Below are 56,115 nucleotides of genomic sequence, written 5' to 3'. Positions count from 1 at the left end.
ACGTCATCGTTCGGGTGGACCTTGCGCTCCATGCCGCGCACGCCGCCAAGCAGCTCGCTTGCGCGGTTCGCCAGCACCTCGTTCATGTTCATGTTGCTCTGGGTGCCTGAGCCGGTCTGCCAGATGGCAAGGGGGAATTCGTCGGGATGTTTGCCCGCCAGCACTTCGTCGGCGGCATTGATGATGGCGGTGGCTTTATCGGCATCCAGCAGGCCCAGATCCTGATTGACTTTGGCGGCAGCGCGTTTGGTCAACGCCAGCGCCTGGATTAGCGAGACGGGCATTTTCTCTGTCGAAATGCGGAAATGCTCCAGCGAACGCTGGGTTTGTGCGCCCCATAGCTTGTCGGCCGGGACGTCGATGGCGCCCATGGAGTCTTTCTCGCGGCGATGCATTGTCATTACTTACTCCTTGATAACAAAGATGGGATTGCTCACATGCTTAAGAGATAAGTATTGATGACTTCTGAGAAACGTTATGGCGCTTTGTGCGCTCTTTTTGATGTCGGGTGGCGGCTGCGCCTTACCCGACCTACGAGAATGCAGGCCGGGTAAGCGTCAGCGCCACCCGGCAATTTACAGAATTACTTCACACACGCCGAACACTGGGAAGACTGGATCTGTTTGAAGAAGTCGTTACCTTTGTCATCCACGAGGATGAACGCCGGGAAGTCTTCCACTTCAATTTTCCAGATCGCTTCCATACCCAGTTCCGGGTACTCCACGCACTCAAGGCTCTTGATACTGCCCTGCGCCAGCACCGCTGCCGGGCCACCGATGCTGCCGAGGTAGAAGCCGCCGTGCTTGTGGCACGCGTCCGTCACTTGCTGGCTGCGGTTGCCTTTCGCCAGCATGATCATGCTGCCGCCGTTTGCCTGCAACTGGTCGACGTAGGAGTCCATACGGCCCGCCGTGGTTGGGCCTAACGAGCCGGAAGCATATCCATCAGGCGTTTTTGCCGGGCCTGCGTAGTAGATCGGGTGATCTTTAATATACTGCGGCAGCCCTTCGCCGTTGTCCAGGCGCTCTTTCAGCTTCGCATGGGCGATGTCGCGGCCCACGATAATCGTCCCGTTCAGGGAAAGGCGCGTTGAAACCGGATACTGCGAAAGCTGCGCGAGGATCTCTTTCATCGGACGATTCAGGTCCACGCGAACCGCTTCCCCCTCGCCCGCTTTACGCAGTTCTTCAGGGATGTATTTGCCCGGGTTGTTCTCCAGCTTCTCGATCCAGATGCCGTCGCGGTTGATCTTCGCCTTGATGTTGCGATCCGCCGAGCATGAGACGCCCATGCCCACCGGACAGGAAGCACCGTGGCGCGGCAGGCGGATCACGCGAATGTCATGCGCGAAGTATTTGCCGCCAAACTGCGCGCCCAGGCCCAGATTCTGCGCTTCAGCCAGCAGTTCCTGCTCAAGCTGCACGTCCCGGAACGCCTGACCATGTTCGTTACCTTCCGTTGGCAGGCCATCGTAGTATTTAGTTGAGGCCAGCTTAACGGTTTTCAGGGTGCTTTCGGCAGACGTACCGCCAATCACAAACGCGATATGGTACGGCGGGCAGGCCGCGGTGCCGAGGGTGCGCATCTTCTCGACCAGATAATTCTTCAGCTTGCCCGGGGTAAGCAGCGCTTTGGTTTCCTGGTAAAGATAGGTTTTGTTGGCTGAACCGCCGCCTTTGGCGATGCAGAGGAATTTGTACTCGTCACCGTCGACGCTGTAGAGGTCAATCTGCGCAGGCAGGTTGGTGCCGGTGTTCACCTCTTTGTACATATCCAGCGCCGCGTTTTGCGAATAGCGCAGGTTGTCTTCGGTGTAGGTATTGTAAACGCCGCGCGCCAGCGCCGCTTCGTCACCGCCGCCGGTCCAGACGCGCTGGCCTTTTTTACCGGTGATAATCGCCGTGCCGGTGTCCTGGCAGGTCGGCAGAATGCCTTTCGCCGCGATATCAGAGTTACGCAGGAATTGCAGAGCAACGTACTTATCGTTCTCACTCGCTTCCGGGTCGCTCAGGATATCAGCAACCTGCTGCTGATGCGCCGGACGGAGCATAAAGGAAGCATCATGGAAGGCTTGCTGCGCCAGCAACGTCAGCGCCTGCGGGTCAACTTTGAGGATCTCCTGCCCTTCAAACTCAGAGACAGAAACGTAATCGCGGGTTAACAGGTAATACTCGGTCTGATCCTGACTGAGGGGGAAAGGATCCTGATAATGGAAGGGTTTATTCGACATTGTTCTCTCACTTACTGCTTCGGTCTGTTTATTCAGGGCAGATGTTCCGCTGCCCGGCTTAAAAGCGAGTCAGCTTATCCTACACAATTTTTTAACAAAAACTGAGACTAGTACGACTTTTTACATCCGCAGGTTACTTCCATTCGGTTTATTGCTTTAATACGCGGAGTTAATTCCACATATGAATCAGGGCTTGATAATGCAAAAACTCATCAACTCAGTGCAAAACTACGCCTGGGGAAGTAAAACTGCGTTAACGGATCTCTACGGTATCGCCAACCCGGACAACCTGCCGATGGCAGAGCTGTGGATGGGCGCGCATCCGAAGAGCAGCTCAAAAATTGAAGATGCCAGCGGCCAGGTTCGCAGCCTGCGTGACGTCATCGACGCCGACAAAGCCGCACTGCTCGGCGATAAAGTGGCGAATCGTTTTGGTGAGCTGCCGTTTCTGTTCAAGGTATTGTGCGCCGACCAGCCGCTCTCCATTCAGGTTCACCCGAACAAAAAAGCCTCTGAGCTGGGCTTTGCCAAAGAAAATGCCGCCGGTATTCCGTTAGACGCCGCAGAGCGTAACTACAAAGATCCTAACCACAAGCCGGAACTAGTTTTCGCCCTGACCCCTTTCCTGGCGATGAATGCCTTCCGCGAGTTTTCCGAGATCATCTCCCTGCTGCAACCGGTCGCCGGGGCTCACAACGCGATCGCCCATTTCCTGGAAAACCCGAACGCAGAAGCCTTGAGCGAGTTGTTTGCCAGCCTGCTGAATATGCAGGGCGAGGAAAAATCCCACGCGCTGGCGGTGCTGAAAGCCGCGCTGAACAGCCAGCAGGGTGAGCCATGGGACACCATTCGCGTAATTTCCACGTTTTATCCGGACGACAGCGGTCTCTTCTCTCCGCTGCTGCTGAACGTGGTGAAGCTCAACCCGGGCGAAGCGATGTTCCTGTTCGCTGAAACCCCGCACGCCTACCTGAACGGCGTGGCGCTGGAGGTGATGGCTAACTCCGATAACGTACTGCGCGCGGGCCTGACGCCAAAATACATCGACATCCCTGAGCTGGTTGCCAACGTGAAGTTCGTGGCGAAACCTGCTGCGGAGCTGCTTACGCAGCCGGTGAAAAACGGCGCTGAGCTGGACTTCCCGATTCCGGTTGACGATTTTGCCTTCTCGCTGCACGACCTCAGCGCAGACGAAACCGCCATTGCACAGGAGAGCGCAGCGATCCTGTTCTGTGTAGAAGGCGAAGCGACGTTGCATAAAGATAGCGAGCGTCTGGTGCTTAAGCCGGGTGAATCCGCCTTTGTCGCGGCCAACGAGTCGCCTGTCCGGGTGAGCGGCACCGGTCGCCTGGCGCGTGTTTTTAATAAGCTTTAGGGACTTACTGAATTTTTTAACAACTCTTGCTAAGCTAGTAACAGGCGTTGTAACACCAGGCGGTTTTAACCGCCTGGTTTCATTTTAGGGATAATCGCAATGAAAAAATCGGTCGTAGCGGTAGGAGTGATTGTTGCTTTAGGCGTGATCTGGACGGGTGCTTCCTGGTATACCGGGAAACAGCTGGAAAGCCGTCTGGCAGAGATGATGACGCAGGCAAACAGCGAGATTAAGCGCAGCGCGCCTGAAGCAGGTCTGGAGCTGAGCTACCAGAACTACCAGCGTGGCGTGTTTACCAGCCATATGCAGGTGGTGGTGAAGCCGGTTGCGGGTAATCAGAACGCCTGGCTGAAACCGGGCCAGAGCGTGGTGCTGGATGAAGTGGTCAGCCACGGTCCGTTCCCGCTGGCGCAGTTGAAAAAGTTTAACCTGATCCCCTCCATGGCATCCGCCAGAACCGTACTGGTGAATAACGAGGTGACGAAGCCGATTTTCGATATGGCGAAAAATGAGTCGCCGTTTGAGATCAATACCCGCATCAGCTATGCCGGTGATACGCATTCCGACATCGACCTGAAAGCCCTGAATTACGAACAAGGCACCGACAAAGTCGCCTTCAGCGGCGGTAATTTCCAGCTTGATGCCGATCGCGACGGCAAGAATGTCTCCCTGACCGGCGATGCCGCCAGCGGCCTGGTGAATTCAGTCAATGAATATAACCAGAAGGTTCAGCTTACCTTCAACAACCTTAAAGCCAGCGGCAATAGCCGTATGACCGATTTTGATGAGCGTATCGGCGACCAGAAACTGAGCCTCGATAAGATCGCCATTGCGATCGAAGGCAAAGAGATGGCGGTGCTGGAAGGCATGGATCTGGACGGTAAGTCTGACGTCTCCAAAGACGGTAAAAGCATCAACACCCAGCTGGATTACAGCCTGAAAAGCCTGAAAGTACAGAATCAGGATCTGGGTACCGGTAAGCTGTCTCTGAAAATCGGCAACATTGACGGCCAGGCGTGGCATGAATTCAGTCAGAAATACAGTAAAGAGAGCCAGGCTCTGCTGACCGATGCCGACCCGCAGGCGTACCAGCAGCAGGCGATGACGGTGCTGTTTAATAACCTGCCGATCCTGCTGAAGGGCGAGCCGGTGATTACCGTTGCGCCACTGAGCTGGAAAAACGGCAAAGGCGAAACCAACTTCAACCTGTCGCTGTTCCTGAAGGATCCGTCAGCCGCGACCGGTGAGCCTCAGACCCTTGCCCAGGAAGTTGATCGCAGCGTGAAGTCGCTCGACAGCAAGCTGACTATCCCGATGGATATGGCGACCGAGTTCATGACGCAGATTGCGAAGCTGGAAGGTTATGGTGAAGATGATGCAGGCAAACTGGCAAACCAGCAGGTGAAAGGCCTGGCGGCGATGGGCCAGATGTTCCGCATCACGAAGGTGGAAGACAACACCATTTCCACCAGCCTGCAATATGCTAATGGCCAGGTGACGCTCAACGGCGACAAAATGCCGCTGGAAGAGTTTGTCGGTATGTTTGGTATGCCGACGCTGGGCATTCCGGCACCGGCTGAACCGGCAGCGCCGCCGGCAGTACCGCAGCAGTAAACGAAAAACCCCTCGCATGAGGGGTTTTTTATTGCCGGGTGGCGCTGACGCTTACCCGGCCTCCGATCCTGAGTCGTTGTAGGCCCGTGCAAGCAAAGCGTTTACTTCACCGTCACTAACCGCGCAGCCACAATCTGATGCCCGGCCTGCACGTCCGTATTTTCAATGCGCTGCATGATCCTGTCTGCCAGGGTGTACCCCATCTCACGAGCCGGCGTCGTCGCCCAGACGATGGGGAGATCGTCTAACGCATTTTCACCGACGTCCGCGAACGCCCCCAGCGCTACCTGATGGCCGAAAAACGTTTCTACCCCGCCCTCACCGCTCTGGCGTCCGGCGCGGATTAAACCGAACCACGCCCCCATCGCAATGACGTCGTTATAGCAAATCACCGCGCTGATCGTCGGGCTGTTGCGAAGCAGCGTGCCGATGGCTTCCGCGGCTTTTTTCTGGCTGGATTCACACTCCACCACCCATTCGCTGTGAAACGGCAGGCCGTATTTGATGAGCGTGGAGCAGTAACCGCCCACCCGCTCGGCACGCGTCAGGGACGAGCTTTTACCGCCGAGCCAGGCGATGCGCTGATGGCCGCGATGAATAAGATGCTCGGTCAGCATTTGCGCGGCCTGCATGTTATCCGGCCGAAGGGTATCGGCTTCGTCGAGATAGCTTGCGCGCGAGGCAAACACCAGCGGTACGCCTTTCTGCGCCGCGCGCTCACACAATTCACTGCCCACGCCGGACGCGCCGGCCACGATCACCCCATCCACCCCTTGCGTCAGCAGCATATCCAGCCTGGAGAGCAGCTGCTCCGGTTCGCGCCCACCGTGGAGCAGGAAAACCATTCGCCCCTGCGCTTCAAGCGCCTCGGTAAGCCCGGCGGTCAGTTCTGCATAAAACGGCGACGTGAGGTCGCGAACGATCAGCCCTATCACCCCGCTTTGCCCACCGCGCAGCGCCGACGCCTGGCGATTACGCACAAAGCCTAACTGCTCAACGGCCTCGTTAACGCGCTGACCCGTTGCAGGAGAGATGCGCCCCTTCCCGCTCAATACCAGCGAAACGGTGCTGACGGAAACCCCCGCCGCCAGCGCGACATCGTTGATGGTGATCTTTTTCGCTACAGCCATGTGGTGGCGTGACTCCTTGATAATGAGATCGCTAAAACGTTTTATCAATACGTTATCTTTATACTACCAGTAAAAGCCCGAGAATGTGATTTAGCGCGCACTAAAGTTTGATAAAACGTTTTATCTTCTCGCCCCATCGAGGTCGTTAAATCTCTTTCTACCATTTAAGGAGTCGTTTTATGACGACGAAAGCAGCACAAAAAATATCGCTGTGGGAGTTTTTCCAGCAACTGGGTAAAACCTTTATGCTGCCCGTGGCGCTTCTCTCTTTTTGCGGGATCATGCTGGGGATCGGCAGTTCGTTAAGCAGCCACGACGTCATTACCCTGATCCCTTTCCTCGGAAATCCGGTACTTCAGGCGATCTTCATCTGGATGAGCAAGGTCGGCTCTTTTGCCTTTAGCTTCCTGCCGGTAATGTTCTGTATCGCCATTCCTCTGGGTCTGGCGCGCGAAAATAAAGGCGTGGCGGCGTTTGCGGGCTTCGTTGGCTATGCGGTCATGAACCTTGCGGTTAACTTCTGGCTGACTGCCAAAGGGATCCTGCCCACGACCGACGCGGCGGTACTGAAAGCCAATAACATTCAGAGCGTGATTGGTATTCAGTCCATCGATACCGGGATCCTTGGAGCCGTGATCGCGGGGGTGATTATCTGGATGCTGCACGAGCGCTTCCACAACATCCGCCTGCCCGATGCGCTGGCCTTCTTCGGCGGGACCCGCTTTGTGCCAATCATTACGCTGGTTGTGATGGGTCTGTTTGGTCTGATCATCCCTCTGATTTGGCCGATTTTTGCCATGGGGATCACCGGTATCGGCCGCATTATCAATGGCGCGGGTGATTTCGGCCCGATGATTTTCGGTACGGGTGAACGTCTGCTGCTGCCATTTGGTTTACAGCACATCCTGGTTGCCCTGATCCGCTTTACCGAAGCCGGCGGTACCATGGATGTTTGCGGTCATTCCGTTAGCGGTGCGCTGACCATCTTCCAGGCCCAGCTGAGCTGCCCGACCACTCACGGCTTCTCTGAAAGTGCGACGCGTTTCCTCTCTCAGGGTAAAATGCCTGCCTTCCTCGGCGGCCTGCCGGGCGCAGCGCTGGCGATGTACCACTGTGCCCGTCCGGAAAATCGTCATAAAATTAAAGGTCTGCTGATCTCCGGCGTTATCGCCTGCGTGGTGGGCGGTACGACAGAACCTATCGAGTTCCTGTTCCTGTTCGTAGCGCCGGTACTGTACCTCATCCACGCCGTACTGACGGGCCTGGGCTTTACCGTGATGGCTGTGCTCGGTGTGACCATCGGTAACACCGACGGTAACGTGATTGACTTCGTGGTCTTCGGTATCCTGCACGGTCTGTCCACCAAGTGGTATCTGGTGCCGGTTGTGGCCGCCATCTGGTTCGCGGTTTACTACGGGATCTTCCGCTTCGCCATCACCCGCTTTAACCTGAAAACGCCTGGCCGCGATACCGATACGGCCACCAGCGTTGAACAGGCGGTAGCCGGCACCATTGGGAAATCCGGATATAACACGCCGGCTATTCTGGCGGCGCTGGGCGGTGCGGATAACATTACCTCTCTGGATAACTGCATCACCCGCCTGCGTTTGTCGGTGGCGGACATGTCCAAAGTGGATACCAACGCACTTAAAGCTAACCGGGCTATCGGCGTGGTACAGTTAAATCAACACAATTTGCAGGTCGTCATTGGCCCGCAGGTACAGTCAGTGAAGGATGAGCTGGCAACCCTGATGCGAACCGTCGAAGCCTGATGCCTCGCCCCCCTCGTCATGAGGGGGTTTTACTTTACGGAGCACCGTCATGTTTGATTTTTCTACCGTCGTGGATCGACACGGCACCTGGTGTACCCAGTGGGATTATGTCGCTGACCGTTTTGGCGCTGCCGACCTGCTGCCCTTCACCATCTCTGATATGGATTTCGCCACCGCCCCCTGCATTACCGATGCGCTGCACCAGCGAATAAACCACGGGGTGTTTGGCTACAGTCGCTGGAAAAATGACGAATTTCTGGCCGCCGTGGCGCACTGGTTCCGGCAACGCTTTAACAGTCAGATTGATACCGAAACCGTGGTGTATGGGCCGTCGGTCATTTATATGGTCTCGGAGCTGATCCGCCTCTGGTCCTCGCCTGGCGACGGCGTGGTGGTCCATACCCCGGCTTACGATGCCTTTTATAAAGCCATCGACGGCAACCAGCGTACCGTTGTTTCCGTGCCGATGCAGAAAACAGCGCATGGCTGGGAGGGCAATATGGCCGCGCTGGAAGCAGCGCTGTCAAAACCGGAAAACAAGGTGCTGCTGCTGTGTAGCCCGCAAAACCCGACCGGCAAAGTCTGGACGCGGGAAGAGCTGACCACAATGGCGGCCCTGTGTGAACGTTATGACGTAGCGGTGATCAGCGACGAAATTCATATGGACATGGTATGGGGCACGCATCGTCATACCCCGTGGAATGAGGTTGCGCGCGGTAAATGGGCGCTGTTGACCTCGGGTTCCAAAAGCTTCAACATTCCGGCGCTGACGGGTGCCTGGGGGCTTATCGCCGATGACGCCAGCCGTAGCGCCTATCTGAATGCATTAAAAGGTCGGGACGGACTCTCTTCCCCTTCCGTGCTGGCGCTGACCGCGCACATTGCTGCCTACCGACAGGGAGAACCCTGGCTGGACGCGCTGCGGACCTATCTCGAAGAAAACCTGCGCTACATTGCTGACGAACTGAATACTGCATTTCCGACACTCAACTGGCAACCGCCCGAGGCCACCTATCTGGCATGGATCGATCTCAGCCCGCTTGGCATTGATGACAATACGCTGCAAAACGTGCTGATTGATCAGCAAAAAGTGGCCATCATGCCGGGATATACCTATGGGGATGAAGGTAAAGGCTTTGTGCGTCTGAACGCTGGCTGTCCGCGTAGTAAGCTTGAACAGGGCGTTCAACGCCTTATCGCTGGCATCAACACTCTGCTGTAAATCATTTGCGCAACGGAATATTCCCTTGCGCAAATAGCTTTTTACCCCGTTTTGTTTTTATAATATGGCGCACTTTAACCAGCAAAGAGTGCGACCATGATTGATACACGCCTGCCTTTAACTGATATTCACCGCCACCTCGACGGAAACATTCGTGCCCAAACCATTCTCGATCTTAGTCGCCAGTTCAATTTAACCCTCCCTGCCGAAACGCTTGAAACCCTGATCCCGCATGTTCAGGTCACGTCGAACGAACCGGATCTGGTGAGTTTTCTGAGCAAGCTCGACTGGGGCGTGAAGATGCTGGCCTCGGTCGATGCCTGTCGCCGTGTCGCCTTTGAAAACATCGAAGATGCCGCGCGTAACGGCCTGCACTATGTTGAACTGCGTTTCTCCCCGGGCTATATGGCGATGACCCACAACCTCCCCGTAGCGGGCGTGGTTGAAGCGGTCATTGAAGGCGTGCGTGAAGGCTGCAAAACCTTTGACGTTCAGGCGCGTTTGATTGGCATTATGAGCCGTACCTTCGGTGAAGCGGCCTGTCTTCAGGAACTGGAAGCATTACTGGCGCATAGCGACCAGATCACCGCCATCGACCTGGCCGGTGACGAGCTGGGCTTCCCGGGCAGTCTGTTCCTGTCTCATTTCAACCGCGCACGTGATGCAGGATGGCATATTACCGTTCATGCGGGGGAAGCCGCGGGGCCGGAAAGCATCTGGCAGGCCATTCGTGAGCTGGGTGCGGAACGTATAGGTCATGGCGTGAAAGCCATTGAAGATCGCGCGCTGATGGATTTCCTCGCCGAACAACGTATTGGAATCGAATCCTGCCTGACCTCCAATATTCAGACCAGTACAGTGGCGTCGCTGGCGCAACACCCGCTGAAAACATTCCTCGAACACGGGGTGCTGGCTTCGCTGAACACGGACGATCCGGCGGTTCAGGGCGTGGATATTATTCACGAATACAACATCGCCGCACCACAGGCCGGGCTGAGCCGCGAGCAGATCCGTCAGGCGCAAATCAACGGGCTGGAGATCGCCTTCCTGACGCCTGAAGAGAAACAGGCGCTGCGCGATAAAGTTGCTCAGTAGTCCTCTTTACTGCCGGGTGGCGCTGCGCTTACCCGGCCTACGAAAGCGTTTGGCACTTATGCCAGACAAAGCGTTGCGCGATGTTTGGCAGATTCGATCCCGAGCTCGATGAGCTCCATAATCTGGATTGCCTGGCTTGCGGGAACCGGATTTTCACCTGAACCGTTCAGCGCGTCACGAATGGCGGCGTAATACGCCGGATAGTTCCCCGGCAGGGTCAATACCGTCTCTTCAACCAGTACCTCACCCTCCGCACGCGTCACCACCCCGTCGCGCATGTCGTAGCCCCAGTCCTCCTGCGGTAAGCGTTCGCCATTTTTGAGGCGCTCTTCCTGCGGATCCAGGCCGAACTTCACATAGCTGCCGCGCGCCCCGTGAATGATATAGCGGGCCGATTCCGCCGCCGCAAGCATTGTCCCGTGCAGCACAATGCGCCGCTGCGGATAACTCAAAATGGCATGGAAATAGTCGGTGGTCTGCGCCCCCGGCCTGAGCTGCGCTAAATCGACCGTCATGCTCACGGGCAAACCAAACAGATGAACGGCCTGATCGAGAAGATGCGGCGCTAAGTCATACCAGATGCCGCTACCCGGTCCCGCCTGCTCGCGCCAGCGATCTCGCACCTGCGGACGATAACGATCGAAGTGCGACTCAAAAAAGGCAATTTCGCCGAGCGTGCCTGCGTTTATCAGCGCCTTAACCGTCAGGAAATCGCTGTCCCAGCGCCGATTGTGAAAGACCGATAATAACCGACCCAGACTTCGCGCCAGCGCATCCAGCTCGCGCGCCTGTGACAACGTCACGGTGAAGGGCTTATCGACAACAACATGTTTCCCTGCCTCCAGCGCCGCTTTCGCCAGGGGGAAATGAGTGTCGTTAGGAGTAGGAATGACAATAAGGTCAATATTAGGATCGTTAAACAGATGCTTAGGCTCCGTTACCACCGGCACGGCTGGCCAGTCGGCGCGGACCTTAGTCTCATCGCTGCTCGTGATAGCCGCCAGTTCCATTCCCGGCGTGCCGGCAACCAGCGGTGCATGAAAGGTTTTGCTTGCGTACCCGTAGCCAATAAGACCGACGCGGATGTTTTCACTCATCGTTTGCCCCCTCGCTGTGCGCTTATTTATCACTGGCCTTGTGCTTAACGCACAGATTAATAATGTGCCCTGTGAGTTAAAATAGCATCTTGCGACAGCGTTTTTTGTTACCTCGCATTAAAGTGTGTATATGGGTTCGGGGAATCGTTCCCAAAGCGCTTGCTCTGGCGAAAAGGGCGCTGTAACATTTGTAATCTGTATTTATGGATAAATTACAAACACAAATTATGTCGTCAATAATTAATCGAATCATTGAATTAGCGGGATGGATTGTCCTTGGGGTTTCAGTCGTGTTGCTCGGCATTGCCAGCCATATCGATAACTACCAGCCGCCGGAGCCTGTTACTGTCGCACAACAAAAGTAAGCCGTGTCGTCATAAAGCGTGACACGTTACGTCATGGAACGTATTGCCAGCCGTAATGAACGGGGTTACCCTTCTCTTCCAGGCATCTGCTGATGCCTGAATCTTCGCAAAGAAAACTCCTAATTTCGTCGCGTTACCCGAGTGGACAGTTTACGTCTTTATTAATCCGTTTATTATTCGAACGCATTACCTTTATGGGTATTACCCTTTTATATGGAAACTTATTAACATGACAGTTCAGGACTATTTATTAAAATTTCGCAAGATCAATTCCCTTGAAAGCCTGGAAAAACTGTTTGACCATCTGAACTACACGCTGTCGGATAATCAGGACATCATCAATATGTACCGCGCTGCTGACCATCGTCGCGCCGAACTGGTCTCTGGCGGTCGTCTGTTCAATGTGGGGGAAGTGCCTAAATCCGTATGGCGTTACGTTGTATAAGAAAGTAGCCTTCGGCGTGAAATGTTATATACTCTCCGCCCTGCAAATTTCTGTATAACATTTCGCGCAGACTATGGGAGAGCGTATGACCGCATTGCCTGGAGAGAGAATTGGGGGCTGGTTAATCGCCCCGCTGGCATGGCTGCTGGTGGCATTATTAAGCGCTTCGCTGGCGCTGTTGCTATACACCACCGCACTGGTTACGCCTCATGCTATCCAGACACTGATGTCCCAGAGTGCGCTCAATATTGCAACGTGGTTTGTGTCGTTCGTTTTCGCGATCGCGATGTGGTACTACACGCTGTGGCTGACTATCGCCTTCTTCAAACGCCGCAAAAACGTGCCAAAACATTACATTATCTGGCTGCTGGTCTCCGTGCTGCTGGCTGTCAAAGCATTCGCTTTCTCGCCAGTGTCTGACGCGCTGGCGGTTCGCCAGTTACTGTTTCCGCTACTGGCGACGGCGCTTCTGGTCCCTTATTTCAAGCGTTCGACGCGCGTTAAGAAGACCTTTGTCAACCCGTAATAACCTTACAGTTAACCTGTTGTGGCCTGTTGTCGTTTATCCGATAATAGGCGGCTATTTTATTTCAGGCTAAATAATGACCGATTACTTACTGCTCTTTGTCGGAACTGTGCTGGTTAATAACTTCGTACTGGTGAAGTTCCTTGGCCTGTGCCCGTTTATGGGCGTCTCCAAAAAGCTGGAGACGGCAATGGGCATGGGGCTGGCGACCACCTTCGTGATGACGATGGCCTCCATTTGCGCATGGCTGATTGATACCTGGATCCTGATCCCGCTCGACATGCTCTACCTGCGCACCTTGTCCTTTATTCTGGTCATTGCGGTTGTGGTGCAATTTACCGAGATGGTGGTGCGGAAAACCAGCCCTGCCCTGTATCGCCTGCTGGGCATTTTCCTGCCTCTCATCACCACCAACTGCGCGGTGCTGGGCGTGGCGCTGCTCAATATCAACCTTGGGCATAATTTCCTGCAATCGGCGCTGTACGGTTTTTCCGCGGCGGTCGGTTTCTCTTTTGTTATGGTCCTGTTCGCCTCGATTCGCGAGCGTCTGGCCGCGGCGGATATTCCCGCGCCGTTTCGCGGTAACGCCATCGCTCTGGTGACCGCAGGTTTAATGTCTCTGGCCTTTATGGGCTTTAGTGGTCTGGTGAAGTTGTAATGAGTGCTATCTGGATTGCCATCGCGTCCATCAGCGTACTGGGACTCGTCTTTGGCATCATTCTGGGTTATGCCTCCCGCCGGTTTGCGGTGGAGGACGATCCGGTGGTTGAAAAAATTGATGAACTTTTACCGCAGAGCCAGTGCGGGCAGTGCGGCTACCCTGGCTGCCGCCCTTACGCTGAGGCGGTGGGCGTGCAGGGCGAAAAGATCAACCGCTGCGCACCGGGTGGCGAAGCGGTCATGCTTAAAATAGCTGCCCTGCTGAACGTCGATCCCCAGCCTGTCGACGGCGATGAACAGGCCCAGGAGCCCGTTCGTGCCCTTGCTGTCATCGACGAAGCCAACTGCATTGGCTGCACCAAATGTATTCAGGCGTGTCCTGTTGACGCCATTGTGGGCGCAACGCGCGCGATGCACACCGTTGTGGCGGATCTGTGCACCGGCTGTAATCTCTGCGTGGCGCCCTGCCCGACGCAGTGTATAGAACTACGCCCGGTTGAAACGACTACTGAAAGCTGGAAGTGGGACCTTCAGACCATTCCGGTTCGCAATATTCCTGTGGAACAACATGCTTAAGTTATTTTCTGCCTTCAGAAAAGAGAAGATCTGGGATTTCGACGGCGGCATTCATCCGCCTGAGATGAAATCGCAGTCTAACGGCACGCCGCTGCGCCAGATCCCGCTGGCGACCCGTTACGTTATGCCCCTTAAACAGCATATCGGCGCGGAAGGTGAACTGTGCGTGAAAGAAGGCGATAGCGTTCTTCGCGGCCAGCCGCTGACCTTTGGTCGCGGACGGATGTTGCCGATACATGCCCCGACTTCCGGTAAGGTGGTGGCTGTTGCCCCCCATACCGTTGCCCATCCGTCGGCGTTGTCTGAGCTGAGCGTGATCATTGAAGCCGATGGTGAAGACCGCTGGATCGATCGTGACGGCTGGAGCGACTACCGTTCCCACAGCCGTGAAGCGCTGATTGAACGCATTCATCAGTTCGGCGTGGCGGGTCTGGGGGGCGCAGGCTTCCCGACCGGCGCTAAGCTTCACGGCGGCGGCGATAAAATCGAAACGCTGATCATCAACGCCGCCGAGTGCGAACCGTACATCACCGCCGATGACCGTCTGATGCAGGACTGTGCCGCGCAGGTGGTGGAAGGGATTCGCATTCTTGCGCATATTCTGCAACCCCGCGAAGTGCTGATCGGTATTGAGGACAATAAACCGCAGGCCATTTCGATGCTGCGTGCGGTACTGGCAGACAGCCACGATATCGCCCTGCGAGTAGTCCCGACCAAATACCCGTCCGGCGGGGCAAAACAGCTGACGCAGATCCTGACCGGCAAACAGGTCCCCCACGGGGGCCGTTCGTCCGACATCGGCGTGCTGATGCAAAACGTGGGAACCGCCTACGCGGTGAAACGTGCGGTGATTGACGGCGAGCCATTGACCGAGCGCGTCGTCACGCTGACCGGCGAGTCCGTCTCCCGTCCCGGCAACGTCTGGGCGCGTCTGGGTACGCCGGTGCGTCATCTGCTGGAACAGGCTGGCTTCTGCCCGGGTAGCGATCAACTGGTCATTATGGGTGGCCCGCTGATGGGCTTTACCCTGCCGTGGCTGGATGTGCCGGTGGTGAAGATTACCAACTGCCTGCTCGCCCCTTCCCCAACGGAGATGGGCGAAACGCAGGAAGAGAAAGGCTGCATACGCTGTAGCGCCTGTGCGGACGCATGCCCGGCAGATTTACTGCCGCAGCAGTTGTACTGGTACAGCAAAGGCCAGCTGCACGATAAAGCCCAGGCGCATAACCTGGCTGACTGTATTGAATGCGGTGCCTGCGCCTGGGTCTGCCCAAGCAATATTCCGCTGGTGCAATACTTCCGTCAGGAGAAAGCCGAAATCTACGCCATCTCCATGGAAGAAAAACGTGCCGCTGAAGCGAAGGCCCGCTTTGAAGCGCGTCAGGCGCGACTGGAGCGCGAGAAACAAGCCCGTCAGGAACGCCATAAGCAGGCTGCCGTCCAGCCTGCGGCGAAAGATCAGGATGCCATTAACGCAGCCCTGGCCCGCGTGCGCGAGAAGAAAGCCACCGCCGCCCAGACGGTTGTGATCGCTCCGGGAGAAAAACCGGACAACAGCGAAGCGATTGCGGCCCGCGAAGCGCGTAAAGCCGAAGCTCGCGCGCGTCAGGCGGAGAAAGCGCAACACGCCAAACCGGAAGCCGATATCGACCCGCGTAAAGCGGCAGTGGAAGCGGCTATCGCCAGGGCAAAAGCCCGTAAGGCCGGTCAGCAGACAGTGGTGGTTGAACAGGAAGCGACGGATCCGCGCAAGGCGGCCGTTGAAGCCGCTATCGCCCGTGCCAAAGCACGAAAAGCGGCACAGGTTCAGCCAGCCGAAGAGAGTGAAGCGCCTGTCGACCCGCGTAAAGCCGCCGTTGAAGCGGCCATCGCCCGTGCCAAAGCACGAAAAGCGGCACAGCAGGACGAACGGCCTGCGGCCGCCAACGACGATCCACGCAAAGCCGCAGTCGCCGCCGCGATTGCGCGCGTTCAGGCAAAGAAAGCCGCGCAGCAAGCCGTTAACGAGGATTAAATGGTTTTCAGAATTGCAAGTTCCCCTTATACCCATAACCAGCGCCAGACATCGCGTATTATGATGCTGGTGTGCCTGGCCGCGCTGCCAGGTATTGCCGTACAGTGTTGGTTTTTCGGCTGGGGTACGCTTTTCCAGTTAGTTCTGGGTTGCGCCAGTGCCGTCGCAGCGGAAGCAGCGATCCTGAAGCTGCGCAAAATGGAAGTGACTCGCATCCTGAGCGATAACTCCGCCCTGTTGACCGGCCTGTTGCTGGCCATCAGCATTCCCCCGTTCGCCCCGTGGTGGATGGTGGTATTGGGAACGGTGTTTGCGGTGATCATCGCCAAGCAGCTGTACGGCGGGCTGGGCCATAACCCGTTTAACCCGGCGATGATTGGCTACGTGGTACTGCTGATCTCCTTCCCGGTACAGATGACCAGCTGGCTGCCGCCGCATGAGATCGCCGCCACCGTCCCCGGCTTTATGGATGCCCTGCACGTTATCTTTACCGGCCACACCGCGCTGGGCGCAGATATGAACGCGCTTCGCATGGGCGTGGACGGCATCAGCCAGGCCACCCCGCTCGATACCTTCAAAACCTCCCTGCGTGCCGGACACAGCGTGGAGCAGGTGATGAAATCGTCTATTTACAGCGGCGTACTGGCGGGTGCTGGCTGGCAGTGGGTCAATCTGGCCTATCTGTTGGGCGGCGCGTTCCTGCTGCAACAGAAGGCAATCCGCTGGCATATTCCGGTGAGCTTCCTGGTGACGCTGGCCGTCTGCTCGACGCTCGGCTGGGTCATCTCACCTGAGTCACTGGCCAGCCCGCAGCTCCATCTGCTCTCCGGCGCGACCATGCTCGGGGCATTTTTTATTCTGACCGATCCGGTCACCGCGTCTACCACCAACCGAGGACGTCTGATTTTCGGCGCGCTGGCGGGCTTGCTGGTCTGGCTTATTCGCAGCTTTGGCGGTTATCCGGACGGTGTGGCATTTGCCGTGCTGCTGGCTAACATCACCGTTCCGCTCATCGACTACTACACGCGGCCACGCGTGTACGGTCATCGCTAAGGATCACGCCATGCTAAAAACAATGCAAAAACACGGCGTTACGCTGGCGATCTTCGCTGCCGCCCTCACCGGGCTGACCGCGCTGGTAAATGAACTGACGAAAACAACCATTGCAGAGCAGGCAATGAAGCAGCAAAAGGCGCTGTTCGATCAGGTGATCCCATCCGACTTCTACGATAATGACCTGCAAAAAAGCTGCTTTGTCGTGCAGGCTCCGCAGCTCGGTAAAGGACCCCATCGCATTTATATTGCCCGCAAGGGCGATAATCCCGTGGGTGCCGTCATGGAAGCCACCGCGCCGGACGGTTACTCCGGTGCGATTCAACTGCTGGTTGGCAGCGATTTTTCCGGCACCGTGCTGGGCACGCGCGTGACGGAACATCACGAAACGCCGGGCCTTGGCGACAAAATTGAAACACGCTTAAGTGACTGGATCTTACACTTCTCCGGAAAGATGATTCATGGCGAAGACGATCCTGCTTTCGCGGTGAAAAAAGATGGCGGCGAGTTTGACCAGTTCACGGGTGCCACGATTACCCCGCGCGCGGTGGTCAACGCCGTCAAGCGCGCCGGGCTGTATGCCGAAACGCTGCCCGCGCAGATCAATCATCTTTCCACCTGTGAGGAGTGACCATGAGCCAGGTTAAAGAGGTTATCGTCCAGGGTCTCTGGAAGAACAACTCCGCGCTGGTACAGCTGCTGGGGCTGTGTCCGCTGCTGGCGGTGACGTCTACCGCCACCAACGCGCTCGGGCTGGGGCTGGCGACCACGCTGGTGCTGACCCTGACTAACTTTTCCATTTCAGTTTTGCGCCGCTGGACGCCGTCGGAAATCCGTATTCCGATCTATGTCATGATCATTGCGTCGGTGGTCAGCGTGGTGCAAATGCTGATTAACGCCTACGCATTTGGCCTGTACCAGTCGCTCGGGATTTTCATTCCGCTTATCGTGACTAACTGTATTGTCGTAGGCCGCGCTGAAGCCTTTGCGGTGAAAAACAATCCGGCCATATCCGCGCTGGATGGTTTTTCCATCGGCATGGGCGCGACTGCCGCCATGTTCGTCCTCGGCTCTCTGCGTGAAATTTTGGGCAACGGTACGCTCTTCGACGGTGCGGACGCGCTGCTTGGCGGCTGGGCGAAGTCGCTGCGTATTGAGGTGTTCCATACGGACACTCCGTTCCTGCTGGCCATGCTGCCGCCTGGCGCCTTCATTGGCCTTGGGATGATGCTGGCGTTAAAATACCTGATTGATGAAAAACGTAAACGCCGCGCCGCTGAGCGCAGCGTACAGGAAGGGATCCCCGAGAAAGCAGTATGAATAAAGAGAAACGCATTGCGATCCTGACGCGCCTGCGCGATGAGAATCCTCATCCAACGACAGAGCTGAATTTTAACTCGCCGTTTGAACTGTTGATCGCGGTGCTGCTCTCTGCACAGGCGACGGACGTGAGCGTCAACAAAGCCACGGCCCTGCTCTACCCTGTCGCCAATACGCCGCAGGCCATGCTGGAGCTGGGCGTTGAAGGTGTGAAATCCTATATCAAGACCATTGGCCTGTTTAACAGCAAGGCCGAAAACGTCATTAAGACCTGCCGGATCCTGCTGGAGCAGCACGGCGGCGAAGTCCCGGAAGACCGCGCTGCGCTGGAAGCGTTGCCGGGCGTCGGGCGTAAAACGGCAAATGTGGTGCTGAACACGGCGTTTGGCTGGCCGACCATCGCCGTGGATACCCATATCTTTCGCGTCTCTAACCGCACCCGGTTCGCGCCGGGTAAAAACGTGGAAGAGGTGGAAGAGAAGCTGTTAAAAGTGGTCCCTGCGGAATTTAAGGTGGACTGCCACCACTGGCTGATCCTGCACGGACGGTATACCTGTATTGCCCGTAAGCCACGCTGCGGTTCCTGCATTATCGAAGATCTCTGCGAATACAAAGAAAAAGTCTATCCCTGAGCGTAAACCACCTTACTTCTTACCTGTTCAAGCCCTTAAAATTAACAAGGGCTCTGATATCTTCCCGATTGACCATAAATTGCCCTCTCTTTCTCCTTTACGCATTGTCGATTCTTCGGTCATTTAACACTCAAACAGGTTAATAGTTTTTTCATCACCAAAAATTTCTATACATCTGTGATCGCGATCACTCTGATAACCTGATGTTGGATTTTTGTTGTTAAAACCCGCCCACCCCCTTTGTCAGACAAGATTTCATCGATTCCACACCGCACATAAGACCAGTCATTTTTCAGAATATGGGCTATATCACTGCCAATCACCCAAAATAGCAGAACATATCGCCATACAGCCGTTGAACAGGGTCGTTTACAGTGAAAAAAACCATCAATTTTGAACGGATGAGATTTAACGCTGTATAACATTTGCATGAACCGATGATTATACCGCCAGAGTTATATGTAACAGATTATTACAAACGTATTGCCAGATGGGGCTGGATAGTGAACATTACCCGCCGTTTCCCCTCCCAATATAACTATAAAGCGGATGGACTACGGTCATCACGCTATGAACACCCCCGTTAATATGGGATGTAAAAAAAGAGGTATATGTGTCTACTGCAAACAATAAACCAACAGATGAGAGCGTAAGTCTTAACGCTTTCAAACAGCCTAAAGCGTTCTATCTCATTTTCTCGATCGAATTATGGGAACGTTTTGGCTACTACGGCCTGCAAGGGATCATGGCGGTTTACCTGGTTAAACAGCTGGGTATGTCTGAAGCTGATTCCATCACGCTGTTCTCTTCCTTCAGCGCCCTGGTGTATGGCCTGGTCGCTATCGGCGGCTGGTTAGGCGATAAAGTTCTCGGTACTAAACGAGTCATTATGCTGGGCGCCGTTGTTCTGGCGATTGGCTATGGGCTGGTTGCCTGGTCCGGGCACGATGCAGGTGTGGTTTACATGGGCATGGCTACCATCGCGGTAGGTAACGGCCTCTTCAAGGCGAACCCGTCTTCCCTGCTCTCTACCTGCTACAGCAAAGATGACCCACGTCTGGACGGTGCATTTACCATGTACTACATGTCCATCAACATCGGTTCCTTCTTCTCTATGCTGGCAACCCCATGGCTGGCCGCAAAATTCGGCTGGAGCGTAGCGTTTGCGCTGAGCTTCGTGGGTATGCTGATCACCGTTGTGAACTTCCTGTTCTGCCGTAGCTGGGTTAAAGACTATGGTTCAAAACCAGACTTCGAACCCGTGCACATGGGCAAACTGCTGGCAACCATCGTCGGCATCGTGATCCTTGCCGCTGTCGCCACCTGGCTGCTGCACAACCAGGGCGTTGCACGTGCCGTACTGGGCGTGGTTGCGCTGGGTATCGTGTTTATCTTCGCGAAAGAAGCCTTTGCGATGCAGGGTGCGGCACGTCGTAAGATGATTGTGGCGTTCATCCTGATGCTGGAAGCGATCATCTTCTTCGTTCTGTACAGCCAGATGCCAACGTCTCTGAACTTCTTCGCTATCCGCAACGTTGAGCACTCCATCCTTGGTATCGCGTTCGAGCCGGAGCAATATCAGGCCCTGAACCCGTTCTGGATCATGATTGGTAGCCCGATTCTGGCCGCTATCTATAACAAGATGGGCGACCGTCTGCCTATGCCGCACAAGTTCGCTATCGGTATGGTGCTGTGCTCTGGCGCGTTCCTGGTGCTGCCGCTGGGGACGAAATTCGCCACCGACGCGGGTATCGTGTCTGTTAACTGGCTGATCCTGAGCTATGCGCTGCAATCCATCGGTGAACTGATGATCTCCGGTCTGGGCCTGGCGATGGTTGCGCAGCTGGTCCCTCAGCGTCTGATGGGCTTCATCATGGGTAGCTGGTTCCTGACCACCGCTGGCGCGGCTATCATCGCAGGTAAGATTGCGAACCTGATGGCGGTACCAGACAACGTTACCGACCCGCTGGTTTCCCTGAATGTCTACGGCACCGTGTTCATGCAAATTGGTATCGCGACCGCCGTGATTGCCGTGCTGATGCTGCTGACCGCACCTAAACTGAATCGTATGACGCAGGACGACGACAAATCCGCTAAAGCGATCAAAACCGCGAACGCGTAATGTCATCGGGAAACGACTGAACAGAAGCCGCTAATTGATTAGCGGCTTTTTTTTTATCCGAACGCGCACTAACATAGCTGGAACCTCAGCAAAAAGGAGTTACCGATGAAACTGTTCTATAAACCGGGCGCCTGCTCTCTTGCTTCCCATATTACGCTTCGCGAGAGCGGTAAAGATTTCACGCTGGACGGCGTTGACCTGATGAAAAAGCGTCTGGAAAACGGGGATGACTTTTTTGCGATTAACCCAAAAGGCCAGGTTCCGGCCCTGCTGCTGGATGATGGCACCCTGCTGACCGAAGGGGTGGCGATTATGCAATTCCTGGCGGACAACGTACCGGATCGTCAGCTCCTTGCCCCCACCGGCAGCATTGCGCGTTATAAAACGCTGGAGTGGCTGAACTATATTGCCACCGAACTGCACAAAGGCTTTACGCCCCTGTTCCGCCCGGACACGCCGGAAGAGTACAAACCTACCGTGCGCGCGCTGCTGGAGAAAAAGTTGCAGTACGTTAACGACGCGCTGAAAGACGACCAGTGGATCTGTGGCTCGCGTTTCACCATCGCCGATGCCTATCTGTTTACCGTTCTGCGCTGGGCGCGCGCGGTTAAGCTGAACATGGAAGGATTAGACCATGTCGCATCGTATATGACGCGCGTGGCGGAGCGTCCTGCGGTGGCAGCGGCGCTGAAAGCGGAAGGGTTGAATTAACCGAGCGGCCTGGATTGCCGGGTGGCGCTGACGCTTACCCGGCCTATAAATTCCGTAGGCCCGTGCAAGCGCAGCGGCGCCGGGCGTTTTCTAAAGCTGCGTTGCGCTAAAATAGTGCTCCGGCTTCGCGATGCGATCCTGCGCCGCGACGACCTGGAGCTCATATTCCTGCATCGTCTTCGTCGCAATCATGATTTCATAAACGGCTGCGGTGACGTGCTCCAGCGCATCGCGCAGGCTCGCGCCCTGCAATAGCTTCACCAGCAGCAAACCGCTGGTCACATCCCCGACCCCGACAGGCTGACGTGCACCGAAATCCACCAGCGGTCGACTGATATGCCAGGCTTCATCCTTCGTCACCAGCAGCATTTCAAAACGGTCCTGGCTCAACCCTGCGCGTGCCAGGTGCTTAACCAGCACAATCTCTGGCCCCTGGGCGATCAGCTCACGAGAGGCGCTTACAGCCTCTTCTACGCTGTTGACCGGATGCTCGCACAGGATCTCAAGTTCAATCAGGTTGGGGGCAATAATATCGCTGGCGGGCAATGCATGACGGACATGAAACTCCGCAACGCCCGGCGCTACGATGCAGCCTTTTTCCGGATGTCCCATCACCGGATCGCAGAAATATTTCGCCGCGGGGTTTGCCGCTTTCACCTGGCGCACAATGCCGAGGATATGTTCCCCCTGCTCCGCCGAACCCAGATAGCCGCTCAGTACGGCATCGCAGCGTTTAAGCTGGTCGATATCCGCAATCCCCTGAACGATTTCCGTCAGATGCGACGGCGGCATTACGCAGCCGGTCCATTTACCGTACTGGGTGTGATTCGAGAACTGGACGGTATTGAGGGGCCAGACGTTAACGCCGAGGCGGCGCATCGGGAATTCCGCAGCGCTGTTGCCAGCATGTCCAAACACAACGTGGGACTGAATGGCGAGGATGTTCTTCATGTTGTACTTACCAAACCCTGTCAAAACAAAAGGGGCGTGGTTTCCCACGCCCCTGCATACTTTTAATTACTTCCAGCAGACCAGGCAGTAATTTTTCTTACCGCGACGCAGCAGCGTGTAGCGACCATAGAGACGGTCGTTCTCGGTAAAGGTGTATTCCGGATCGGCCTGTTTTTCGCCATTAATGGTGATCGCGTTAGAGGCGATGGTTTTACGCGCCTGACCGCGAGACGGCTGGAGCTCGGAGTCCACCAGCGCCTGCATCAGATCGGCGCCTTTTTCCATCTCAACCATCGGCACGCCATCCTGCGCCAGCTGTTCGAAATCCGCTTCGCTTAAATCGCTCAGGGTTCCGTTGAACAGGCTAGCCGTAATGCGCTTCGCCGCCGCCAGACCTTCTTCGCCGTGAACCAGTTTAGTCACTTCGTCCGCCAGCACGTACTGGGCGCGTGGTGCTTTACCGCTGTTCTTGTCTTCTTCTTCCAGCGCATTGATTTCTTCGATATCCATAAAGGTGAAGAACTTCAGGAAGCGATAAACGTCGGCATCCGCCGTGTTGATCCAGAACTGGTAGAACTTGTACGGGCTGGTTTTCTTCGGATCCAGCCATACCGCGCCGCCTTCGGTCTTACCGAACTTGGTACCGTCGGCTTTGGTGATCAACGGCACGGTCAGACCAAACACCTGATTCTGGTGGAGGCGACGGGTCAGATCGATACCGGAGGTGATGTTACCCCACTGGTCGGAACCGCCAATTTGCAGAGAGACGCCGTGCAGTTTGTTCAGGCAGGCGAAGTCATACCCCTGCAACAGGTTATAGGAGAACTCCGTGAAAGAGATACCCTGATCGTCACGGTTAAGACGCTGCTTTACTGCTTCTTTGTTAATCATCTGGTTAACAGAGAAGTGTTTGCCGATGTCACGCAGGAACGTCAGCACGTTCATGCCACCAAACCAGTCGTAGTTGTTCGCCGCAATCGCAGAGTTGTCACCGCAGTCGAAATCCAGGAACGGTGCAACCTGTTTACGGATCTTATCCACCCACTCCTGCACGGTGTCTTCGGTGTTCAGCTTACGCTCAGCGGCTTTGAAACTTGGGTCGCCAATCAGACCGGTCGCGCCGCCAACCAGTGCGACAGGCTTATGGCCGGCCATCTGGAAGCGTTTCAGGCATAACAATGGAACAAGATGCCCCAAATGCAAGCTGTCAGCGGTGGGATCGAAGCCGCAATAGAGCGCGATCGGGCCTTGCGCCAGTCGCTCTGCTAACGCTTCCTCGTCCGTCACCTGGGCCACGAGGCCCCGCTCTTGCAATTGTTTAATCAAGTTACTGCTTGCCATCAAATTCTCCATGTATAAACGACTGCACCTTTGCCGGTACACGACTTTTCGCCTGATGCGAAAGGACCATAGAATAAAGCGCCAGCGCGGTGTGCGCTAGCGCTTAAATCAACAAATTTTGGGGATTACGGGGCCAGTCTGTCGATTTTCCAGCCACCGTTGTCGCGCTGGTATAAAAAGCGGTCGTGCAGGCGGTGTTCACCGCCCTGCCAGAATTCCATCTGCTCAATGGGGATGCGGAACCCGCCCCAGAAACTCGGCAGCGGTACTTCACCCTGCTGAAACTTCTGTTTGAGTTCGAGGAATTTACTTTCCAGCACACCGCGGGCTGAGATTCGGCTGGACTGTTTAGAGACCCAGGCGCCGATCTGACTGTCGCGCGGGCGACTGTGGAAATATTTTACCACTTCGAGCGTAGAGAGGCGCTCCGCCTTGCCGGTGACCATCACCTGGCGCTCCAGCATATGCCACGGGAAGAGCAGGCTAATACGCGGATTATTTTCAAGGTGATGCGCTTTACGACTGCCAAGATTGGTGTAGAACACCAGCCCTTTCTCGTCATAATGCTTGAGAAGAACGATGCGTTGATACGGCTGACCATTTTCATCAACCGTGGCAACGACCATTGCCGTCGGGTCAGCCAGTTTCGCTTCGCAGGCCTGCTTCAGCCAGCGTTCAAAAAGCACCAGCGGTTCGGCGGGAAGATCCTGGCGGCGCAGACCGCCTTTGGTGTATTCACGGCGCAGATGCGCAATTTGCTGTAGTTCGTCGTTATCTGACATGGCGTTAGCTGAAAGTGAGATTGGGTGGCGCTATTGTGCGCGCCCCCTTCAAAAATCTCAACGCTTCGGATTTTCAAGCTGACAATTGTTCAGCACAATGCGGTCACGCTTGTAGACGGTGGCGCTGTCGCCTTTCGACCAGAAGACGTAGATCCCGTCTGAGTAGCGCGCACCGGAGGCCGACATTCCCTGCTTCAGCGTTAACAACTTATTGTCATAAACAAAGCTGGCTTCCTGATGCGGGTTGTTCAGCTTCACCGTCAGCGGTTTTTCATCACAACGATATTCCAGCGTATCGGTTTGCATACGCTCAACGAACTGGTTATAGACGCTGCATCCGGTCATAAGAAAAGGTACAGCAATGAGAAGAAGTTTTTTCATGGGCAGATTCCGAAGACTATCCTGGTCCTGGAGGGCCTAACCGCCCTCCTGTTTTTCCCTATTTTACGGGTTACGCCTCCCGCTGAATTTCAGTTAACTCTGATTATGGCGCGGGTTTGCGGGGAAAATGGCCCCAAGGACGCTCGCCTCCCGCGCACCGGTTACGGAGGGTAAATTCCCCGGCAGACCGGCAACCGTACGCCAGGCAAGCCAGGCGAAGGCCAGCGCTTCCATATCGTCTCCGCTGATCCCGGCTTCATCAGTGGTCGTGACTTCGGTGCCTGGCAGCAAGGCGGCGAGGCGTGCCATCACCAGCGGGTTGCGGCTTCCGCCTCCGCATACCAGCAAGCGCTCACATCCGCCGCTCAGCAACACCTGTTCAGAAATCGACACCGCGGTGAGCTCCGTCAGCGTAGCCTGCACATCCTGAGGCGCAAGGCCGGGGAAGCGCGCCAGCTGACGTTCAAGCCAGCCGTAGTTGAAATATTCCCGCCCCGTGCTTTTCGGCGCGGGCAGAGCAAAGAAAGGATCGCTTAACAGGGTTTGCAGCAAGGGAAGGATCACTTTCCCCTGGCTGGCCCACTGCGCGTCTTTGTCGTAGGCTTTGCCGCTCTGACGCCAGATCCAGGCATCCATCAGCATATTACCGGGTCCGGTATCGTACCCCCGCACGGGCTGCCCGGGAATAAGCATCGACAGGTTGGCGATCCCGCCGATGTTCAGGACCATCCTGCGCTCTACCGGGTGCGCCAGCAGCGCCTGATGAAATGCCGGAACCAGCGGCGCCCCCTGCCCGCCGAGGGCCATATCGCGACGACGGAAATCACCCACCACCGTCACGCCGGTTTTTGCCACAATCTGGTTGTTATCGCCAATTTGCATCGTGTGCGGCGCCTCGCCGACAGGTTCATGCCAGACGGTCTGCCCATGGCAACCTATTGCCACGATATCCTGCGGGTGGAGTCTTTCCTGCTGCATCAGGGCCAGTACCGCCTCAGCAAACAGCGCCCCCAGACGCACATCCAGTTGGCCCAGTTGGGAAAGCGTCAGCTGTTGTCCCTGGCAGATGTTCAGGATCTCTTCTTTTAACGAGACAGGAATAGGCCAGGTCAGGCTTGCCTGCTGCGCCACCATGTTTTCATCAATGGCGGCCAGAACGACATCCACACCGTCAAGACTGGTACCAGACATCACACCGATATAGCGACCCGATTTCATGCGCTTTCCTTACGTTACATGGGCTAAGTGCAAACACTCCATCATAAATAACGCGGCTTTGCTATGCGGTGATAATATTTTTTAACAATCTCAGACCTGTAGCACAGACGGTTTTTGTTTATGTCCCGTTAAGCCCTGCTGAAGTAAAATTTATCTATTCGGCATGCAAAGATATGAACTGTGGTCAGGAATGCCATATAATTTAGCCATAACGGATGCCCCAACCGGGCGTTTTTTGGTGAACAGGAGAGTCAAATGATTTTACGTGTACTGGGCGTTTCGCTGATTGGTTTAACACTGGCGGGTTGTGTGAATGACAGTTCACTCTCCGGCGACGTATATAGTGCTTCTGAAGCTAAACAGGTACAGAACGTGACATACGGTACTATCGTTAATGCCCGTCCTGTTCAGATTCAGGGTGGCGATGACACGAACGTGGTGGGCGCAATCGGTGGTGCTGTGCTGGGTGGTTTCCTGGGTAATACCATTGGCGGCGGCACCGGACGTTCTCTGGCTACCGCAGCGGGCGCAGTTGCAGGCGGCGTAGCGGGTCAGGGCGTTCAGGGTGCGATGAACAAAACTCAGGGCGTTGAGCTGGAAATCCGTAAAGACGATGGCAGCACCATTATGGTTGTGCAGAAACAGGGTAACACCCGCTTCTCTGCTGGCCAGCGTGTTGTACTGGCAAGCAACGGCAGCCAGGTTACCGTCTCCCCGCGCTAATATCCTGATGGATGTGGTCTGTTCAGACCGCATCCATTTAACAAAATCATCGTCTCCAACAATATATTTGCACAATACATTCACACGGTGAATTATTCATTTCATCTATTTTTGTCCGTGCGCAAAGTATTTTTTATTTCCCTCACTTAAACTCTTCGCAATCTCTTTTCTTTTTTAATTTTTAAATTCTCTATGCTTGCGATCTGTCGATTTGTAAAGAACCGCTTTGTGGCCTTCGCGCTTGGATGCATTGTTATCATTGCCGTATTACAAGCTTTTTTTATAAAACTTGTTGAATGGGTTCCTTCGTTTTCACCTTTGTTTTTCCCTACGCTGACGATATTTCTTCTGGTGTTTCATCTGTTTATTGCCTGTTTTATGGCAATGAAATACTGGTGCGACAGAAGGCGATTATATCTTGTTCCCATTGCCCTGGCCTTTGCCGGCTCAGCGTTATTGATGGTGGGGACTCTGTCCAGCTTCCCGGCCTGGCTTGATCTCTATCAGTTCAACGTGGCGAACTATAATGACGCCATGATTTTCTATATGTTCCGCCACTTTTTAATGGCGGTGCTGATAATCATCTCGGCATTGCTGTATACCCTGCGTACGTCCGCTCTCTCACGAAGCACCCACATCGGTATCGTTGTCGGCGCCTCGCTCTTTACGGGCAGTATGCTTGGGCTGGCATTGTTCTATTCCAGCCATTCAACCCTGCTCACACTGGACCTGGTAGACAATGAAACCCGACAGTTTATGGTTCTCTGGAGCCAGGCGATTAATATTATTTTGATCGTCCTGTGGGTAGTAACGTTAATCACCCTGATGGCCATTACCCGCGTGAGAAATTTGTTTTGGGTCGGCGGCAATTTTTTATGCGTCTGTTATATCGTCACCCTGCTCATGCTATTGTTAGGCGGACACGCTGAAGATATTTCATGGTACCGGGCACGGTTATTCGAAACTGTCGCTACATTAATCATTATCTTCATCTTACTTTCCGATGTATTTAATTTGTATCGTGACTCGCATGTAAAATATCAGCAGTCTTATCAAAACTCGATCCGCGATCCCCTCACCCGTCTGTATAATCGTAGCTATTTCTATGATTCATTAAACCACGCGCTGAGTACAGCAACCCTGGCGCACCCGGTATCGGTGATCGTGAGCGATCTTGACCGTTTCAAACGCATTAACGACTGCTACGGCCATTTGCAGGGGGATAAGGTTTTACAGTTTGTCTCAAACCTGTTGACCGATTCAGTGCGACCGCAGGATATCGCAGCGCGGATCGGCGGCGAAGAATTTGTGCTCATGCTGACAAATACCCCTTCCGATCTTGCGCAACAGGTTGCCGAACGCATACGTCTCAAATTGAGCGGTTTCGACAACGTTAGCAGCGGCGGTTATCTCCCGGAACCGATAACTATCAGTATGGGGGTATTCACCGCCACCTCGCCGGAGACCAGCGCTGAAACCTGTGTGGAAAGCGCGGATAAAGCCATGTACGAGGCAAAAGAGACGGGCCGCAACCGGGTGGTGGTGTTCAGAACATGACAGAGGCCTTGCACCAGCAAGGCCTGTGAATAATGTCAGTCGCGCGACTGTAAATCGTGGATGTTTTGCTCAAGACGGGCGATGAGTCCGATCAGCATTTCCAGCTCAGCGGGGGAAATACCGGCCAGGATCTCCCCTCGCGTTTTACTGATGACGGTTTCCATCTCAGTGATAATCGGGGCCGCTTTTTCCGTCAATTTGATCCGCTTGGCGCGACGGTCGCTGGCGCAGGTTTGTCGGGAGATGAGTCCCTTCTCTTCCAGCTGGTCAAGGGTACGCACCAGAGACGGCTGCTCAATTCCAATCGCTTTTGCCAGTTGGATCTGTGACTGATCGGGCGGGAGCTGATGAATGTTATGCAGCGTAACCCAGTGCGTCTGCGTAAGTTCCAGAGGTTTCAGGCGATGGTCAATCAGAGCACGCCAGATGCGTACCAACCTTGCCAGATCAGAACCTAATGGCGATTCCAATTTCATCTCCTTATAATTAGCTTGCTAAGTGATTATAGTGATTTTAGAATAGTTTGCAGTATTTGTATTGCCAAAACAAATGCAATCACGGTATTCATCATTCCTTAAAGGATGATTTACACTGAATGGTAATGCGCCATCGCATTGAAATCTGCCAATGTGGCCCTCATTCCACCGCAAAGGATCGCTGCTTGTGACGTTGTTTTCCTTCTCCGCAGGGTTGCCCCTCCAGGATTTGATTGTTGGCGCATCGGTCTACTTTCCGCCACTGTTTAAAGCCGTGATGGTCGGTTTTGTAATCTGGCTCATTACGCATCGTCTGCTGCGCGACTGGATGTATTCTGGTGAAATCTGGCACCCGATGTTAATGGATCTCTCCCTATTTACCCTCTCCGTCTGTCTTGGCCTTGCCGTGTTAACCGTGTGGTGAGAATAGCATTGAAAACGTTAAAATATTTTTCCACTCTTTTCGTTTTAGCGCTGGCGGTGATGGCCGGCTGGTGGCTCTGGAATTATTACATGCAGTCGCCCTGGACGCGTGACGGCAAGATCCGCGCGGAACAGGTCAGCATCACGCCACAGGTGTCCGGCAGTATCAGCGCGCTTCTGGTGAAGGACAACCAGTACGTTCATGCGGGCGATGTGCTATTCCGTATCGATGAGACCCCTTTCCACATTGCGGTGCTTAATGCCCAGGCGCAGCTCGCAAAAGCTCAATCAGATCTGGCAAAAGCCAATAACGAAGCCGAACGCCGCCGCCATCTGTCGAGAAATTACATCTCTGCGGAAGATCTCGATACCGCCAATATCAATGTAAAAGCCATGCAGGCCAGCCTGAAGGTTGCAGAGGCAACGCTGAAACAGGCCGAGTGGCAACTGACCCAGACCGTGGTCAAAGCCCCGGTGGATGGATGGATCACGAGCCTGTCTACCCGTGTGGGTGATTACGCCACCACAGGCCAGCCGGTCTTCGCCCTGGTCGATAGCCACTCTTTCTATGTTGTAGGTTATTTTGAAGAGACCAAGCTGCGCCATATCCGCGAGGGTGCGCCTGCCCGGATCACGCTTTACAGCGGCGCAGAAACGTTACAGGGTCACGTTAGCAGCATAGGTCGGGCAATATACGATCAGAGCGTGGAAACCGATTCTGGCCTGGTGCCTGACATCAAACCCAACGTCCCGTGGGTGCGCCTGGCTCAGCGGGTGCCTGTTCGCGTCGAGTTTGATCAGCTGCCGAAAGACATTACCCTGGTCTCTGGCACAACCTGCACCGTCGCCATCGGATCGCGATGATGAACCTGGGGGCTTTCTCCTGGCGCAATACGCCGTGGATAAAAGCGACACGGCCGCAGTGGCGTTACGCGCTGCGCAACGGCATCGCCATGTGCCTTGCGCTTACGGTTGCCTATTATCTGAATCTGGATGAGCCTTACTGGGCGATGACCTCTGCGGCGGTCGTCAGCTTCCCTACCGTCGGGGGCGTTATCAGTAAAAGCCTCGGGCGCGTGGCGGGTAGCCTGCTGGGGGCAACCGCCGCACTGCTTCTTGCCGGCCATACCCTGAACGATCCCTGGCTCTTTCTGTTAAGCATGTCGGCATGGCTGGGGCTGTGTACCTGGGCCTGCGCCCATTTTACCAATAACGTTGCCTATGCGTTTCAGCTGGCGGGTTACACCGCGGCCATTATCGCCTTTCCGGTCGTCAACGTGCTGGACACCACCGAGCTGTGGGATATCGCCCAGGCACGCGTGTGTGAAGTGATGGTCGGCATTCTGTGCGGGGGCGTCATGATGATGATCCTGCCCAGTACCTCAGATGGCACTACGCTTATCACCGCCCTTAAAACGATGCACGCACGTTTGCTGGAACATGCCAGCCTGCTCTGGCAGCCTGACAGCAGCGATGACATCCGCCTCGCGCACGAAAAGGTCATCGGCCAGATCCTGACCATGAACCTGTTGCGCATCCAGGCTTTCTGGAGCCACTACCGTTTTCGTCGCCAGAACACGCTTCTGAACTATTTACTGCACCAGCAATTGCGGATGACGAGCGCGATCTCAAGCCTTCGCCGGATGTTGCTGAACTGGCCTGCACCGCCAGCCCATACCCGGGAGATTATCGAGGCGCTGCTCGCCGCTCTTGCGCGTCCGGATGCCGATATCTATACCGTGGCCCGCATTATCGCGCCGCTCGCCCCAACGGATGAATATGACTACAGGCACCGTGCCTTCTGGCAGCGTCTGAACTATTTCTGCCGCCTGTATCTGCGCAGCAGCCGCTGGTTAAAAGCCGTCGAGAATGCCACGCCCGTCACCGAATTTTCCGTTCCCGGTAGTCCTGCTCTGGCGCGCCATACCGACGCAATGGAGGCGCTGTGGAGCGGTTTTCGTACGTTTTGTGCGTTGACGGCCGTGGGCGCATGGGCCATCACCACGCAATGGGATGCGGGCAGTGCGGCCCTGACGCTTGCGGCAATCAGCTGCGTGCTCTATTCCGTCGCCGCTTCCCCCTTTAATTCCCTGACGCTTCTGCTGCGTACGCTGGTACTGCTGTCGCTATTCAGCTTCGTGGTGAAATTTGGTTTGATGGTGCAGATAACCGACCTCTGGCAATTTCTGCTGTTTCTCTTCCCGCTATTAACCACCATGCAGTTGCTCAAACTGCAAATGCCTAAACTGGCCGGTCTGTGGGGTCAGTTGATTGTTTTTATGGGCTCATTTATCTCTGTAACGAATCCACCGGTTTACGATTACGCTGATTTTCTCAACGACAACCTGGCGAAGATCCTCGGCGTGGGGCTGGCGTGGCTGGCTTTCGCTGTGCTACGCCCGGGCTCGGACGCGCGTAAAAGCCGCAGGCATATTCGGGAGTTGCGCAGGGGTTTTGTCGATCAGCTGAGCCGCAGGCCGCATCTGCGCGAAAGCGAGTATGAATCCCTGGTTTACCATCATGTCAGCCAGCTGAACAACAGCCAGGATTCACTCTCCCGTCGCTGGCTGCTGCGCTGGGGCGTGGTGCTGTTAAACTGTTCGCACGTGGTGTGGCAACTGCGCGCCTGGGAGACGCGTTCCGATCCGCTGTCGCAGGTCCGTGATAACTGTATTTCCATGCTCCGAGATGTGATGAGCGAGCGCGGGGTGCAGCAGCGCCCCCTGAGCGTCACGCTCGCCGAGCTTCAGCGTATTTGCGACGCGCTGGCGCACCATCATCAGCCTGCGGCCCGCGATCTGGCGTCCATTATCTGGCGGCTGCACTGCTCCCTGTCACAGCTTGAACAGGCGCCGCCACCCGGAACGATTGGCGATCAGATCACCCCGCAGGCATAGCGCGCCCCGCCGCCGCCAAGCGGTTTAGGCTGATCGGACATGTTATCGCCGCCCACGTGGACCATCAGCGCCTTGCCTTTGACCTCGTCAAGCTTTTTAAGTCGTGGCGCCACAACCGGATCGGTGGCTTTACCATCGTTATTTACCACCAGCACCGGCAGATCGCCGAGGTGCCCCATCCCTTCCGGGCCTTCATGCTTACCGGAGTTGTGCGGGTCGAGATGCCCCCCTGCGGCTTCCGCAGCTGTTGGTTTCCCCTCTTTCATCGCGGGTTGACAGCTGCCTTTGGCATGAACGTGAAAACCATGTTCGCCGGGTGGAAGAGCCTTGAGATCGGGAGCAAATTCCAGCCCTTTATCGGTTTCGGTGATTTTCACCGTCCCGATGGACTGGCCTACCCCCTGAGAAGTGACGAGATTCATTTCAACGTCCTCGCTGGCTGCATGCGCACCTGCGCAAACAACCAGCGTGACCATTGCCAGAGCAAAACGCTTCATAAGACCTCCACGGGTTATTTTTTGCACCTTAAGTCTATACCAGCGGCGCAGATTTCACCGGAAAGTCAGGTTCAGGCGTGCTCAGGGTACGTCGTAGCCCAGCGCCGCCTTGCGGATGCGGAACCACTGCTGACGCGTCATATCCAGCTCCTCAGCCACAAGCGCAGCGCGGACGCGCTCAATTTTGCCGGAGCCAATAATTGGCAGCGGTTTAGACGGCAGGCGCAGGATCCAGGCGTAAACCACCTGCTCGATACTCTCCGCATTCAGTTCGCGCGCCACCGTTTCAAGCTCGTTACGCAGCGGCTGGAATGCCTCATCGTTAAACAGGCGACCGCCTCCCAGACAGGACCATGCCATTGGACGGATGCGCAGCTGTTGCAGTTGGTCGAGCGTGCCATCCAGCAGCAGCGGCTGATGAACAGGCGAGATCTCCACCTGATTCGTCGCCAGCGTAAACGGCAGGCGAGACTGCAATAGCGCAAACTGTGCCGGGGTGAAGTTAGACACGCCAAAATGGCGCACTTTGCCGCTCTGGTGAAGCGTCAGGAAGGCTTCCGCGACCTCATCCGCATCCATCAACGGATCGGGTCGGTGGATCAGCAGCAGGTCGATACGATCGGTGGCCAGGTTAATCAGTGACTGCTCGGCGCTTTTAACGATATGCGCGCTGTCAGTGATGTAATGCCCAAGCGCATGCTCCGGTTTTGCTGTGGTGGCAATACCGCATTTGGTCACAATCTCCATACGTTCACGCAGCGCCGGCGCACGCTTCAGCGCTTCGCCAAAGGCAGCCTCGCATTGATAGCCGCCATAAATATCAGCGTGATCGACGGTGGTGATCCCGAGATCGAGATGCTCTTCTATAAAGTCCGCCAGCTGGACCGGAGACATATTCCAGTCCATAAGGCGCCAGTAGCCCATAACAAATCGGGAGAATTCCGGGCCCTGCGGGGCAAGGGTAATACGCTGAACCATAACATTTTCCTCAAGGAAGTCATGTCACCAGTATACGCAATTACCCTGCTAAAACAGTGAAGGTTGCTGAGGTTCTTCGCTTTCAACCGCTTTGTTTGCACGAATTTTACGCAGCAGACGCTGTCGACAGAGCCGTAAGACCTCCTGCTTTTGCGCGTCGCTGAAATTTTGCCAGTTAAAACGTTCATCGCGCGTGCGCATGCAGCCACGACAGTATCCTCGTTCATCTACCTGGCAAATACCCCGGCACGGGCTCTGGACAGGGAAAAACTCCAGTTGCTCTGCCACACCTACCTCCAGAACGTCATTATTCCCTACAGTGAAGACCCTAAATGGCTTGCATGCAAGGATGTGCGCCACAAACAGAGCATTAAGGTTTCGCTAATCTTCCCTTCTTATACTCGCCGCATTGATATAACGAATGGTCTGGTCATCATGTGGTTCACTAAAAAGTTACACTGTAACGATATAAAATTTACTCTGGGCTGTGCACTTTTCTTCACCGTACTGAATGCATTGTTTATCCAGCGCAGCTGGTCAATCATTGCGCCTGCACATCTGCACGATCTCCTGTTTGCTGCCAGCGTGCCGCTGGTGCTGTTCTGCGGCTGGGTGATTGTCTTCAGCCTGCTGAATATTCCCTTTATTCGCAAGCCGCTCATGATTGTCCTGACCCTGGGATGCGCCGCCGCAACCTGGTTTATGTATACCTATGGCACGGTTATCGATCAGAACATGATTGTGAACGTGTTCGAAACTAATTCCCAGGAAGCGACTGCCCTGGTGACGCCGCAGATGATCCTGTGGCTGGTCGTTGCGGGTCTGGTTCCATCGATTATTTTAGCCCTGACGCGCATTCGCACCGGAAAATGGTGGTATGCCCTCCTGACGCGTGTCGCCGCTATGCTGGGTGCGCTGCTGGTGATCATCCTGGTCGCGGCGGTGTTTTATAAAGACTATGCTTCTCTGTTCCGCAATAACAAAAGCATCGTCAAAATGGTTACCCCGGCGAATTACGTGAGCGCCGTGGTGAAATACAGCAAAATGCGCTGGTTTGCCGGCGACCAGACGCTGGTCCGCATTGGCGAGGATGCTCATAAAGGCGCGCTGATTTCCAGCCAACGCAAGAAAACCGTGCTGATTGTGGTGGTGGGCGAAGCCTCCCGCGCCGCAAACTACTCGTTAAATGGTTACCCGCGTGAAACCAACCCCGAGCTGAAAAAGCAGGATGTCATCAACTTCCCCCAGGCCTCCTCCTGTGGCACGGAAACCGCCGTTTCCGTCCCCTGCATGTTCTCCGGCATGACGCGGAAAAAATATGACGCGGACCTCGCCCATCACCAGGAAGGTCTGCTCGATGTACTTAACCATGCCGGTTTCAACCTGCTGTGGCGCGACAACGACGGCGGGTGTAAAGGCGCCTGCGACCGCGTGCCGCACACGGACATGACCCAGTGGAAACTGGATCAGTTCTGTAAGGACAAATCCTGTATCGACGACGTCAACCTCTACCGTCTGGACAACGTACTGGATGGAATAAAGCAGGATACGGTTCTGGTTATTCATCTGATGGGCAGCCACGGTCCGGCCTACTACAACCGTTATCCGGACAGCTTTCGCAAGTTCACCCCAACCTGCGATACCAATGAAATTCAGGATTGCGATCATCAGTCGCTGATCAATACCTATGACAACTCGATTTTGTATACCGACAGCGTGGTCAGCCGAACCATCGACGCGCTAAAAGCCCGGCAGGCCAACATGAACACGGCGCTCATTTACCTCTCCGATCACGGTGAATCGCTGGGTGAAAGCGGAATTTACCTGCACGGTACGCCGTATATGCTGGCCCCGGAGCAGCAAACGCATATTCCGTTTATGTTCTGGCTCTCCCCGGATTATGCGAAAAACTTCGGCGTAAACACGGTTTGCCTGCGTGACCATGCCGCAAAAGAGGCGGTTTCACAGGACAATTTATTCGCCACCGTTCTGGGCATGATGGACGTGAAATCAGCGGTTTATCAACCGCAGCTGGATATTCTGTCGCAATGTCGTCGCTAAGCGTGCTTGCATTAGACCGAACGGTCTATTAGAGTAAGGGCATGAGCAGACACACTGAACACGATACACGAGAACATTTGCTGGCTACCGGCGAGCGCCTTTGCATGCATCGCGGGTTTACCGGTATGGGGCTGAGCGAGTTGTTAAAAACCGCTGAAGTACCTAAGGGATCGTTTTATCACTATTTTCGATCCAAAGAGGCGTTCGGCGTTGCCATGCTGGAGCGGCACTACGCCAGCTACCATCAGCGCCTGGCAACCCACTTCGCCAGCGGTGAAGGTGACTACCGGGATCGTGTTCTGAACTACTATCAGGAAACGCTGACGCAGTTCTGTCAGCAGGGCATCATCAGCGGCTGCCTGACGGTAAAACTGTCTGCCGAAGTGTGCGATCTCTCCGAAGATATGCGCACCGCAATGGATAAAGGGGCCAGCGGCGTTATTGCCCTGTTGGCTCAGGCGCTGGAGAGCGGGCGCAATGAAAAAACGCTCTCCTTCTCCGGCGATCCGCTCACGCAGGCACAGGTGCTCTATTCCCTCTGGTTAGGCGCCAACCTGCAAGCAAAAATGTCTCGCAGCGCCGTGCCGCTCGAAAGCGCGCTGGCGCATGTGAAAAACTGTATTACCGCGCCTGGCGTGTAGCCGGCGTTTTTATTTACCCTTTTACTAGTCGACTGGTCTACTCAGGAGCCGTTATGTCCGCTGAAAAGCTGTTTACCCCACTGAAAGTGGGTGCCGTTACTGCCCCAAACCGCGTGTTTATGGCCCCACTTACCCGTCTGCGCAGCATCGAGCCGGGCGATATCCCAACGCCATTGATGGGTGAGTATTACCGCCAGCGCGCCAGCGCGGGCCTGATTATCTCCGAAGCCACGCAGATTTCTGCTCAGGCAAAAGGCTACGCCGGTGCACCGGGTCTGCACAGCCCGGAACAGATCGCCGCGTGGAAAAAAATCACCGCAGGCGTGCATGCTGAAGATGGCCGTATTGCGGTTCAGCTGTGGCACACCGGTCGTATCTCACACAGCAGCATCCAGCCTGGCGGTCAGGCGCCGGTTTCTGCCTCTGCCCTGAACGCCAATACCCGCACTTCCCTGCGCGATGAAAACGGTAATGCGATCCGCGTCGACACCACCACGCCACGCGCGCTGGAGCTGGACGAGATCCCGGGTATCGTGAATGATTTCCGTCAGGCCGTCGCCAACGCCCGGGAAGCGGGCTTCGACCTGGTTGAGCTTCACTCTGCGCACGGTTACCTGCTGCATCAGTTCCTGTCCCCGTCTTCCAACCAGCGTACCGACCAGTACGGCGGCAGCGTTGAAAACCGCGCGCGTCTGGTGCTTGAAGTGGTGGATGCTGTCTGTAATGAGTGGAGCGCAGACCGCATTGGTATTCGTGTCTCCCCGATCGGTACTTTCCAGAACGTCGACAACGGTCCGAACGAAGAAGCAGACGCGCTGTATCTGATTGAAGAGCTGGCGAAACGCGGTATCGCCTATCTGCACATGTCCGAGCCGGACTGGGCAGGTGGCAAGCCTTACAGTGAAGCCTTCCGTCAGAAAGTGCGCGAGCGCTTCCACGGCGTGATTATCGGGGCGGGTGCGTATACGGCAGAGAAAGCCGAGGATTTGATCGGTAAAGGCCTGATCGACGCAGTGGCCTTTGGCCGTGACTACATTGCTAACCCGGATCTGGTTGCCCGTTTGCAGAAGAAAGCCGAACTGAACCCGCAGCGCCCTGAAAGTTTCTATGGCGGCGGCGCGGAAGGTTATACCGACTACCCTTCACTGTAATCCCGCTTTGTACATTGATAGCGGCGACCTTTCGCCGCTATACTAAAACATCGTTTCTGTTCAAAAAGATAATCCATTCCACTGGTTAATGAGGAAATTATGCGCCTACTTCACACCATGCTGCGCGTTGGCGACCTGCAACGTTCCATCGATTTCTACACTAACGTTCTGGGCATGAAGCTGCTGCGCACCAGCGAAAATCCGGAATATAAATACTCCCTGGCGTTTGTCGGTTACGGCCCGGAATCTGATGAAGCGGTCATCGAGCTGACCTACAACTGGGGCGTGGACAGCTACGAGCTGGGTACAGCTTACGGCCACATCGCGCTGGAAGTGGATAACGCCGCCGAAGCCTGCGAACGTATCCGCAGCAATGGCGGTAACGTCACCCGTGAAGCCGGTCCGGTTAAAGGCGGTACCACCGTAATTGCGTTTGTGGAAGATCCGGACGGTTATAAAATCGAACTGATCGAAGCCAAAGACGCTGGTCGCGGCCTGGGCAATTGATCCCGCAGGGCGCACTTTGCGCCCGTTGTTTTGCTGCATCCCCTCTCAAAATTTGCCATAATGCGCACTGCTTTTTCCCCCTTGTAAGAGACCCTGATGTCCGATAACGCTCAATTTACCGGTCTGTGCGACCGTTTTCGTGGTTTTTATCCCGTTGTCATTGATGTTGAAACAGCCGGATTTAACGCTAAAACCGATGCGCTGCTTGAGATTGCCGCCATCACGCTGAAGATGGATGAACAGGGCTGGCTTGTACCGGACACCACGCTGCATTTCCACGTTGAACCCTTTGAAGGGGCAAACTTACAGCCAGAGGCGCTGGCCTTTAACGGTATCGATCCGACAAACCCGCTGCGCGGGGCGGTAAGCGAATACGAGGCGCTGCACGCCATTTTCAAAATGGTGCGCAAAGGCATGAAAGAGAATGACTGTAGCCGCGCCATTATGGTGGCCCACAATGCCACCTTTGATCACAGCTTCACTATGGCTGCCGCCGAGCGTGCCTCGCTCAAGCGTAATCCATTCCATCCGTTTGTGACCTTCGACACCGCCGCGCTGAGCGGCCTGGCGCTGGGGCAAACCGTGCTCTCTAAAGCCTGCATCACGGCGGGTATTGCGTTTGACGGCACCCAGGCGCATTCCGCGTTATACGACACCGAGCGTACGGCGGAGCTGTTCTGTGAGATCGTCAACCGCTGGAAACGTCTCGGCGGCTGGCCGCTGCCGATGGGCGACGAGGCCGATCTTCAATCGTAGGTTGGGTAATCAATAGCCCCACAGGACAAAAAAAAGCGACCAACATAATGTGGTCGCTTTTTTATATCCGCAGAAAACTTACTCTGCGTCCGGCTCTTCGGTTTTATACTTCGCCGCAGTCTCTTTGATCAGCTGTTGCAGTTCGCCGCGCTGATACATTTCAATCAGGATGTCGCATCCGCCGACCAGTTCACCATCAACCCACAGCTGTGGGAAGGTCGGCCAGTTGGCGTATTTTGGCAGTTCAGCGCGAATGTCCGGGTTTTGCAGGATATCAACGTAAGCAAAACGCTCACCACAGGCGGACAGCGCCTGAACCGCTTGCGCGGAGAAGCCGCAGCTTGGCAGCTTCGGAGAACCTTTCATGTACAGGAGAATCGGGTTTTCAGCGATCTGGCGCTGAATTTTTTCAATAGTGGAGCTCATGTCTTGCTTCCTTTAACTTCTGTTACGGCATCAGTCTGACATTGTAGCGGGTCAGGCCGACATCGGAAAATAACATTTTTGTCACGTCTAATTATTTTATCGCTTATCGCATAAAGTTGCATTGCTAATGTCGTTTATCCCCAGACGGGGTGCGGTTTTGCTTAAGGAGCGAACAGGAGTGCGTCAGAATGGTGAATTTTTTTGCACTTGCTAACGAAACATAATTTTTGAATGAAAAATGCTATTAACTTCTTCTGATTTTATGGATTAGAATCGACAGGTTTTGTAAATCTCACGCGGGTATGCATTGTGGCCTGCATTTATCAGGGGACTGCCCAGTGGCGCGGATAACTAAAATCTCGATGACGCTCTGTGCTTTACTGTTTACCACACTCTCATTTACGCCAGCGGCGAACGCCTCTGAACAGGCGCGGCATTCTGCTGTACAAAAATCGCATCTGGCAAAAACCACAGAACGTAAGAAAAAAACCACCAGTAAAACAGTAAAGAAGAAAACCACCGCTCAGACCAAAAAGACCGCCTCCAGTAAACCCAAAACTCTCCGTTCCGGCACGCACAAAACCACCCGCACGACCGCCAGCCTGGTGAATGAAAAATGCACCGTGCGCAAAGGCCATAAAACGAAATGCGCAAAAGTGACGAAGCTGGCTGACGTGCATAAAGCGCGTATGCAGAAAGCGCAAAAAACGGCGATGAACAAACTGATGGGGCAAATAGGTAAACCGTATCGCTGGGGTGGCACCTCTCCGCGCACCGGTTTTGACTGTAGTGGGCTGGTTTATTATGCCTATAAAGATCTGGTGAAGTTTCGCATTCCACGCACCGCCAATGAGATGTACCATCTGCGCGACGCCGCGCCTGTAAACCGTGGCGAACTGCAAAATGGCGACCTGGTGTTCTTCCGCACCCAGGGACGCGGTACGGCCGATCACGTTGGGGTGTATGTGGGTAACGGTAAATTTATCCAGTCACCGCGCAGCGGTCAGGACATTCAGATCACCTCTCTCAGCGAAGATTATTGGGTGCGCCACTATGTGGGTGCGCGCCGCGTGATGACGCCAAAAACCATTCGCTAAACCCTGCCGTGCCGCCTCCATGGCAGGGTAAGTTCCTCTTTTGCATACCCTTTCAATTTGCTATTCTGTCCTTGTTGTCTGTAGGGTTATTGGCAACGTATAAAACTATAAGGAGAGAAGCAATGTCGTTCGAATTACCTGCACTACCGTATGCAAAAGACGCCCTGGCCCCGCACATTTCCGCGGAAACCCTGGAGTACCATTACGGCAAGCATCACCAGACCTATGTCACAAACCTGAACAATCTGATCAAGGGCACCGATTTTGAAGGCAAAACGCTGGAAGAGATCGTGCGCAGTTCAGACGGCGGCGTATTCAACAACGCCGCACAGGTGTGGAACCACACCTTCTACTGGCACTGCCTGGCCCCCAATGCAGGCGGAGAACCTACCGGTGAGCTGGCGGCAGCGATTAACGCCGCGTTCGGCAGTTTCGCGGATTTTAAAACGAAGTTTACTGACGCAGCCGTTAAAAACTTTGGCTCCGGCTGGACCTGGCTGGTAAAAGAGGCTGATGGCAAACTGGCTATCGTTTCCACTTCTAATGCGGGTACCCCTCTGACCACCAGCGCCACGCCGCTGATGACCGTGGACGTATGGGAACACGCCTATTACATTGATTACCGTAATGCGCGCCCGAACTACCTGGAACACTTCTGGGCACTGGTTAACTGGGAATTTGTTGCGAAGAACTTCGCCGCGTAAGAGACACGCAGAAGGGGCAGCCCTTCTGCGTTTTTGTTTATTCCGCCGTACACACCGCTTCAGGCTGTTTACGACCAGACATCATCACCAGCAGCAGGCCGAGTGCAGCAATGATCGCCCCCATCACCGGCACAAAACTGTAACCCAAACCACCGGAGATCACCGCCCCGCCCGCTGCGGCCCCCAGCGCATTGCCCAGGTTAAACGCACCGATATTCACCGACGAAGAGAGCCCCGGCGCTTCGTGCGCAACGCGCATTACGCGCATCTGCAACGGTGGCACCACGGCAAAGGTTGCGGCGCCCCACACCACCATGGCAATCGCGGCACCCACTTCGTTACGCGCCAGCCACGGAATCGCCACCATGATGACAATCAGCAGCGTTAAAAAACCTTTCAGTGTTCCACTGACGGAGCGGTCGGCAAATTTCCCGCCGAGATAGTTGCCAATCGAGAACCCGACACCAATCAGCACCAGCATCGCGGTAACAAAGAGTGGCGTTGCGTGGGTAATGTCGTGCAGCACCGGGGAGATATAGGTGTAGAGCGTAAACATCGCCCCGGCCCCCAGTACCGTGGTAAGCAGCGCGGACAACACCTGAGGACGCATCAGCACCGCCAGCTCTTTACGTACTTCCGGACGTTCTCCCGCACTTCCTTTCGGCAGTGAGAAGAACAGCGCAACCATCGCGACCACGCCCAGTCCGGCGGTTGCGAGGAAAGACATACGCCAGCCGATGGCTTCTCCCAGCCAGGTGGCAGCGGGAACGCCGCCGATATTAGCGATGGTGAGGCCCATAAACATAGTGGCTACCGCGCTGGCCTGCTTATGTTTTGGCACCACACTGGCGGCGACAACCGAGCCCAGTCCGAAGAAGGCGCCATGATTGAGGCTGGTCAGAATGCGCGAAAGCATCAGAGTGGTATAATCGGGCGAAATCGCGGAAAGCACATTTCCGAGGGTGAAAATCGCCATCAGGAAAATCAGCGCATTGCGGCGAGCGCGGTGCGAAAGCAGCAGCGTCATCAGCGGCGCGCCCACCATCACGCCAATCGCGTAAGCGCTAATTAACATACCAGCCGCAGGGATAGAGACGTCCACACCCCGGGCGATAACAGGCAATAACCCCATAGGGGAGAATTCAGTGGTGCCAATCCCAAAGGCGCCAATCGCCAGGGCCAGCAGGGGAAAATTGATTTTCATGAAGAGACTCCGGATACCGTGCCATAACCCGGCACAGAACTAAGAAGTCAAAAGCATGACATCAATCACAAAAAATGAGAAGTTAACATTTTGGCAAAAGATTTTTGCCGGAGAGGTAACAATAGCGGCAAGAGAGGGAGAAAGTTCTCCCTCTGCCTGAATCAGTGCAGTGCAGCGGTTAAACCACCGGCAACAATCAGAGCAAGAACAACAATGGTGGTAAACAGCGAAAACTTCAGATCGGTACTCATCAATTTTTCTCCTTTTATTCACCCTACGAAAAGTGAGCTTGCTCATTTTTACACAGTTCAGGTCAAAAATCTTCCAGGATTTAAACGGATATCCACTTTACCTCTTCCCCTTTTCATCAAGATAGGACAAAATTCCACGCTAAATTTATTAGCGTACCGGCCACTGACCCCCTCCTGACGTCCTGTGTCGTTTTCCCGGCGTGTCGCAACTCATGTTTGCGTGATAAGGGTGAGAGAAGGCAAACGTTTACCTTCAATTTTTTCAGGAGCTTAGGATATGGTCTGGAGTGACATTTAATGGCAACAATTAAAGACGTAGCAAAACGCGCAAACGTTTCCACTACAACCGTATCACATGTTATTAACAAAACGCGTTTCGTCGCTGAAGAGACGCGTAATGCCGTCTGGGCGGCAATCAAAGAGCTGCACTACTCGCCAAGTGCGGTCGCCCGCAGCCTGAAGGTTAATCACACCAAATCGATTGGTCTGCTGGCCACCAGCAGTGAAGCGGCCTACTTTGCTGAAATCATCGAAGCCGTTGAAAAAAACTGCTTCCAGAAAGGCTATACCCTGATTCTGGGCAACGCGTGGAACAACATTGAAAAACAGCGCGCTTACCTGTCAATGATGGCGCAAAAGCGCGTCGACGGCCTGCTGGTAATGTGTTCTGAATACCCCGAGTCGGTCCTTTCCATGCTGGAAGAGTATCGCCACATTCCGATGGTGGTCATGGACTGGGGCGAAGCGCGCGCAGACTTTACCGACTCCGTTATTGATAACGCCTTTGAAGGCGGCTACATGGCGGGGCGTTATCTGGTAGAACGCGGTCATCGTGAAATTGGCGTGATCCCGGGTCCGCTGGAGCGTAACACCGGGGCTGGCCGTCTGGCCGGTTTCATGAAAGCGATGGAAGAGGCGCTGATCACCGTGCCGGAAAACTGGATTGTTCAGGGCGACTTCGAGCCGGAGTCGGGCTATCGCGCCATGCAGCAGATCGTCTCCCAGCCGCATCGCCCTACCGCGGTGTTCTGCGGCGGCGACATCATGGCGATGGGCGCGCTCTGCGCGGCGGATGAACTCGGCCTGCGCGTCCCGCAGGATATCTCGGTGATCGGCTATGACAACGTGCGCAACGCCCGCTTCTTTACCCCGGCGCTGACCACCATTCACCAGCCGAAAGATTCGCTGGGTGAAACGGCCTTCAATATGCTGCTGGACAGGATCGTCAACAAGCGTGAACAGTCCCAGTCCATTGAAGTTCACCCGCGCCTGATTGAACGCCGTTCCGTTGCGGACGGTCCGTTCCGCGACTACCGTCGTTAATCTCATTACGGGGCCAGCTATGCTGGTTCCCGCAACCACTCCCGGTTCAGCGTTTCGCTGTCGCCCAGATAATCCAGCAGCCAGGCCATGGCGGGCGAGACGTCGTTTTGCTGCCACGTCAGACAGCACGCGGCATCCGGGAAGGGGTTTTCCAGCGTCAGAGCCACCCACTCTCCCGCGTCGATGCGCGGGCGCGCAAAATGCACCGGCACCATGCCAACGCACAGCCCCGCGCTCAGACAGGTGGCCGACGACTCCCAGTCCGGTGCGACCACGCGGCGCTGATTATCCAGCAGCCAGGTAATGCGCTTGGGCAACGAGCGGGAGGTATCTTCCAGCACCAGCGAGGGCCAGTTGCGTAAGGTGTCATCGCTCAGCGGACCTTCCAGCGCCGCCAGCGGGTGATCGCGCGCGACCACGCAGGTCCAGCTCAGCATGCCCATGTCGCGAAACGCGTAGCGCCCCCCAACCGGGATCGCCTGGGTTGCACCAATCGCCATCTCCGCCCTGCCGTCCGCCAGCGCATCCCAGACGCCGTTGAACACTTCCTGCGAAACACGCAGTTCGACGTCGGAAAAATGACGATAGAAATCGACGATCATCTGCCGGGTCCGCTCCGGCTTAACGATGTTATCCACCGCGATAGCGAGATGCCCGCGCCAGCCGTTGGCGATCTGCTGGCACTGCTCACGGGTGATCTGCATTTTTTTGATAACAGACCGCCCTTCCTTCAAAAACCACGCTCCGGCAGGCGTGAGCTCCACGTCGCGATGGCGCCGCTCGAACAGCGGGACCGCCAGCCACGCTTCCAGCTGGCGCACCGTATAGCTGATAGCCGAGGGAACGCGATGCAGCTCCTGGGCGGCACCGGTAAAGCTGCCGTTACGCGCCACGGCATCAACCACTTCAAGGGAATAATCTGACCACATCTTTAGCCTGCAAATTTTTTGAACGCACCCGCCAAATATTAGCGTTTCACAAGCCGCTTTGCACTCCCTACACTCTGCGCCAACGTACACCTGCCTCCTCAGGAGAAAAAAGTGCAACCCAGGAAAGGATTTTTAGTCTGGCTCGGCGGCTTAAGCGTGCTGGGCTTTTTGGCGACCGATATGTATCTGCCCGCGTTCGCCGCGATGCAGGAAGATTTGCAAACCCCTGCCGCCGCCATCAGCGCCAGTTTAAGTTTGTTCCTCGCTGGCTTTGCTTTTGCGCAATTGCTGTGGGGGCCGCTCTCGGATCGTTTTGGCCGTAAGCCCGTCCTGTTGTTGGGGCTGGCGATTTTTGCCGTAGGCTGTCTGGGCATGCTGTGGGTCCGCGATGCCGCCTGGCTGCTGGCGCTGCGCTTTATTCAGGCGGTCGGCGTCTGCGCCGCAGCGGTGACCTGGCAGGCGCTGGTGACCGATTACTACCCCGCCTCGCGCACTAACCGCATATTCGCCACTATTATGCCGCTGGTCGGCCTGTCGCCGGCGCTTGCCCCGTTACTGGGCAGCTGGATCCTCGCGCATTTCGACTGGCAGGCTATTTTCGCCACGCTCTTTGCTATTACGCTGGTCCTGATGCTGCCTGCTTTCGGGCTTAAACCTGCGCATAAAAAAGAGACGCATCCGGACGCAAAGCCCATCACCTTTACCTCTTTACTGCGGTCGAAAGCCTATCGCGGTAACGTGCTGATTTATGCTGCCTGCTCTGCCAGCTTCTTTGCCTGGCTAACCGGTTCGCCGTTCATTCTGCATGACATGGGCTACAGCCCGGCGGCTATCGGCCTGAGCTATGTACCACAGACCATCGCCTTCCTGGTGGGTGGCTATGGCTGTCGCGCCGCGCTGCAAAAATGGGAAGGCCAACAGATGCTGCCCTGGCTGCTGGTTTTGTATGCGCTAAGCGTGATTGCGACCTGGGCTGTCGGCTTTATTCCCGGCGCCGGGCTTGCAGAAATTTTGATTCCGTTCTGCGTCATGGCGATCGCTAACGGGGCCATCTACCCTATTGTTGTAGCCCAGGCGTTGCGTCCATTTCCGCAGGCGACAGGCCGCGCTGCCGCGCTGCAAAATACCCTGCAACTTGGCCTGTGCTTCCTGGCAAGTCTCGTGGTCTCTGCGTTGATTGCAACCCCGCTGCTCACCACTACCAGCGTGATGCTGGTCACCGTTGCGCTGTCGGGTTTGGGCTATCGCATGCAGTCCTCAGCCCATCGCGAGCAGAGTGAAAACGCGCAGACAGAAACGTCGCACGCCTGATTGCGCGGGAAACTATGTTAAATACCAGTGATTAGGTTGCTAACAATTTTCTGTTGAATCACCAAATTTTGCGGCCTATACTAAATTTGGTTCGATTAAATACGATAAATATTAAGTGTTAACGGGAGCCGGAGCGCTCCCGTTTTACCATGGAAGGCATTTCGGCAAGGGTTATCTCCCTTCCTCTGTTCTACGTCGGATATTAGCCTCGCGGGCATTTACCGTGAGATTTCTCACAAACCAAAAAAGCGTCTACGCTGTTTTAAGGTTCTGATCACAGCAAGGTGATGGAGAAGCTATGAGTTCATCGTGTATAGAAGAAGTCAGCGTTCCGGACGATAACTGGTCCCGGATCGTCAGTGAACTGTTGGGACGTGCGGGCATTACGATTAATGGCTCATCCCCCTCCGATCCCCAGATAAAGCATCCCGATTTTTTCAAACGCGTGTTACAGGAGGGGTCGTTAGGGCTGGGTGAAAGCTATATGGACGGCTGGTGGGAGTGTGAGCGGCTGGATATGTTCTTCTCCAGCGTATTACGCGCCGGTCTTGAAAAACAGCTCCCTCGTCATTTCAAAGATACCTTACGTATTGCCTCCGCCCGCCTGTTCAATCTGCAAAGTAAAAAACGGGCGTGGATCGTCGGTAAAGAGCATTACGACCTGGGCAACGATCTGTTCAGCCGTATGCTCGATCCTTTAATGCAGTACTCCTGCGGATACTGGAAAAAAGCGACGACCCTGGAAGAGGCGCAGCAGGACAAGCTGCAACTGATCTGCGATAAATTGCAGTTACAGCCCGGTATGCGTGTGCTGGACATCGGCTGTGGCTGGGGTGGTCTTGCCTGGTTTATGGCTAAAAATTACGGCGTCAGCGTAGTCGGCGTCACGATTTCGGCTGAACAGCAGAAGATGGCGCAGGAACGCTGTCTGGGTCTGGATGTTGATATTCGGCTTCAGGACTACCGCGACCTGAACGAGCAGTTCGATCGCATTGTTTCCGTAGGTATGTTCGAGCACGTGGGGCCGAAGAACTACAAGACTTACTTCGAGGTCGCCGATCGTAACCTGAAGCCTGAGGGAATTTTCCTGCTACACACCATCGGCTCTAAACGCACCGATAACAATGTGGACCCGTGGATCAACAAATATATCTTCCCGAATGGCTGTTTACCCTCTGTTCGCCATATTGCGAACGCCAGCGAACCGCATTTTATTGTGGAAGACTGGCATAACTTCGGCGCAGATTACGACACGACCCTGATGGCCTGGCATGAACGTTTCCAGGCTGCATGGCCTGAAATCGCCGACAACTATTCGGAACGATTCAAACGGATGTTTAGCTATTATCTGAATGCCTGTGCGGGCGCGTTCCGTGCGCGGGATATACAGCTGTGGCAGGTGGTGTTTAGTCGTGGGATTGAGCACGGTCTGCGTGTGGCTCGCTGAAAAAATAACCCCGGTTAACCGGGGTTATTTTTTATTCTTCTTCCATGGTTTTAATTATCGCCGCCTCTTTCGCCGCCAGTACGCGCTCAACGGTATCCACGACCGCCTGGGTCTGGGGATCAATTTCGATATTTACGCGCTGCCCCAGTTTTTTTGCGCCAAGCGTAGTACGTTGCAGCGTTTCAGGAATTAAATGCACGCAAAAACGCGTTGGCGTCACTTCACCGACGGTCAGACTAATCCCATCGATGCCAATAAATCCTTTATAAAGGATGTATTTCATTAATGACGGATCCTGCACCTTAAACCAGATTTGACGGTTATTTTCCGAGGTCACGATTTTCGCCACTTCTGCGGTGGTCATAATATGGCCCGACATCAGATGCCCGCCAATCTCATCGCTGAATTTCGCCGCGCGTTCCACGTTGACGATATCTCCCACCACCAGCTCACCCAGGTTAGTGATACGCAGCGTCTCTTTCATTAAATCAAAGCTAATCTGGTTACCGTTAATTTCGGTCACCGTCAGGCAGCAGCCGTTATGCGCTATCGACGCCCCGGTTTCAATGCCGTCGAGCATATATTCAGGCAGCTCAACTACGTGAGTGCGGAAATTCGGTTTTTCATCAATGGACACCACTTTGGCAGTGCCCTGCACAATACCAGTAAACATGCTTACAGCTCCTGTTCATTCCGAACGGCGATGACACCGTATAATCCCACCACAATAACAGTTGAAAAAACAGGTTGCCAGTGATGCGCAATTTCTGGCGATTTTTTCACTAGATAATTAGTTAAACCCCGCTACAATAGCTGGCATCCCTCTGTTTTTTCTTCTTGCTGCCAGTAACGGCGGCCTTTTTAGTCTCTCAAATAACTACAATACAAAGGTGTTCACGTGCAGAAGTATATGATCGAAGCGCGTCAGTTATTGGCACTGGCCATACCGGTGATCGTCGCGCAGGTAGCCCAAACCGCAATGGGATTTGTGGATACGGTAATGGCCGGCGGTTACAGCGCCACCGATATGGCCGCCGTGGCGATCGGAACCTCAATCTGGCTCCCGGCCATTCTTTTTGGTCACGGCCTGCTGCTGGCGCTGACGCCCGTTATCGCGCAGCTTAACGGCTCCGGTCGACGCGACCGCGTGGCCCATCAGGTGCGCCAGGGCTTCTGGCTGGCCGGGGGTGTCTCCGTCCTGATTATGATCGTCCTGTGGAACGCCGGGTATATTATTCGCGCCATGCATAATATCGACCCGGCGCTGGCGGATAAGGCGGTCGGTTATCTGCGCGCCCTGCTCTGGGGCGCGCCCGGCTATCTGTTCTTCCAGGTGGCACGTAACCAGTGTGAAGGGCTGGCAAAAACCAAGCCGGGCATGGTGATGGGCTTTATCGGCTTGCTGGTGAACATTCCCGTGAACTATATCTTCATTTACGGTCATTTTGGCATGCCGGAACTCGGCGGTGTGGGCTGCGGCGTGGCAACGGCTGCGGTGTACTGGGTGATGTTCGGCTGTATGCTCACCTACATTAAACATGCGCGATCCATGCGTGACATTCGTAACGACACCTCGTTCAGCGCACCTGACTGGACGCTCATGACCCGTCTCATTCAGCTGGGGTTACCCATTGCGCTGGCGCTGTTCTTCGAAGTGACGCTGTTTGCCGTCGTCGCCCTGCTGGTCTCGCCGTTAGGGATTATTGATGTCGCAGGACACCAGATCGCCCTGAACTTCAGCTCTTTGATGTTCGTCCTGCCGATGTCCCTGGCTGCCGCGGTGACGATTCGCGTGGGCTTCCGTCTGGGGCAAGGCTCGACGCTGGACGCGCAAACGGCAGCCCGCACCGGCCTCGGCGTCGGCGTCTGCATGGCAGTCTGTACCGCGCTCTTTACCGTGCTGTTGCGTGAGCAAATTGCCCTGCTCTATAACGACAACCCGGAGGTAGTGACCCTGGCCTCGCATCTGATGCTGCTGGCGGCCATTTATCAGATCTCTGACTCCATCCAGGTGATTGGCAGCGGCGTGCTGCGTGGGTATAAAGATACGCGTTCCATCTTCTTTATCACCTTTATCGCTTACTGGGTGCTGGGTCTGCCGTGCGGGTACATTCTGGCGCTCACGGATCTGGTGGTGGATCGCATGGGGCCAGCCGGATTCTGGATGGGCTTTATCATCGGCTTAACGTCTGCGGCCATTATGATGATGCTGCGTATGCGCTTCCTGCAACGTCAGCCGTCTGCGGTAATTTTGCAGCGCGCTGCACGTTAATAACACAGTAGCCGCCGCCTGGCGGCTACTTTCTCTTCACTTTGCGCGGTAATGAAGCAATCGCGTGAAATCAGAGAGAAAAATGCATTTTCCCTCTTGCCACCTTGGGGCTGTGCCGCTAATATTCGTCCCCGTTGTCACCGACAACACAATGCGTTCATAGCTCAGTTGGTTAGAGCACCACCTTGACATGGTGGGGGTCGTTGGTTCGAGTCCAATTGAACGCACCATTCTGCGTCTGTAGCTCAGTTGGTTAGAGCACCACCTTGACATGGTGGGGGTCGATGGTTCGAGTCCATTCAGACGCACCAATCTGTTTTCTCGCACATTTCATTCCCGTTCAGCCTCATGCAGAGGCAGCAAACCTTTTAAGCACATCGAAAGTGACCTCCAGCCCGCGCGTACCGGGAAAAGCGGAATGGCATAAGCCCCATCAGGTTAGCAAAACGCCCGGCGTTTGCCGGGCGTGAAAACAACGTCAATCAATGATTACGGCTTATGTTCAATCGCCGGGTTGTTGTTGATGGCGATGCGCTGCGGTTTCTCTTCTTCCGGGATATCCTGGTGTAATTCAATCGCCAGCAAGCCGTTTTCCAGCGAAGCGCCGGTTACTTTCACATGCTCCGGCAGACTATAGCTGGCCCGGAAGTCGCTGCGGCTGATACCCCGATGGATCCACCCTTCTTCGCCGTTTTCGGTTTTCTCTTCTTCACGTTTACCGCTGATATTCAGCTGACCGCCAACGGTTTCAATTTCCAGTTCGCTCTCTTTCCAGCCCGGCACGCTCAGCGTCAGTTCATAGCGGTTATCACCCACCCGCCGGATATTGTAAGAAGGCGTGGAGGGCAACGGCGTACTGCCGGTTAGCTGGCTAAAAAGGCGATCGATACGGTTAAAACGGTCCGCAAACAGAGAGTCGGAGAGATCGTTCAACATGGGAAAAGCTCTCAGAGTCATCATGTACCTCCTGAACAGTAAAAAAGAATATTCAAAAAGTTCATGTCTTACGGGCAGGTATTCCTTACCCGCTTTCTATATGAGGTTACCGCACAATATTTCAACCTCAGGAGCTGCAAAATGTAGCTGGAACCTAAAAAACGCAACGGGCCGTTAAGCCCGTTATTCGTTACATCATCGCAGTTCTATCACTCTCGCCCGCTCAGCCTGCTTTCGGTAGTGGTCATATCGCTCCCGGAACCATGCCTGCTGTTCATAACTCATATTGCCGGTCACGGCATCGATATCAACTGGCTGGCCCAGGGCGTACATACGGGCAAAACTGCGTGCCAGAAAATCAAAATTCTTTAATGCGTTTATATCTTGTCGCTTCATTAGCATATCCCTCCAGTCATTGTGATTACTGTTCAAGGTCATATGCTTTTCTGATCTCAGTATCCGCCTGAAAAAGATCGTTTTTTGAGCGATGCGTGCGCATCCATCTGCCAGTGTTCACATTTCAGGAACGACAAAACTCTTCAGCCCTGGTCATGATTTTCCCTCCCTTTTATCACTCATGCAGAAAGCATAAACGCCAGCCATGCAGTAAGTTCGCCATGTAGCCGGAAGGTGCGAACGGCATGCTTTAATGCCAGACGCGGTTACAGGTCGTCCAGCGCGTGCAGGTGGGTTACCACCTGCACGCGTCTTATCAGTTCGAATAACAGACAAAGAACGTTTACACTGGCGGATTAATACTGATTTCCTGAACAAATGGGTAAATGGGTGAATCCGGGCTTGTTGGCCATATAGAGAAGGGCGCATGTAGGTTGCCGCGGTTGTGTATCGAACTGCGCATTGTTTTCTACAACACGCTGCTCCTGGCCTTTCACGGCTGTTTTCTTTTTCGTCTGCGCTTGCCTGGCGGAGGGGGAGGGTTTTACCTGCCGGGGCAGTTCGGAGGCACCATAACCTGAACAGAATCGCTTCGAATGGCTCAGACTTCCGTCATTGCAGACAAAACGACCATCCGATGTACAGTGTGCTATGCCATCTTTTGAGCCCGAGCAGGGCTGTCTTCCACGGGCGGCATCAGCCTGCATGTTAAAAAGTACACTGACCGTAAGATGGAGAATTCTCCTGATAAAATCAGCTGGTTCTCCTCACTGACGCTGTGCAGGTCAAGCCCGCCGGCGAAGTTACCGTACTTTTTAACCCCCATCACATACAGATAATCGTTAAACCTGGGACCAAACAGTCTTTCCTTTCAGAAATCAGGCAGAATCATATCTAATCAGCCAGGGTCAATTGAATTGACCTTCCCATAAGTTCAGGAAGGGGCGCAACATCCCCTCTTCAAAACGTCTTAATTTTTTTCCTTCATTGAATGATTTAACCTTTCTCCTGCTACGCTTATTTTATGGTTCAGAAATGCAGGAACGCTTTCGATGAAAAAAATCGCCATTATCGGCTCAGGTCCAACAGGGATTTATACCTTTTACTCACTTCTTAACAACGCAGCACCGCTTTCGATCACCGTGTTCGAAAAGGCAGACCAACCCGGTGTCGGGATGCCCTACAGCGACGAGGATAATTCCCGGCTGATGCTGGCGAACATCGCCAGTATCGAAATCCCGCCCATTTTTATTACCTATCTCGACTGGCTCAAACAGCAGAGTGCGGCCCATCTTACCCGCTATCACGTCGACAGTGAGAAACTGCACGACCGGCAATTCCTGCCGCGTATTCTGTTGGGTGAATATTTTCACGATCGGTTTCTTGCCGTCGTTGCTGAGGCGAAAAAGTCGGGCTTTCATGTCGAGGTGCACCCCAACGCAGAAGTCACGGATATTAAGGCTGATGCAGACGGTGTGGCCCTTTCAGTGAACGATGCCCCTTTCTCAAGGCGGTTTGATCTTGCGGTTGTTGCCACCGGCCACGTCTGGCCTGATGAAGATGAAACCACCCGCGCATATTTCCCAAGCCCATGGTCAGGGCTGATGGACGCGGAGGTCCGAGCCTGTGAGGTGGGGATCATGGGTACCTCCCTCAGCGGGCTGGATGCTGCAATGGCGGTTGTGATGCAGCATGGCCGGTTTAGCGGGGAGCAGTTCGTTGTCAATAAAGGCAGCGAAGGGTTAAATATCACGCTGATGTCCCGCACGGGCGTTCTGCCGGAGGCCGACTTCTACTGCCCTATCCCTTATGAACCGCTGTCCGTGTTAACGGAGTCTGTGGCGGAAAGCGAAATCGCCAAAGGCCCGGACGGGCTGCTTGACCGCATCTTTGCGCTGATGGTGAAAGAGCTCGAACTGGCCGATCCGCGCTGGTGCCAGGCGATATCGCTCGGTACGCTGAATGCCGACACGCTTCGTGATGTCTGGTTTGAGGATCGTAAAAAGCATGGCCCTTTCACCTGGGCCGAAGCGAATCTGAAAGAAGTGGAGCGCAACAAGCGCGAAAAACGCACCGTTGCCTGGCGCTATACCGTGCTTCGTCTGCATGAAGTGGTTCAGGCCATCGTCCCTTCACTCAGTGAGCATGACAGAGAGCGGTTTAAATCCGGGCTGGAGCGTGTGTTTATTGATAATTATGCCGCCATTCCACCGCAGTCTATCCGCCGGTTACTGGCGCTGCGCGAGGCAGGGATCATTAGCGTGGTCGCACTCGGTGATAATTACGACCTGGATATCGGCAGCGATCAGACCGTCATCACCACGGCAGAAAAGCGTTACCGCTTCGACGTGTTTATTGATGCGCGCGGGCAAAAGCCACTCAGAAACAAGGACATTCCCTTCCCCACCCTGCGTAAACAGCTTGCGGAAACCGGCGATGACGTCCCGGACGTGGGGGAAGACTATACGTTGCTGGCGCCTGCATCACTGCGGGGGCGCATCGCTTTTGGGGCGATCCCCTGGCTGATGCACGATCATCCCTTTGTTCAGGGTTTGTCTGAGTGCGCTGAAATTGGTAAAGCGATGGCGAAAGCGGCTGGAAAACCTGCGTCGGGCGTGCGAAGGAAGTTACCATTCATGGAATTTTAACAGAGCTTCCCTGCCCTGCGGGGTCGGGTTACTCGAAGAAGACGTCCGGGTTTTCCGACAGCGACACGAACGATTTAGTGTTCTTGTCCAGGGCAAGGATTTTGCCGCTTTCGATGTCATATACCCAGCCGTGCAGGCGAATGGCGTTGTTGCGCAGGCCTACCGCCACCGACGGATGGGTCTTGATATTGCTCAGCTGCGCAAAGACGTTCTCCTGGACCATCGCATTCACCTTATCGATTGGCTTATCCCATGTTTTCTTCTCAACCACCGCTTTTGCCGCATCAGAATAGCGCAGCCAGTGGGAAACGGCCGGCATCGGCTCCAGATCGGCGTTGTCAGCAATCGCCTTCATTGCGCCGCAGTTGGAGTGGCCGCAAATAACGATATCGGTCACGCCCAGGGCAACAACAGCATATTCGATGGTCGCAGAGACACCGCCAGGCTCCGGCCCGAACGGAGGCACAATGTTGCCCGCGTTTCGAATGACAAAGAGCTGTCCTGGCTCCTGTTGCGTAACCAGTTCCGGAACCAGACGGCTGTCGGAGCAGGAGATGAACAGCGCTTTGGGATTCTGACTGGACGCTAAACTACGAAAAAGCTCTTTACGTTGCGGGAAAATCTCTTTTTGAAAGCTGAGAAAACCTTCAATGATATGTTGCATAGCCATTTCTCTTTTATCTGTTTTAGTTTAGGTATGATCGCGATCACACTCGTAAAATTTAACCACCGCGCCTTAGCCGAGACAAGCAATATATTTCTGGCCCGACCGCTGCACGATCTCATCCGCGTTCGCCGGGATGTTCTGCCCTTCAAAGGCCCCGTACAGGCGCTGGTACGTTTTCCCTGTCAGTCGACCAATCACCGACTCAACGGTGCGGGCAGGCAGCGGCAGCATATTCGGATAACTCCACATAAACGACACGGCGTCCTTACCGGGCGTAACCTGCAAAATATCACCGGCCAGCAGCACGCCGTCGCCTGACTGCCAGTGCAGCACCGTGCCGCCGGCAAAATGCCCGCCCAGCCGCAGCAGAGTCACCAAAGGCATAATCTCCAGGGCGTCCTCCTCCCAGAAGCGTATCGCCGGGCTGTCACGCATCACCCACTGCCGATCGCTGGCGTGCAGGTAGATCGGTGCGTTAAACGCCGCGGCCCACTCCTGCATGGTGGTGTAGTAATGCGGGTGCGAAATCGCGATCGCGCTGATCCCCCCAAGCGCGTCAACTAACGCTCTGGTCGCCGGGTCAAGATTGGCGATGCAGTCCCACAGAACATTGCCCTGTGGCGTACGCAGCAGAAGCGCCCGCTGGTTGATGGCAAAAGCGGGAACGGTTTTGATGCTGAACAGCTGCGGCTCCAGCTGTTGCCATTTGTTGGTGTGCGTGGTCGTAAGGCTGTCGAAGTCCGTCCATGCCTGGCCCGTCACCGGGACATACTGGCGCTCATCGTCGCAAATCGGGCAGTTTTTGGGCTGTTCATCGTAAGCGGTACCGCAGGTTTTACAGAGTGTAATCATCGGCTTTCCTCAGCAATAAAGCACTGAGTATGGCAGGGATTATCCATATGTGCTGAGGGGTGCCTGGCCCGCTTTTTTTGACTTATACTGTGCGAGTATCAAAAACTGAATAACGCAGGTGGCACATGGAAATTGATCTCGATAACTTAGTCTTTAACGGGCTGGATGAAGCAGAAGAGCGCAACGCGGAACGTCTCGACGATGCGGATAAAAAAGCCCAAGCGATTGTCGCCGATGACGACTGCGGCGATGCCTGCAAGATCTGAAGAAAAAGCACCGGGCTCCCCGGTGCTTTTTTTTTATGAATGCCTTTTGCTACCCGCTATCAGATCTCCGGCGTTTTGCTAAACCCG

Annotated in this window: 58 protein-coding genes and 2 tRNA genes (2 of these 60 running past the window's edge); 37 read left to right on the top strand and 23 right to left on the bottom strand. The window is 55.0% G+C overall.

Annotation, left to right across the window (positions count from 1 at the left end; all coding sequences use genetic code 11):
• Together fumC and fumA are read right to left on the bottom strand one after the other, a co-directional pair.
• Positions 1-401, bottom strand: partial view of a class II fumarate hydratase gene (fumC, locus tag ACJTMZ_RS17055; protein WP_252010536.1) — the beginning only. 994 nt of this gene lie to the left of the window's left edge; only the first 401 of its 1,395 coding nucleotides appear in the window; its start codon is at positions 399-401; its stop codon lies beyond the left edge, outside the window.
• A gap of 182 nt (positions 402-583) precedes the next feature.
• Positions 584-2,230 (bottom strand): class I fumarate hydratase FumA, encoded by a 1,647-nt coding sequence (gene fumA / locus ACJTMZ_RS17050; RefSeq protein WP_015570656.1) that lies wholly within the window; start codon positions 2,228-2,230, stop codon positions 584-586.
• Between the two features lie 199 nt (positions 2,231-2,429).
• On the opposite strand from fumA, the gene manA reads away from it, so the two are divergent.
• Together manA and ACJTMZ_RS17040 are read left to right on the top strand one after the other, a co-directional pair.
• Positions 2,430-3,605, top strand: coding sequence for a mannose-6-phosphate isomerase (manA, locus tag ACJTMZ_RS17045; RefSeq protein ID WP_032670035.1), 1,176 nt, complete (start codon positions 2,430-2,432; stop codon positions 3,603-3,605).
• Positions 3,606-3,704: 99 nt separating this feature from the next.
• The gene (locus tag ACJTMZ_RS17040) at positions 3,705-5,219 is read left to right on the top strand and encodes a DUF945 family protein (RefSeq protein ID WP_252010534.1); all 1,515 of its coding nucleotides are present in this window, start codon (positions 3,705-3,707) and stop codon (positions 5,217-5,219) included.
• Positions 5,220-5,320: 101 nt separating this feature from the next.
• Here ACJTMZ_RS17040 and ACJTMZ_RS17035 read toward each other — a convergent pair whose 3' ends face one another.
• Entirely contained in the window at positions 5,321-6,349 is a 1,029-nt protein-coding gene (locus ACJTMZ_RS17035; protein ID WP_017384586.1) for a Mal regulon transcriptional regulator MalI, read from the bottom strand.
• Between the two features lie 179 nt (positions 6,350-6,528).
• Here ACJTMZ_RS17035 and malX point away from each other — a divergent pair, with 179 nt between their 5' ends.
• From malX to add, 3 genes are all read left to right on the top strand, one after another.
• The gene (gene malX / locus ACJTMZ_RS17030) at positions 6,529-8,121 is read left to right on the top strand and encodes a maltose/glucose-specific PTS transporter subunit IIBC (RefSeq protein ID WP_015570659.1); all 1,593 of its coding nucleotides are present in this window, start codon (positions 6,529-6,531) and stop codon (positions 8,119-8,121) included.
• A gap of 49 nt (positions 8,122-8,170) precedes the next feature.
• A complete protein-coding gene (locus tag ACJTMZ_RS17025) occupies positions 8,171-9,343 on the top strand; it encodes a PatB family C-S lyase (protein ID WP_252010532.1) in 1,173 nt (390 codons plus the stop codon).
• Between the two features lie 96 nt (positions 9,344-9,439).
• Positions 9,440-10,438 carry an adenosine deaminase gene (gene add / locus ACJTMZ_RS17020; RefSeq protein WP_252010531.1) on the top strand — a complete coding sequence of 333 codons (999 nt, stop codon included), beginning with the start codon at positions 9,440-9,442 and terminating at the stop codon, positions 10,436-10,438.
• 56 nt (positions 10,439-10,494) lie between these two features.
• Here add and ACJTMZ_RS17015 read toward each other — a convergent pair whose 3' ends face one another.
• A complete protein-coding gene (locus tag ACJTMZ_RS17015) occupies positions 10,495-11,535 on the bottom strand; it encodes an oxidoreductase (RefSeq protein ID WP_039270904.1) in 1,041 nt (346 codons plus the stop codon).
• Between the two features lie 239 nt (positions 11,536-11,774).
• Between ACJTMZ_RS17015 and blr the strand changes: the two genes are divergently transcribed.
• From blr to gstA, 12 genes are all read left to right on the top strand, one after another.
• Positions 11,775-11,900, top strand: coding sequence for a division septum protein Blr (gene blr / locus ACJTMZ_RS17010; RefSeq protein ID WP_151884424.1), 126 nt, complete (start codon positions 11,775-11,777; stop codon positions 11,898-11,900).
• 229 nt (positions 11,901-12,129) lie between these two features.
• The gene (gene ydgT, locus ACJTMZ_RS17005) at positions 12,130-12,345 is read left to right on the top strand and encodes a transcription modulator YdgT (RefSeq protein WP_000217941.1); all 216 of its coding nucleotides are present in this window, start codon (positions 12,130-12,132) and stop codon (positions 12,343-12,345) included.
• An 85-nt stretch (positions 12,346-12,430) separates the two neighbouring features.
• Positions 12,431-12,871, top strand: a complete 441-nt coding sequence (locus tag ACJTMZ_RS17000) for a DUF2569 domain-containing protein (protein ID WP_017693547.1) — start codon at positions 12,431-12,433, stop codon at positions 12,869-12,871.
• A 76-nt stretch (positions 12,872-12,947) separates the two neighbouring features.
• Positions 12,948-13,529, top strand: coding sequence for an electron transport complex subunit RsxA (gene rsxA / locus ACJTMZ_RS16995; RefSeq protein ID WP_000133206.1), 582 nt, complete (start codon positions 12,948-12,950; stop codon positions 13,527-13,529).
• A complete protein-coding gene (gene rsxB, locus ACJTMZ_RS16990; RefSeq protein WP_015570664.1) occupies positions 13,529-14,107 on the top strand; it encodes an electron transport complex subunit RsxB in 579 nt (192 codons plus the stop codon). The genes rsxA and rsxB overlap by 1 nt, the downstream gene beginning before the upstream one ends.
• On the top strand, positions 14,100-16,121 hold the full coding sequence (rsxC, locus tag ACJTMZ_RS16985) for an electron transport complex subunit RsxC (RefSeq protein WP_252010529.1): 2,022 nt from the start codon (positions 14,100-14,102) through the stop codon (positions 16,119-16,121). The genes rsxB and rsxC overlap by 8 nt, the downstream gene beginning before the upstream one ends.
• Positions 16,122-17,174 carry an electron transport complex subunit RsxD gene (gene rsxD / locus ACJTMZ_RS16980; RefSeq protein WP_015570666.1) on the top strand — a complete coding sequence of 351 codons (1,053 nt, stop codon included), beginning with the start codon at positions 16,122-16,124 and terminating at the stop codon, positions 17,172-17,174.
• 10 nt (positions 17,175-17,184) lie between these two features.
• On the top strand, positions 17,185-17,805 hold the full coding sequence (gene rsxG / locus ACJTMZ_RS16975) for an electron transport complex subunit RsxG (RefSeq protein WP_023296391.1): 621 nt from the start codon (positions 17,185-17,187) through the stop codon (positions 17,803-17,805).
• Between the two features lie 2 nt (positions 17,806-17,807).
• On the top strand, positions 17,808-18,494 hold the full coding sequence (locus ACJTMZ_RS16970; RefSeq protein WP_003857592.1) for an electron transport complex subunit E: 687 nt from the start codon (positions 17,808-17,810) through the stop codon (positions 18,492-18,494).
• Positions 18,491-19,126, top strand: a complete 636-nt coding sequence (gene nth, locus ACJTMZ_RS16965) for an endonuclease III (protein WP_015570668.1) — start codon at positions 18,491-18,493, stop codon at positions 19,124-19,126. The genes ACJTMZ_RS16970 and nth overlap by 4 nt, the downstream gene beginning before the upstream one ends.
• 613 nt (positions 19,127-19,739) lie before the next feature.
• Positions 19,740-21,248, top strand: coding sequence for a dipeptide/tripeptide permease DtpA (gene dtpA, locus ACJTMZ_RS16960; protein ID WP_017693548.1), 1,509 nt, complete (start codon positions 19,740-19,742; stop codon positions 21,246-21,248).
• Between the two features lie 105 nt (positions 21,249-21,353).
• Entirely contained in the window at positions 21,354-21,959 is a 606-nt protein-coding gene (gene gstA / locus ACJTMZ_RS16955; RefSeq protein ID WP_003857598.1) for a glutathione transferase GstA, read from the top strand.
• A gap of 90 nt (positions 21,960-22,049) precedes the next feature.
• Here gstA and pdxY read toward each other — a convergent pair whose 3' ends face one another.
• From pdxY to anmK, 5 genes are all read right to left on the bottom strand, one after another.
• Positions 22,050-22,910, bottom strand: coding sequence for a pyridoxal kinase PdxY (gene pdxY / locus ACJTMZ_RS16950; protein WP_015570669.1), 861 nt, complete (start codon positions 22,908-22,910; stop codon positions 22,050-22,052).
• A 66-nt stretch (positions 22,911-22,976) separates the two neighbouring features.
• Positions 22,977-24,251 (bottom strand): tyrosine--tRNA ligase, encoded by a 1,275-nt coding sequence (gene tyrS / locus ACJTMZ_RS16945; RefSeq protein WP_017384594.1) that lies wholly within the window; start codon positions 24,249-24,251, stop codon positions 22,977-22,979.
• 125 nt (positions 24,252-24,376) lie between these two features.
• Positions 24,377-25,033: a pyridoxamine 5'-phosphate oxidase gene (gene pdxH, locus ACJTMZ_RS16940; RefSeq protein ID WP_003857601.1), complete on the bottom strand. Its 657-nt coding sequence runs from the start codon at positions 25,031-25,033 to the stop codon at positions 24,377-24,379.
• Positions 25,034-25,090: 57 nt separating this feature from the next.
• Positions 25,091-25,414 carry a C-type lysozyme inhibitor gene (mliC, locus tag ACJTMZ_RS16935; protein ID WP_015570672.1) on the bottom strand — a complete coding sequence of 108 codons (324 nt, stop codon included), beginning with the start codon at positions 25,412-25,414 and terminating at the stop codon, positions 25,091-25,093.
• 93 nt (positions 25,415-25,507) lie between these two features.
• Positions 25,508-26,632 (bottom strand): anhydro-N-acetylmuramic acid kinase, encoded by a 1,125-nt coding sequence (gene anmK, locus ACJTMZ_RS16930; RefSeq protein WP_015570673.1) that lies wholly within the window; start codon positions 26,630-26,632, stop codon positions 25,508-25,510.
• Between the two features lie 255 nt (positions 26,633-26,887).
• Here anmK and slyB point away from each other — a divergent pair, with 255 nt between their 5' ends.
• Together slyB and ACJTMZ_RS16920 are read left to right on the top strand one after the other, a co-directional pair.
• Positions 26,888-27,355: an outer membrane lipoprotein SlyB gene (slyB, locus tag ACJTMZ_RS16925; protein ID WP_003857604.1), complete on the top strand. Its 468-nt coding sequence runs from the start codon at positions 26,888-26,890 to the stop codon at positions 27,353-27,355.
• Positions 27,356-27,547: 192 nt separating this feature from the next.
• Positions 27,548-28,912 (top strand): GGDEF domain-containing protein, encoded by a 1,365-nt coding sequence (locus ACJTMZ_RS16920; RefSeq protein WP_017384595.1) that lies wholly within the window; start codon positions 27,548-27,550, stop codon positions 28,910-28,912.
• Between the two features lie 35 nt (positions 28,913-28,947).
• On the opposite strand, the gene slyA is transcribed toward ACJTMZ_RS16920, so the two are convergent.
• The gene (gene slyA, locus ACJTMZ_RS16915) at positions 28,948-29,388 is read right to left on the bottom strand and encodes a transcriptional regulator SlyA (RefSeq protein ID WP_006808997.1); all 441 of its coding nucleotides are present in this window, start codon (positions 29,386-29,388) and stop codon (positions 28,948-28,950) included.
• 187 nt (positions 29,389-29,575) lie between these two features.
• On the opposite strand from slyA, the gene ACJTMZ_RS16910 reads away from it, so the two are divergent.
• From ACJTMZ_RS16910 to ACJTMZ_RS16900, 3 genes are read left to right on the top strand one after another with little or no spacing between them, the layout of a single operon-like run.
• Positions 29,576-29,812, top strand: coding sequence for a DUF1656 domain-containing protein (locus tag ACJTMZ_RS16910; protein WP_047365633.1), 237 nt, complete (start codon positions 29,576-29,578; stop codon positions 29,810-29,812).
• Between the two features lie 2 nt (positions 29,813-29,814).
• Positions 29,815-30,675, top strand: a complete 861-nt coding sequence (locus tag ACJTMZ_RS16905) for an HlyD family secretion protein (protein ID WP_026080710.1) — start codon at positions 29,815-29,817, stop codon at positions 30,673-30,675.
• A complete protein-coding gene (locus ACJTMZ_RS16900; RefSeq protein WP_026080711.1) occupies positions 30,675-32,708 on the top strand; it encodes an FUSC family protein in 2,034 nt (677 codons plus the stop codon). The genes ACJTMZ_RS16905 and ACJTMZ_RS16900 overlap by 1 nt, the downstream gene beginning before the upstream one ends.
• On the opposite strand, the gene sodC is transcribed toward ACJTMZ_RS16900, so the two are convergent.
• The 3 genes from sodC to ACJTMZ_RS16885 form a co-directional block, all read right to left on the bottom strand.
• Positions 32,687-33,205, bottom strand: a complete 519-nt coding sequence (gene sodC, locus ACJTMZ_RS16895) for a superoxide dismutase [Cu-Zn] SodC (RefSeq protein WP_015570677.1) — start codon at positions 33,203-33,205, stop codon at positions 32,687-32,689. The two genes, ACJTMZ_RS16900 and sodC, sit on opposite strands and share 22 nt — an antisense overlap.
• 81 nt (positions 33,206-33,286) lie before the next feature.
• Positions 33,287-34,183 (bottom strand): aldo/keto reductase family oxidoreductase, encoded by an 897-nt coding sequence (locus tag ACJTMZ_RS16890; RefSeq protein WP_015570678.1) that lies wholly within the window; start codon positions 34,181-34,183, stop codon positions 33,287-33,289.
• Positions 34,184-34,231: 48 nt separating this feature from the next.
• Complete coding sequence (locus tag ACJTMZ_RS16885; protein ID WP_017384600.1) at positions 34,232-34,471, bottom strand: DUF1289 domain-containing protein; 240 nt, start codon at positions 34,469-34,471, stop codon at positions 34,232-34,234.
• Between the two features lie 147 nt (positions 34,472-34,618).
• Between ACJTMZ_RS16885 and eptA the strand changes: the two genes are divergently transcribed.
• From eptA to rnt, 5 genes are all read left to right on the top strand, one after another.
• Complete coding sequence (gene eptA / locus ACJTMZ_RS16880) at positions 34,619-36,244, top strand: phosphoethanolamine transferase EptA (protein WP_015570680.1); 1,626 nt, start codon at positions 34,619-34,621, stop codon at positions 36,242-36,244.
• A 41-nt stretch (positions 36,245-36,285) separates the two neighbouring features.
• Entirely contained in the window at positions 36,286-36,885 is a 600-nt protein-coding gene (locus ACJTMZ_RS16875; RefSeq protein WP_017384602.1) for a TetR/AcrR family transcriptional regulator, read from the top strand.
• Positions 36,886-36,938: 53 nt separating this feature from the next.
• Positions 36,939-38,036 (top strand): alkene reductase, encoded by a 1,098-nt coding sequence (locus ACJTMZ_RS16870; RefSeq protein ID WP_015570682.1) that lies wholly within the window; start codon positions 36,939-36,941, stop codon positions 38,034-38,036.
• 99 nt (positions 38,037-38,135) lie between these two features.
• Entirely contained in the window at positions 38,136-38,543 is a 408-nt protein-coding gene (gene gloA / locus ACJTMZ_RS16865; RefSeq protein WP_003857623.1) for a lactoylglutathione lyase, read from the top strand.
• Positions 38,544-38,639: 96 nt separating this feature from the next.
• Complete coding sequence (gene rnt, locus ACJTMZ_RS16860) at positions 38,640-39,299, top strand: ribonuclease T (protein WP_003857625.1); 660 nt, start codon at positions 38,640-38,642, stop codon at positions 39,297-39,299.
• A 78-nt stretch (positions 39,300-39,377) separates the two neighbouring features.
• On the opposite strand, the gene grxD is transcribed toward rnt, so the two are convergent.
• Positions 39,378-39,725 carry a monothiol glutaredoxin 4 gene (grxD, locus tag ACJTMZ_RS16855; RefSeq protein WP_015570684.1) on the bottom strand — a complete coding sequence of 116 codons (348 nt, stop codon included), beginning with the start codon at positions 39,723-39,725 and terminating at the stop codon, positions 39,378-39,380.
• A 338-nt stretch (positions 39,726-40,063) separates the two neighbouring features.
• Between grxD and ACJTMZ_RS16850 the strand changes: the two genes are divergently transcribed.
• Together ACJTMZ_RS16850 and sodB are read left to right on the top strand one after the other, a co-directional pair.
• On the top strand, positions 40,064-40,822 hold the full coding sequence (locus ACJTMZ_RS16850; RefSeq protein WP_017384605.1) for a C40 family peptidase: 759 nt from the start codon (positions 40,064-40,066) through the stop codon (positions 40,820-40,822).
• Between the two features lie 122 nt (positions 40,823-40,944).
• A complete protein-coding gene (gene sodB / locus ACJTMZ_RS16845; RefSeq protein WP_023296387.1) occupies positions 40,945-41,526 on the top strand; it encodes a superoxide dismutase [Fe] in 582 nt (193 codons plus the stop codon).
• A 37-nt stretch (positions 41,527-41,563) separates the two neighbouring features.
• Here sodB and ACJTMZ_RS16840 read toward each other — a convergent pair whose 3' ends face one another.
• Both ACJTMZ_RS16840 and ACJTMZ_RS16835 read right to left on the bottom strand, forming a co-directional pair.
• Positions 41,564-42,730 (bottom strand): MFS transporter, encoded by a 1,167-nt coding sequence (locus ACJTMZ_RS16840; RefSeq protein ID WP_017384607.1) that lies wholly within the window; start codon positions 42,728-42,730, stop codon positions 41,564-41,566.
• A 161-nt stretch (positions 42,731-42,891) separates the two neighbouring features.
• Entirely contained in the window at positions 42,892-42,981 is a 90-nt protein-coding gene (locus tag ACJTMZ_RS16835; RefSeq protein WP_003857632.1) for a YnhF family membrane protein, read from the bottom strand.
• Between the two features lie 297 nt (positions 42,982-43,278).
• On the opposite strand from ACJTMZ_RS16835, the gene purR reads away from it, so the two are divergent.
• On the top strand, positions 43,279-44,304 hold the full coding sequence (gene purR, locus ACJTMZ_RS16830) for an HTH-type transcriptional repressor PurR (protein ID WP_003857634.1): 1,026 nt from the start codon (positions 43,279-43,281) through the stop codon (positions 44,302-44,304).
• A gap of 17 nt (positions 44,305-44,321) precedes the next feature.
• Here the strand turns inward: purR and punR are convergent, their stop codons facing one another.
• A complete protein-coding gene (punR, locus tag ACJTMZ_RS16825; protein ID WP_003857638.1) occupies positions 44,322-45,233 on the bottom strand; it encodes a DNA-binding transcriptional activator PunR in 912 nt (303 codons plus the stop codon).
• Between the two features lie 111 nt (positions 45,234-45,344).
• Between punR and punC the strand changes: the two genes are divergently transcribed.
• Both punC and cfa read left to right on the top strand, forming a co-directional pair.
• Positions 45,345-46,544, top strand: a complete 1,200-nt coding sequence (gene punC / locus ACJTMZ_RS16820) for a purine nucleoside transporter PunC (protein ID WP_017693555.1) — start codon at positions 45,345-45,347, stop codon at positions 46,542-46,544.
• A gap of 298 nt (positions 46,545-46,842) precedes the next feature.
• On the top strand, positions 46,843-47,991 hold the full coding sequence (cfa, locus tag ACJTMZ_RS16815) for a cyclopropane fatty acyl phospholipid synthase (protein WP_045347955.1): 1,149 nt from the start codon (positions 46,843-46,845) through the stop codon (positions 47,989-47,991).
• 31 nt (positions 47,992-48,022) lie between these two features.
• Here cfa and ACJTMZ_RS16810 read toward each other — a convergent pair whose 3' ends face one another.
• Positions 48,023-48,664 (bottom strand): riboflavin synthase, encoded by a 642-nt coding sequence (locus ACJTMZ_RS16810; protein ID WP_015570688.1) that lies wholly within the window; start codon positions 48,662-48,664, stop codon positions 48,023-48,025.
• A gap of 225 nt (positions 48,665-48,889) precedes the next feature.
• On the opposite strand from ACJTMZ_RS16810, the gene mdtK reads away from it, so the two are divergent.
• The 3 genes from mdtK to ACJTMZ_RS16795 all read left to right on the top strand — a co-directional run bounded on the left by mdtK (position 48,890) and on the right by ACJTMZ_RS16795 (position 50,574).
• Entirely contained in the window at positions 48,890-50,263 is a 1,374-nt protein-coding gene (gene mdtK / locus ACJTMZ_RS16805; RefSeq protein WP_017384611.1) for an MdtK family multidrug efflux MATE transporter, read from the top strand.
• Between the two features lie 153 nt (positions 50,264-50,416).
• Positions 50,417-50,493 (top strand) — tRNA-Val (locus tag ACJTMZ_RS16800).
• A gap of 4 nt (positions 50,494-50,497) precedes the next feature.
• Positions 50,498-50,574 (top strand) — tRNA-Val (locus tag ACJTMZ_RS16795).
• Positions 50,575-50,752: 178 nt separating this feature from the next.
• On the opposite strand, the gene ACJTMZ_RS16790 is transcribed toward ACJTMZ_RS16795, so the two are convergent.
• On the bottom strand, positions 50,753-51,223 hold the full coding sequence (locus ACJTMZ_RS16790; protein WP_026080712.1) for an Hsp20 family protein: 471 nt from the start codon (positions 51,221-51,223) through the stop codon (positions 50,753-50,755).
• A gap of 171 nt (positions 51,224-51,394) precedes the next feature.
• Positions 51,395-51,595 carry a cell surface composition regulator GlgS gene (glgS, locus tag ACJTMZ_RS16785; RefSeq protein ID WP_023296382.1) on the bottom strand — a complete coding sequence of 67 codons (201 nt, stop codon included), beginning with the start codon at positions 51,593-51,595 and terminating at the stop codon, positions 51,395-51,397.
• A 1,052-nt stretch (positions 51,596-52,647) separates the two neighbouring features.
• On the opposite strand from glgS, the gene ACJTMZ_RS16780 reads away from it, so the two are divergent.
• A complete protein-coding gene (locus tag ACJTMZ_RS16780; RefSeq protein ID WP_015570693.1) occupies positions 52,648-54,243 on the top strand; it encodes an FAD-NAD(P)-binding protein in 1,596 nt (531 codons plus the stop codon).
• Between the two features lie 28 nt (positions 54,244-54,271).
• Here ACJTMZ_RS16780 and ACJTMZ_RS16775 read toward each other — a convergent pair whose 3' ends face one another.
• Both ACJTMZ_RS16775 and ACJTMZ_RS16770 read right to left on the bottom strand, forming a co-directional pair.
• Positions 54,272-54,907 carry a carbonic anhydrase gene (locus ACJTMZ_RS16775; RefSeq protein ID WP_015570694.1) on the bottom strand — a complete coding sequence of 212 codons (636 nt, stop codon included), beginning with the start codon at positions 54,905-54,907 and terminating at the stop codon, positions 54,272-54,274.
• 72 nt (positions 54,908-54,979) lie between these two features.
• Positions 54,980-55,762, bottom strand: a complete 783-nt coding sequence (locus tag ACJTMZ_RS16770; protein WP_039270932.1) for an MBL fold metallo-hydrolase — start codon at positions 55,760-55,762, stop codon at positions 54,980-54,982.
• A gap of 125 nt (positions 55,763-55,887) precedes the next feature.
• Between ACJTMZ_RS16770 and ACJTMZ_RS16765 the strand changes: the two genes are divergently transcribed.
• Positions 55,888-56,028 (top strand): hypothetical protein, encoded by a 141-nt coding sequence (locus ACJTMZ_RS16765; RefSeq protein ID WP_003857665.1) that lies wholly within the window; start codon positions 55,888-55,890, stop codon positions 56,026-56,028.
• Between the two features lie 59 nt (positions 56,029-56,087).
• On the opposite strand, the gene ACJTMZ_RS16760 is transcribed toward ACJTMZ_RS16765, so the two are convergent.
• Positions 56,088-56,115, bottom strand: the 3' end of a protein-coding gene (locus ACJTMZ_RS16760; RefSeq protein ID WP_252010527.1) for a DUF1996 domain-containing protein. Its footprint extends 1,379 nt past the window's final position; only the last 28 of its 1,407 coding nucleotides appear in the window; its start codon lies off the right edge, out of view; its stop codon occupies positions 56,088-56,090.

This window comes from Enterobacter sp. DN, assembly GCF_046054285.1.
Taxonomy (GTDB): domain Bacteria; phylum Pseudomonadota; class Gammaproteobacteria; order Enterobacterales; family Enterobacteriaceae; genus Enterobacter; species Enterobacter hormaechei_C.
The sequence above is the reverse complement of the archived record's forward strand: the minus strand, read 5'-3'. Positions and strand labels throughout refer to the sequence as shown.

Coding starts and splice junctions, on each gene's coding strand:
- manA (WP_032670035.1), top strand. CDS start 2,430: ATGCAAAAACTCATCAACTCAGTGCAAAACTACGCCTGGGGAAGTAAA.
- sodB (WP_023296387.1), top strand. CDS start 40,945: ATGTCGTTCGAATTACCTGCACTACCGTATGCAAAAGACGCCCTGGCC.
- ACJTMZ_RS16810 (WP_015570688.1), bottom strand. CDS start 48,664: ATGTTTACTGGTATTGTGCAGGGCACTGCCAAAGTGGTGTCCATTGAT.
- rsxD (WP_015570666.1), top strand. CDS start 16,122: ATGGTTTTCAGAATTGCAAGTTCCCCTTATACCCATAACCAGCGCCAG.
- ACJTMZ_RS17035 (WP_017384586.1), bottom strand. CDS start 6,349: ATGGCTGTAGCGAAAAAGATCACCATCAACGATGTCGCGCTGGCGGCG.
- ACJTMZ_RS16840 (WP_017384607.1), bottom strand. CDS start 42,730: ATGAAAATCAATTTTCCCCTGCTGGCCCTGGCGATTGGCGCCTTTGGG.
- ACJTMZ_RS16900 (WP_026080711.1), top strand. CDS start 30,675: ATGAACCTGGGGGCTTTCTCCTGGCGCAATACGCCGTGGATAAAAGCG.
- ACJTMZ_RS17000 (WP_017693547.1), top strand. CDS start 12,431: ATGACCGCATTGCCTGGAGAGAGAATTGGGGGCTGGTTAATCGCCCCG.
- ydgT (WP_000217941.1), top strand. CDS start 12,130: ATGACAGTTCAGGACTATTTATTAAAATTTCGCAAGATCAATTCCCTT.
- slyB (WP_003857604.1), top strand. CDS start 26,888: ATGATTTTACGTGTACTGGGCGTTTCGCTGATTGGTTTAACACTGGCG.
- sodC (WP_015570677.1), bottom strand. CDS start 33,205: ATGAAGCGTTTTGCTCTGGCAATGGTCACGCTGGTTGTTTGCGCAGGT.
- ACJTMZ_RS16870 (WP_015570682.1), top strand. CDS start 36,939: ATGTCCGCTGAAAAGCTGTTTACCCCACTGAAAGTGGGTGCCGTTACT.
- tyrS (WP_017384594.1), bottom strand. CDS start 24,251: ATGGCAAGCAGTAACTTGATTAAACAATTGCAAGAGCGGGGCCTCGTG.
- pdxY (WP_015570669.1), bottom strand. CDS start 22,910: ATGAAGAACATCCTCGCCATTCAGTCCCACGTTGTGTTTGGACATGCT.
- gstA (WP_003857598.1), top strand. CDS start 21,354: ATGAAACTGTTCTATAAACCGGGCGCCTGCTCTCTTGCTTCCCATATT.
- ACJTMZ_RS17015 (WP_039270904.1), bottom strand. CDS start 11,535: ATGAGTGAAAACATCCGCGTCGGTCTTATTGGCTACGGGTACGCAAGC.
- malX (WP_015570659.1), top strand. CDS start 6,529: ATGACGACGAAAGCAGCACAAAAAATATCGCTGTGGGAGTTTTTCCAG.
- nth (WP_015570668.1), top strand. CDS start 18,491: ATGAATAAAGAGAAACGCATTGCGATCCTGACGCGCCTGCGCGATGAG.
- rnt (WP_003857625.1), top strand. CDS start 38,640: ATGTCCGATAACGCTCAATTTACCGGTCTGTGCGACCGTTTTCGTGGT.
- add (WP_252010531.1), top strand. CDS start 9,440: ATGATTGATACACGCCTGCCTTTAACTGATATTCACCGCCACCTCGAC.
- ACJTMZ_RS16920 (WP_017384595.1), top strand. CDS start 27,548: ATGCTTGCGATCTGTCGATTTGTAAAGAACCGCTTTGTGGCCTTCGCG.
- ACJTMZ_RS16970 (WP_003857592.1), top strand. CDS start 17,808: ATGAGCCAGGTTAAAGAGGTTATCGTCCAGGGTCTCTGGAAGAACAAC.
- mliC (WP_015570672.1), bottom strand. CDS start 25,414: ATGAAAAAACTTCTTCTCATTGCTGTACCTTTTCTTATGACCGGATGC.
- ACJTMZ_RS16875 (WP_017384602.1), top strand. CDS start 36,286: ATGAGCAGACACACTGAACACGATACACGAGAACATTTGCTGGCTACC.
- grxD (WP_015570684.1), bottom strand. CDS start 39,725: ATGAGCTCCACTATTGAAAAAATTCAGCGCCAGATCGCTGAAAACCCG.
- ACJTMZ_RS17025 (WP_252010532.1), top strand. CDS start 8,171: ATGTTTGATTTTTCTACCGTCGTGGATCGACACGGCACCTGGTGTACC.
- ACJTMZ_RS16790 (WP_026080712.1), bottom strand. CDS start 51,223: ATGATGACTCTGAGAGCTTTTCCCATGTTGAACGATCTCTCCGACTCT.
- pdxH (WP_003857601.1), bottom strand. CDS start 25,033: ATGTCAGATAACGACGAACTACAGCAAATTGCGCATCTGCGCCGTGAA.
- rsxB (WP_015570664.1), top strand. CDS start 13,529: ATGAGTGCTATCTGGATTGCCATCGCGTCCATCAGCGTACTGGGACTC.
- ACJTMZ_RS17040 (WP_252010534.1), top strand. CDS start 3,705: ATGAAAAAATCGGTCGTAGCGGTAGGAGTGATTGTTGCTTTAGGCGTG.
- ACJTMZ_RS16765 (WP_003857665.1), top strand. CDS start 55,888: ATGGAAATTGATCTCGATAACTTAGTCTTTAACGGGCTGGATGAAGCA.
- rsxC (WP_252010529.1), top strand. CDS start 14,100: ATGCTTAAGTTATTTTCTGCCTTCAGAAAAGAGAAGATCTGGGATTTC.
- gloA (WP_003857623.1), top strand. CDS start 38,136: ATGCGCCTACTTCACACCATGCTGCGCGTTGGCGACCTGCAACGTTCC.
- glgS (WP_023296382.1), bottom strand. CDS start 51,595: ATGAAGCGACAAGATATAAACGCATTAAAGAATTTTGATTTTCTGGCA.
- cfa (WP_045347955.1), top strand. CDS start 46,843: ATGAGTTCATCGTGTATAGAAGAAGTCAGCGTTCCGGACGATAACTGG.
- ACJTMZ_RS16775 (WP_015570694.1), bottom strand. CDS start 54,907: ATGCAACATATCATTGAAGGTTTTCTCAGCTTTCAAAAAGAGATTTTC.
- ACJTMZ_RS16835 (WP_003857632.1), bottom strand. CDS start 42,981: ATGAGTACCGATCTGAAGTTTTCGCTGTTTACCACCATTGTTGTTCTT.
- ACJTMZ_RS16780 (WP_015570693.1), top strand. CDS start 52,648: ATGAAAAAAATCGCCATTATCGGCTCAGGTCCAACAGGGATTTATACC.
- ACJTMZ_RS16770 (WP_039270932.1), bottom strand. CDS start 55,762: ATGATTACACTCTGTAAAACCTGCGGTACCGCTTACGATGAACAGCCC.
- anmK (WP_015570673.1), bottom strand. CDS start 26,632: ATGAAATCGGGTCGCTATATCGGTGTGATGTCTGGTACCAGTCTTGAC.
- purR (WP_003857634.1), top strand. CDS start 43,279: ATGGCAACAATTAAAGACGTAGCAAAACGCGCAAACGTTTCCACTACA.
- rsxG (WP_023296391.1), top strand. CDS start 17,185: ATGCTAAAAACAATGCAAAAACACGGCGTTACGCTGGCGATCTTCGCT.
- fumA (WP_015570656.1), bottom strand. CDS start 2,230: ATGTCGAATAAACCCTTCCATTATCAGGATCCTTTCCCCCTCAGTCAG.
- eptA (WP_015570680.1), top strand. CDS start 34,619: ATGTGGTTCACTAAAAAGTTACACTGTAACGATATAAAATTTACTCTG.
- ACJTMZ_RS16890 (WP_015570678.1), bottom strand. CDS start 34,183: ATGGTTCAGCGTATTACCCTTGCCCCGCAGGGCCCGGAATTCTCCCGA.
- rsxA (WP_000133206.1), top strand. CDS start 12,948: ATGACCGATTACTTACTGCTCTTTGTCGGAACTGTGCTGGTTAATAAC.
- punR (WP_003857638.1), bottom strand. CDS start 45,233: ATGTGGTCAGATTATTCCCTTGAAGTGGTTGATGCCGTGGCGCGTAAC.
- slyA (WP_006808997.1), bottom strand. CDS start 29,388: ATGAAATTGGAATCGCCATTAGGTTCTGATCTGGCAAGGTTGGTACGC.